At 48.6% G+C, this 56,246-nt stretch carries 70 protein-coding genes and 1 other annotated feature; of the genes, 2 read left to right on the forward strand and 68 right to left on the reverse strand.

What is annotated here, in order from left to right:
* Positions 1-361 precede the first annotated feature (361 nt).
* Positions 362-586, reverse strand: a complete 225-nt coding sequence (locus tag LQV63_RS24895) for a hypothetical protein (protein ID WP_026010986.1) — start codon at positions 584-586, stop codon at positions 362-364.
* Positions 587-757: 171 nt separating this feature from the next.
* Positions 758-1,330, reverse strand: coding sequence for a stage II sporulation protein M (locus LQV63_RS24900; RefSeq protein WP_233698709.1), 573 nt, complete (start codon positions 1,328-1,330; stop codon positions 758-760).
* A 252-nt stretch (positions 1,331-1,582) separates the two neighbouring features.
* On the opposite strand from LQV63_RS24900, the gene pdaB reads away from it, so the two are divergent.
* Complete coding sequence (gene pdaB, locus LQV63_RS24905) at positions 1,583-2,386, forward strand: polysaccharide deacetylase family sporulation protein PdaB (protein ID WP_233698710.1); 804 nt, start codon at positions 1,583-1,585, stop codon at positions 2,384-2,386.
* A 29-nt stretch (positions 2,387-2,415) separates the two neighbouring features.
* Here the strand turns inward: pdaB and LQV63_RS24910 are convergent, their stop codons facing one another.
* Entirely contained in the window at positions 2,416-3,009 is a 594-nt protein-coding gene (locus LQV63_RS24910) for a KinB-signaling pathway activation protein (RefSeq protein WP_019420733.1), read from the reverse strand.
* A gap of 172 nt (positions 3,010-3,181) precedes the next feature.
* Here LQV63_RS24910 and gerD point away from each other — a divergent pair, with 172 nt between their 5' ends.
* Positions 3,182-3,865: a spore germination lipoprotein GerD gene (gerD, locus tag LQV63_RS24915; protein WP_019420732.1), complete on the forward strand. Its 684-nt coding sequence runs from the start codon at positions 3,182-3,184 to the stop codon at positions 3,863-3,865.
* Positions 3,866-3,914: 49 nt separating this feature from the next.
* Here the strand turns inward: gerD and LQV63_RS24920 are convergent, their stop codons facing one another.
* From LQV63_RS24920 to LQV63_RS25240, 65 genes are all read right to left on the reverse strand, one after another.
* Entirely contained in the window at positions 3,915-5,042 is a 1,128-nt protein-coding gene (locus LQV63_RS24920) for an Mrp/NBP35 family ATP-binding protein (RefSeq protein WP_233698711.1), read from the reverse strand.
* 73 nt (positions 5,043-5,115) lie between these two features.
* Positions 5,116-5,880 carry an N-acetylmuramoyl-L-alanine amidase CwlD gene (gene cwlD / locus LQV63_RS24925; protein ID WP_019420730.1) on the reverse strand — a complete coding sequence of 255 codons (765 nt, stop codon included), beginning with the start codon at positions 5,878-5,880 and terminating at the stop codon, positions 5,116-5,118.
* A 111-nt stretch (positions 5,881-5,991) separates the two neighbouring features.
* On the reverse strand, positions 5,992-7,167 hold the full coding sequence (sat, locus tag LQV63_RS24930; protein ID WP_019420729.1) for a sulfate adenylyltransferase: 1,176 nt from the start codon (positions 7,165-7,167) through the stop codon (positions 5,992-5,994).
* Between the two features lie 56 nt (positions 7,168-7,223).
* Positions 7,224-7,916, reverse strand: coding sequence for a phosphoadenylyl-sulfate reductase (locus LQV63_RS24935; RefSeq protein WP_233698712.1), 693 nt, complete (start codon positions 7,914-7,916; stop codon positions 7,224-7,226).
* Between the two features lie 233 nt (positions 7,917-8,149).
* Positions 8,150-9,370 carry a DUF2264 domain-containing protein gene (locus tag LQV63_RS24940; protein ID WP_233698713.1) on the reverse strand — a complete coding sequence of 407 codons (1,221 nt, stop codon included), beginning with the start codon at positions 9,368-9,370 and terminating at the stop codon, positions 8,150-8,152.
* Positions 9,371-9,525: 155 nt separating this feature from the next.
* On the reverse strand, positions 9,526-9,918 hold the full coding sequence (rpsI, locus tag LQV63_RS24945) for a 30S ribosomal protein S9 (protein ID WP_019420726.1): 393 nt from the start codon (positions 9,916-9,918) through the stop codon (positions 9,526-9,528).
* Positions 9,919-9,939: 21 nt separating this feature from the next.
* Positions 9,940-10,377, reverse strand: a complete 438-nt coding sequence (gene rplM / locus LQV63_RS24950) for a 50S ribosomal protein L13 (RefSeq protein WP_019420725.1) — start codon at positions 10,375-10,377, stop codon at positions 9,940-9,942.
* A gap of 227 nt (positions 10,378-10,604) precedes the next feature.
* Positions 10,605-11,405 carry a tRNA pseudouridine(38-40) synthase TruA gene (gene truA / locus LQV63_RS24955; protein WP_019420724.1) on the reverse strand — a complete coding sequence of 267 codons (801 nt, stop codon included), beginning with the start codon at positions 11,403-11,405 and terminating at the stop codon, positions 10,605-10,607.
* Between the two features lie 97 nt (positions 11,406-11,502).
* On the reverse strand, positions 11,503-11,868 hold the full coding sequence (gene rplQ / locus LQV63_RS24960; RefSeq protein WP_019420723.1) for a 50S ribosomal protein L17: 366 nt from the start codon (positions 11,866-11,868) through the stop codon (positions 11,503-11,505).
* Between the two features lie 33 nt (positions 11,869-11,901).
* On the reverse strand, positions 11,902-12,846 hold the full coding sequence (locus tag LQV63_RS24965; protein WP_019420722.1) for a DNA-directed RNA polymerase subunit alpha: 945 nt from the start codon (positions 12,844-12,846) through the stop codon (positions 11,902-11,904).
* Positions 12,847-12,983: 137 nt separating this feature from the next.
* On the reverse strand, positions 12,984-13,379 hold the full coding sequence (gene rpsK, locus LQV63_RS24970) for a 30S ribosomal protein S11 (RefSeq protein ID WP_019420721.1): 396 nt from the start codon (positions 13,377-13,379) through the stop codon (positions 12,984-12,986).
* Between the two features lie 16 nt (positions 13,380-13,395).
* The gene (gene rpsM, locus LQV63_RS24975) at positions 13,396-13,764 is read right to left on the reverse strand and encodes a 30S ribosomal protein S13 (protein ID WP_019420720.1); all 369 of its coding nucleotides are present in this window, start codon (positions 13,762-13,764) and stop codon (positions 13,396-13,398) included.
* Between the two features lie 18 nt (positions 13,765-13,782).
* Positions 13,783-13,896, reverse strand: coding sequence for a 50S ribosomal protein L36 (gene rpmJ / locus LQV63_RS24980; protein WP_003333770.1), 114 nt, complete (start codon positions 13,894-13,896; stop codon positions 13,783-13,785).
* A 100-nt stretch (positions 13,897-13,996) separates the two neighbouring features.
* Positions 13,997-14,212 carry a translation initiation factor IF-1 gene (gene infA / locus LQV63_RS24985; RefSeq protein ID WP_006676514.1) on the reverse strand — a complete coding sequence of 72 codons (216 nt, stop codon included), beginning with the start codon at positions 14,210-14,212 and terminating at the stop codon, positions 13,997-13,999.
* A gap of 2 nt (positions 14,213-14,214) precedes the next feature.
* Positions 14,215-14,526, reverse strand: coding sequence for a KOW domain-containing RNA-binding protein (locus tag LQV63_RS24990; RefSeq protein ID WP_233698714.1), 312 nt, complete (start codon positions 14,524-14,526; stop codon positions 14,215-14,217).
* Positions 14,527-14,536: 10 nt separating this feature from the next.
* A complete protein-coding gene (gene map, locus LQV63_RS24995) occupies positions 14,537-15,289 on the reverse strand; it encodes a type I methionyl aminopeptidase (protein ID WP_233698715.1) in 753 nt (250 codons plus the stop codon).
* Positions 15,290-15,294: 5 nt separating this feature from the next.
* Positions 15,295-15,939 carry an adenylate kinase gene (locus tag LQV63_RS25000; RefSeq protein WP_019420716.1) on the reverse strand — a complete coding sequence of 215 codons (645 nt, stop codon included), beginning with the start codon at positions 15,937-15,939 and terminating at the stop codon, positions 15,295-15,297.
* Between the two features lie 144 nt (positions 15,940-16,083).
* Entirely contained in the window at positions 16,084-17,382 is a 1,299-nt protein-coding gene (secY, locus tag LQV63_RS25005) for a preprotein translocase subunit SecY (RefSeq protein WP_019420715.1), read from the reverse strand.
* Positions 17,382-17,822 (reverse strand): 50S ribosomal protein L15, encoded by a 441-nt coding sequence (gene rplO / locus LQV63_RS25010; RefSeq protein ID WP_019420714.1) that lies wholly within the window; start codon positions 17,820-17,822, stop codon positions 17,382-17,384. The genes secY and rplO overlap by 1 nt, the downstream gene beginning before the upstream one ends.
* 91 nt (positions 17,823-17,913) lie before the next feature.
* Positions 17,914-18,099, reverse strand: coding sequence for a 50S ribosomal protein L30 (gene rpmD / locus LQV63_RS25015; RefSeq protein ID WP_019420713.1), 186 nt, complete (start codon positions 18,097-18,099; stop codon positions 17,914-17,916).
* A gap of 13 nt (positions 18,100-18,112) precedes the next feature.
* The gene (rpsE, locus tag LQV63_RS25020) at positions 18,113-18,610 is read right to left on the reverse strand and encodes a 30S ribosomal protein S5 (RefSeq protein ID WP_019420712.1); all 498 of its coding nucleotides are present in this window, start codon (positions 18,608-18,610) and stop codon (positions 18,113-18,115) included.
* Between the two features lie 27 nt (positions 18,611-18,637).
* The gene (gene rplR, locus LQV63_RS25025) at positions 18,638-19,006 is read right to left on the reverse strand and encodes a 50S ribosomal protein L18 (protein ID WP_019420711.1); all 369 of its coding nucleotides are present in this window, start codon (positions 19,004-19,006) and stop codon (positions 18,638-18,640) included.
* Positions 19,007-19,070: 64 nt separating this feature from the next.
* On the reverse strand, positions 19,071-19,613 hold the full coding sequence (gene rplF / locus LQV63_RS25030; protein WP_019420710.1) for a 50S ribosomal protein L6: 543 nt from the start codon (positions 19,611-19,613) through the stop codon (positions 19,071-19,073).
* A 33-nt stretch (positions 19,614-19,646) separates the two neighbouring features.
* Entirely contained in the window at positions 19,647-20,045 is a 399-nt protein-coding gene (rpsH, locus tag LQV63_RS25035; RefSeq protein ID WP_019420709.1) for a 30S ribosomal protein S8, read from the reverse strand.
* Between the two features lie 32 nt (positions 20,046-20,077).
* Entirely contained in the window at positions 20,078-20,263 is a 186-nt protein-coding gene (locus LQV63_RS25040) for a type Z 30S ribosomal protein S14 (protein WP_005544535.1), read from the reverse strand.
* Between the two features lie 87 nt (positions 20,264-20,350).
* Positions 20,351-20,893 (reverse strand): 50S ribosomal protein L5, encoded by a 543-nt coding sequence (gene rplE / locus LQV63_RS25045; protein WP_019420708.1) that lies wholly within the window; start codon positions 20,891-20,893, stop codon positions 20,351-20,353.
* 27 nt (positions 20,894-20,920) lie between these two features.
* Positions 20,921-21,271 carry a 50S ribosomal protein L24 gene (gene rplX / locus LQV63_RS25050; RefSeq protein ID WP_019420707.1) on the reverse strand — a complete coding sequence of 117 codons (351 nt, stop codon included), beginning with the start codon at positions 21,269-21,271 and terminating at the stop codon, positions 20,921-20,923.
* Between the two features lie 39 nt (positions 21,272-21,310).
* Positions 21,311-21,679 carry a 50S ribosomal protein L14 gene (rplN, locus tag LQV63_RS25055; RefSeq protein WP_019420706.1) on the reverse strand — a complete coding sequence of 123 codons (369 nt, stop codon included), beginning with the start codon at positions 21,677-21,679 and terminating at the stop codon, positions 21,311-21,313.
* A gap of 35 nt (positions 21,680-21,714) precedes the next feature.
* Positions 21,715-21,981, reverse strand: coding sequence for a 30S ribosomal protein S17 (gene rpsQ / locus LQV63_RS25060; protein ID WP_019420705.1), 267 nt, complete (start codon positions 21,979-21,981; stop codon positions 21,715-21,717).
* A 62-nt stretch (positions 21,982-22,043) separates the two neighbouring features.
* On the reverse strand, positions 22,044-22,244 hold the full coding sequence (gene rpmC / locus LQV63_RS25065) for a 50S ribosomal protein L29 (RefSeq protein ID WP_019420704.1): 201 nt from the start codon (positions 22,242-22,244) through the stop codon (positions 22,044-22,046).
* Positions 22,234-22,668 carry a 50S ribosomal protein L16 gene (gene rplP / locus LQV63_RS25070; RefSeq protein WP_019420703.1) on the reverse strand — a complete coding sequence of 145 codons (435 nt, stop codon included), beginning with the start codon at positions 22,666-22,668 and terminating at the stop codon, positions 22,234-22,236. The genes rpmC and rplP overlap by 11 nt, the downstream gene beginning before the upstream one ends.
* 2 nt (positions 22,669-22,670) lie before the next feature.
* Positions 22,671-23,336, reverse strand: a complete 666-nt coding sequence (gene rpsC / locus LQV63_RS25075; protein ID WP_019420702.1) for a 30S ribosomal protein S3 — start codon at positions 23,334-23,336, stop codon at positions 22,671-22,673.
* A gap of 13 nt (positions 23,337-23,349) precedes the next feature.
* Positions 23,350-23,682 carry a 50S ribosomal protein L22 gene (gene rplV / locus LQV63_RS25080; protein WP_019420701.1) on the reverse strand — a complete coding sequence of 111 codons (333 nt, stop codon included), beginning with the start codon at positions 23,680-23,682 and terminating at the stop codon, positions 23,350-23,352.
* Between the two features lie 34 nt (positions 23,683-23,716).
* Entirely contained in the window at positions 23,717-23,995 is a 279-nt protein-coding gene (gene rpsS / locus LQV63_RS25085) for a 30S ribosomal protein S19 (RefSeq protein WP_019420700.1), read from the reverse strand.
* Between the two features lie 71 nt (positions 23,996-24,066).
* A complete protein-coding gene (gene rplB, locus LQV63_RS25090) occupies positions 24,067-24,897 on the reverse strand; it encodes a 50S ribosomal protein L2 (protein WP_233698716.1) in 831 nt (276 codons plus the stop codon).
* Between the two features lie 33 nt (positions 24,898-24,930).
* Positions 24,931-25,221 (reverse strand): 50S ribosomal protein L23, encoded by a 291-nt coding sequence (gene rplW, locus LQV63_RS25095; RefSeq protein WP_019420698.1) that lies wholly within the window; start codon positions 25,219-25,221, stop codon positions 24,931-24,933.
* Positions 25,221-25,844, reverse strand: a complete 624-nt coding sequence (gene rplD, locus LQV63_RS25100) for a 50S ribosomal protein L4 (protein WP_019420697.1) — start codon at positions 25,842-25,844, stop codon at positions 25,221-25,223. The genes rplW and rplD overlap by 1 nt, the downstream gene beginning before the upstream one ends.
* A gap of 25 nt (positions 25,845-25,869) precedes the next feature.
* On the reverse strand, positions 25,870-26,493 hold the full coding sequence (rplC, locus tag LQV63_RS25105; protein WP_019420696.1) for a 50S ribosomal protein L3: 624 nt from the start codon (positions 26,491-26,493) through the stop codon (positions 25,870-25,872).
* Between the two features lie 84 nt (positions 26,494-26,577).
* Entirely contained in the window at positions 26,578-26,886 is a 309-nt protein-coding gene (rpsJ, locus tag LQV63_RS25110; RefSeq protein ID WP_006037947.1) for a 30S ribosomal protein S10, read from the reverse strand.
* An 829-nt stretch (positions 26,887-27,715) separates the two neighbouring features.
* A complete protein-coding gene (locus tag LQV63_RS25115; protein WP_233698717.1) occupies positions 27,716-29,077 on the reverse strand; it encodes a globin-coupled sensor protein in 1,362 nt (453 codons plus the stop codon).
* Positions 29,078-29,324: 247 nt separating this feature from the next.
* Positions 29,325-30,518, reverse strand: coding sequence for an elongation factor Tu (tuf, locus tag LQV63_RS25120; protein ID WP_019420694.1), 1,194 nt, complete (start codon positions 30,516-30,518; stop codon positions 29,325-29,327).
* A 101-nt stretch (positions 30,519-30,619) separates the two neighbouring features.
* Positions 30,620-32,695 (reverse strand): elongation factor G, encoded by a 2,076-nt coding sequence (gene fusA, locus LQV63_RS25125; protein WP_019420693.1) that lies wholly within the window; start codon positions 32,693-32,695, stop codon positions 30,620-30,622.
* A 62-nt stretch (positions 32,696-32,757) separates the two neighbouring features.
* Entirely contained in the window at positions 32,758-33,228 is a 471-nt protein-coding gene (gene rpsG, locus LQV63_RS25130) for a 30S ribosomal protein S7 (protein WP_019420692.1), read from the reverse strand.
* A 40-nt stretch (positions 33,229-33,268) separates the two neighbouring features.
* The gene (gene rpsL, locus LQV63_RS25135; RefSeq protein ID WP_019420691.1) at positions 33,269-33,688 is read right to left on the reverse strand and encodes a 30S ribosomal protein S12; all 420 of its coding nucleotides are present in this window, start codon (positions 33,686-33,688) and stop codon (positions 33,269-33,271) included.
* A gap of 136 nt (positions 33,689-33,824) precedes the next feature.
* Positions 33,825-34,082, reverse strand: coding sequence for a ribosomal L7Ae/L30e/S12e/Gadd45 family protein (locus LQV63_RS25140; RefSeq protein WP_019420690.1), 258 nt, complete (start codon positions 34,080-34,082; stop codon positions 33,825-33,827).
* A 259-nt stretch (positions 34,083-34,341) separates the two neighbouring features.
* On the reverse strand, positions 34,342-37,962 hold the full coding sequence (gene rpoC / locus LQV63_RS25145; protein ID WP_019420689.1) for a DNA-directed RNA polymerase subunit beta': 3,621 nt from the start codon (positions 37,960-37,962) through the stop codon (positions 34,342-34,344).
* A gap of 163 nt (positions 37,963-38,125) precedes the next feature.
* The gene (rpoB, locus tag LQV63_RS25150) at positions 38,126-41,668 is read right to left on the reverse strand and encodes a DNA-directed RNA polymerase subunit beta (RefSeq protein WP_019420688.1); all 3,543 of its coding nucleotides are present in this window, start codon (positions 41,666-41,668) and stop codon (positions 38,126-38,128) included.
* 390 nt (positions 41,669-42,058) lie between these two features.
* Positions 42,059-42,664 (reverse strand): class I SAM-dependent methyltransferase, encoded by a 606-nt coding sequence (locus LQV63_RS25155; RefSeq protein ID WP_233698718.1) that lies wholly within the window; start codon positions 42,662-42,664, stop codon positions 42,059-42,061.
* A 139-nt stretch (positions 42,665-42,803) separates the two neighbouring features.
* Complete coding sequence (gene rplL, locus LQV63_RS25160) at positions 42,804-43,169, reverse strand: 50S ribosomal protein L7/L12 (RefSeq protein WP_019420686.1); 366 nt, start codon at positions 43,167-43,169, stop codon at positions 42,804-42,806.
* 72 nt (positions 43,170-43,241) lie between these two features.
* On the reverse strand, positions 43,242-43,745 hold the full coding sequence (gene rplJ, locus LQV63_RS25165; protein ID WP_019420685.1) for a 50S ribosomal protein L10: 504 nt from the start codon (positions 43,743-43,745) through the stop codon (positions 43,242-43,244).
* A 60-nt stretch (positions 43,746-43,805) separates the two neighbouring features.
* Positions 43,806-43,972: a sequence feature (ribosomal protein L10 leader region), on the reverse strand.
* A 113-nt stretch (positions 43,973-44,085) separates the two neighbouring features.
* Positions 44,086-44,778 carry a 50S ribosomal protein L1 gene (gene rplA, locus LQV63_RS25170; RefSeq protein WP_233698719.1) on the reverse strand — a complete coding sequence of 231 codons (693 nt, stop codon included), beginning with the start codon at positions 44,776-44,778 and terminating at the stop codon, positions 44,086-44,088.
* A gap of 63 nt (positions 44,779-44,841) precedes the next feature.
* Entirely contained in the window at positions 44,842-45,267 is a 426-nt protein-coding gene (gene rplK / locus LQV63_RS25175; RefSeq protein WP_233698720.1) for a 50S ribosomal protein L11, read from the reverse strand.
* A 76-nt stretch (positions 45,268-45,343) separates the two neighbouring features.
* On the reverse strand, positions 45,344-45,877 hold the full coding sequence (gene nusG, locus LQV63_RS25180; protein WP_019420682.1) for a transcription termination/antitermination protein NusG: 534 nt from the start codon (positions 45,875-45,877) through the stop codon (positions 45,344-45,346).
* A gap of 23 nt (positions 45,878-45,900) precedes the next feature.
* Complete coding sequence (gene secE, locus LQV63_RS25185; RefSeq protein ID WP_026010982.1) at positions 45,901-46,092, reverse strand: preprotein translocase subunit SecE; 192 nt, start codon at positions 46,090-46,092, stop codon at positions 45,901-45,903.
* Positions 46,093-46,130: 38 nt separating this feature from the next.
* Complete coding sequence (gene rpmG, locus LQV63_RS25190) at positions 46,131-46,280, reverse strand: 50S ribosomal protein L33 (RefSeq protein ID WP_019420680.1); 150 nt, start codon at positions 46,278-46,280, stop codon at positions 46,131-46,133.
* 454 nt (positions 46,281-46,734) lie between these two features.
* Positions 46,735-47,391, reverse strand: a complete 657-nt coding sequence (sigH, locus tag LQV63_RS25195) for an RNA polymerase sporulation sigma factor SigH (RefSeq protein WP_019420679.1) — start codon at positions 47,389-47,391, stop codon at positions 46,735-46,737.
* Between the two features lie 235 nt (positions 47,392-47,626).
* Positions 47,627-48,166: an NYN domain-containing protein gene (locus tag LQV63_RS25200; protein WP_019420678.1), complete on the reverse strand. Its 540-nt coding sequence runs from the start codon at positions 48,164-48,166 to the stop codon at positions 47,627-47,629.
* An 11-nt stretch (positions 48,167-48,177) separates the two neighbouring features.
* Complete coding sequence (gene rlmB / locus LQV63_RS25205; protein ID WP_019420677.1) at positions 48,178-48,918, reverse strand: 23S rRNA (guanosine(2251)-2'-O)-methyltransferase RlmB; 741 nt, start codon at positions 48,916-48,918, stop codon at positions 48,178-48,180.
* Between the two features lie 57 nt (positions 48,919-48,975).
* Entirely contained in the window at positions 48,976-49,512 is a 537-nt protein-coding gene (locus tag LQV63_RS25210; RefSeq protein ID WP_233698721.1) for a Mini-ribonuclease 3, read from the reverse strand.
* The gene (gene cysS, locus LQV63_RS25215) at positions 49,509-50,942 is read right to left on the reverse strand and encodes a cysteine--tRNA ligase (RefSeq protein ID WP_233698722.1); all 1,434 of its coding nucleotides are present in this window, start codon (positions 50,940-50,942) and stop codon (positions 49,509-49,511) included. The genes LQV63_RS25210 and cysS overlap by 4 nt, the downstream gene beginning before the upstream one ends.
* A 36-nt stretch (positions 50,943-50,978) precedes the next feature.
* Positions 50,979-51,749 (reverse strand): serine O-acetyltransferase, encoded by a 771-nt coding sequence (gene cysE, locus LQV63_RS25220; RefSeq protein ID WP_233698723.1) that lies wholly within the window; start codon positions 51,747-51,749, stop codon positions 50,979-50,981.
* A 483-nt stretch (positions 51,750-52,232) separates the two neighbouring features.
* Entirely contained in the window at positions 52,233-53,687 is a 1,455-nt protein-coding gene (gene gltX, locus LQV63_RS25225) for a glutamate--tRNA ligase (RefSeq protein ID WP_233698724.1), read from the reverse strand.
* An 81-nt stretch (positions 53,688-53,768) separates the two neighbouring features.
* Positions 53,769-54,251, reverse strand: a complete 483-nt coding sequence (gene ispF / locus LQV63_RS25230) for a 2-C-methyl-D-erythritol 2,4-cyclodiphosphate synthase (RefSeq protein ID WP_019420672.1) — start codon at positions 54,249-54,251, stop codon at positions 53,769-53,771.
* A 24-nt stretch (positions 54,252-54,275) separates the two neighbouring features.
* On the reverse strand, positions 54,276-54,971 hold the full coding sequence (gene ispD, locus LQV63_RS25235; RefSeq protein WP_233698725.1) for a 2-C-methyl-D-erythritol 4-phosphate cytidylyltransferase: 696 nt from the start codon (positions 54,969-54,971) through the stop codon (positions 54,276-54,278).
* Between the two features lie 43 nt (positions 54,972-55,014).
* The gene (locus LQV63_RS25240) at positions 55,015-56,106 is read right to left on the reverse strand and encodes a PIN/TRAM domain-containing protein (RefSeq protein ID WP_019420670.1); all 1,092 of its coding nucleotides are present in this window, start codon (positions 56,104-56,106) and stop codon (positions 55,015-55,017) included.
* Positions 56,107-56,246: the final 140 nt, after the last annotated feature.

Here is a 56,246-nt window from a genome sequence, read left to right on the forward strand (position 1 = left end):
GTTAACCTCTATTACACAAACGTTTCACTCGTTGTTCAGTTTTCAAAGAGCAATCTTTATTTCATCAAGCAACCAATTTCTTAGTTACTTTCTTTTTCTCACCGCCGTATCAGCGGCGACTTTTATAATATATCATGTCTTTCAGTTGAAGTCAATAACTTTTTCAAAGTTTTTTTCTTCAACTTTCGTTTTCTCTTCTGTCGACAAGTTTTTTTCAAAACTCGATTTAGAAGGGACGAGAAATAATTTATCATAAATCGGATGCCTAGTCAACACATTTTTCGATATTTTATGCAATCCAGTTTCATTCATATCCTGACGCGCATTTCCACGCTTCGTTCCATTTAGACTTACATGTCAATTACATAGGAATAATGCGATGATTCCGTGCATATTTAGATAGTTCCTTCGGCGAAGCAATGCGAGCATACATCCTGAAGACGGTGCGATACCGTTTGGATATTGCTTGACGAACCTCTGCGTCCAATCGATTATCACTCAAATCAAGCAGCATTTCATCTAATTCTTTCCGTAGCATGTAGCTCAGCTCTTTGCATTCTCTCTCATTAAACAGAAAACCTAACATTACAGCAGCAGCCTCCCTTAACGACAATACAACACCATCGACTCTAACAATCCGGACATTCTTCAGCTTCACGTCGACTTCGCTGCCGGCTTCCAATGAAGCCAAAGAATACCGCTTTACTGTTATGCACAATTTTATGATGTTTTATCACAAGGCCGGTACGTAATCATTTTATTTCATTAACCACAATGTTACAGTGCTCTCAATGACTGCAGCAACTAGCAGCAAGGCGGTCACCCATACCGCACCGGCACCTGTACGCTTGGTCCATTCCGCTAGACTCACCGCTCTTCGCTGTTCCCGCTTCCCGAACCATTTTTTCAACAGCAGCATACCGAATTTCATGCCATAAGCTCCGGCAATCAAAATTGCGGGGATTTCCAAAATACCGTGAGGAAGCAACCCCTTAACAACCAGCTCCGCAATATCCACACCTTTTGACTCCATTACACGCAGCAAGAATCCGATCACCATGCCGTTTACTAGAAGAAATCCAGCTGGGATGAGACCGAACACGATGCCTGCAAACATGATCAACACCGCTTTAATGGCGTTATTATAAAAAATAAATACAAAGAACGACAGCTCCTGATTATCGGACTGCATCAATTGATTGCGAGCCCCTTCAAGACCCTGCAGCTGCTGAAGCACGAATTGCTCCAGCCCGCTCCAATTGTTGCCGAGTACATAGCCAGCCGTAAAGATCACCACAGAGGCAAGCAAATACCAGCGTAATTCTTTCAACGTGTTCCACCATGAAGCTAGACTTAGCATAACTTCTATACCCTCTCTTTTCCCTTGCTCTCCCATATCCCATGCGTAGTGAAGCCTGGAGATCACCACGGAACTTATTGGAAAAGCTGCGGTCTTATTTTATTACCCCAAGCATACAGTGTATTAAACAAGCATGACAAGCTGCACGATGGCAGCTTGTTCTTGAGCGTAACTTCCCCCTGTTCAATCTTTTGATCGTTAACGAGAGGAGCGCATTTTGTCATGAATTACTTTTATGTATTTAGCGGTAAAAAAATGAAACGCGTCTTTTTCCTCGTCGTCGCCGCGCTATTCGCTGCTGGTGTCGTTTACGTGGAGAGTGACAACATCACCGTATTTTCAGAAGGGAGTCCTTCTGCCATTTACAGTGTGCCCACGGATAAAAAGCTTATCGCGCTCACCTTCGACATTAGCTGGGGGGACAAGCGGACAGAGCCTATTCTTAAGATCCTTGAGGAGAAGGGGGTTAAGAAAGCAACATTCTTTCTCTCCTCCCCTTGGAGCAAGACCCATCCCGATATGGTGAAAAAGATAGTCGATACAGGATTCGAGGTTGGAAGCCACGGGCACAAGCATGTAAACTACAGCAGCCTAAGCGATGAAGAAATCCGCAAGCAGATTGCGACCGCACACCAGATCTTGTCAGATGTAACCGGCAAAGCGCCGAACTTGATTCGGATGCCGAACGGTGATTTCGACAAACGAGTCCTTCGCATCGCTAACAGTCTGAATTATAAGGTTATTCAATGGGATACCGATTCATTGGATTGGAAAAATCCCGGCGTGGACACGATCGTAAATCGTGTCGTTAAGAAAGCGCACCCTGGCGATATCGTGCTGCTGCATGCAAGCGATTCGTGCAAGCAGACCCATCTAGCCCTTCCGGCCATCATCGATCAGCTTCGCGCGCAAGGCTATGAATTCGTCACCGTATCCGAACTCATTCAGCAGACGGAATTGAAAAGTAAAACCATTCAAGACCAATCTACGATGAATCAGCATTTGCACGATGCGGCGGGAATGTAGCCCAACTAAAGAAAGCTGACGGACCTCCGTCAGCTTTCTTTTTTGTCCAGAATGCGGTGCAAGATGAGAATTTGGTACGCATTGCATGCCGCAAGCGGAATATAGACGAACCACGTAGCCATGTTGCCGATGGTAAGCGCTGACAACGTTTCGATAGTCGTAACCGCAATCATGAAGAATACCGTCGGAATGAACGCGGAACGATTCGTCGCCCGTACTTTGTAATAAGCAACGACAAGCGCAACCAGCAGCACGACGATACCGAGAATAATGTCATTTACACCGTTCGTTACAGCGTCACCTGCGAGCAAGGTGCGAAGGAACATTAAGTCCAGCCACACGATAACTGTAAGCAGAACTTGAACGTACGGCCACGCCTTCTTAAAAATACCGAGAGCGATGTAATTCAGCGTCAAATAGGCAAAGAAACCCATCTGCGAATATACGCTGATCATACAACCGCTTAGTATCAGCTGCAGCACATTCAGCATAATATCCACTGGACCGTTAAAATTAGAAAACTCTTGTTGGAACACCTGTAAGGAGAGACCAATAATAAGTGTAATCGCTCCACCTAGACATAGTGTCGTCCAGAATAAATAAGACCATTTTTTCAAATTCAAGGCGCTCCACCTCCACAATGTTCATTATTTTACCAATCTTCTCAGCAAAAAACTATCGCTGTCAAACATAATTCATAAATTCCTCTGCCATACTACGCGTGAAGGACGGATTTTGCAGCGGATTTTATTGAACGCGCAGCGTCCATTCAGGACAGAAAGGAGGGCCTATTCCATGAAGTCAAGATTCATTCGTCTTACGCTGGTTGGCGCCATGTTCATCACGCTCCTATCCGCCTGTGGCATGGAACAGCAAGCTTCGAGCAATACAATGGATTATAAGGATCTAAAGACCATGGTGGTGGACATCCTCAAGACAGAAGAAGCGCAAAAAGCCATACAGTCGTCCCCATCCGGCGGCGGGATGCAAATGAAATCCTTAAATATGCAGCAGCAAGAACAAATCCGGACGGCCGTAAAGGATACACTCATTTCACCTGATTATCAGCAAACGGTAGAAAAAGTGATGACTGACCCGAAATTCGCCGGTGAATTCGCGAAAGTCGTTAGTAAAGAAAATAAACAAATTCATAAAGAATTGATTAAGGATCCCGCTTATCAGCAATCCGTCGGAGATATTATTAAATCCCCTGACATGATGAAGTCATATTTAGACATGATGAAGACCCCGGAGTACCGCAAGCAGCTGATGGCGGTCGTCAAGGATTCGATGAGCAGTCCCATCTTCAGACTCGAAGTTATGGATTTATTAAGTAAAGTTGTAAAGGAAGAGCTGCAGCCGAAGGAAAAAGGCGGTAAGAAAGGAAAAGGCGGAGAACAGAAGGAAGGCGGCAGTAGCGAGGGCAGTGGTGGAGGCGGCGACGATGATGGCGGCAGCGATAGTGGCTCCGGATCCTAGAGCGCTTACAAAACAAGAGGGAGCCGCGATGGCATCCCTCTTCACGCCGTTATGATTTTAATCGATGATCTACACTTCTGGCCAATTCCATGTATTGCGCTCCAATGACGGACTCTTCTTTATATACAGAAGGTGCGAACTCCCGTTCGGAAGGGTGGTTGTCCGTACTTCCAAGCGGAATCTGCGCGAGCAGGTCGACGTGAAGCTCTTCTGCCAGCTTCGCGCCGCCTCCGCGCCCAAATACATACTGCTTCTCGCCGCATTTTCCGCATTCGAGATATGCCATATTCTCGACGATACCTAGAATATCATGCTTTGTATGAATCGCCATCGTCCCTGCTCTTGCAGCAACAAATGCCGCGGTCGAATGTGGTGTAGTGACGATAATTTCCTTGCTCTGGGGTATCATCTGATGGACATCAAGCGCGACATCGCCGGTTCCAGGCGGGAGGTCCAGCAGCACATAGTCAAGTTCGCCCCACTCCACCTCTTGGAAAAAGTTACGGAGCATCTTGCCCAGCATTGGCCCGCGCCATACGACCGGGCTGTTGTCCTCGACAAAGAATCCCATGGACATCACTTTCACGCCAAAGCGCTCCATCGGTATGATGAGATTGTCCACTACTACCGGCCGCTCATCAATGCCCATCATGTCGGGCACACTAAAGCCGTAAATATCGGCATCAATCAATCCGACGCGCTTGCCAAGGCGTGCCAAGGCCACAGCCAAGTTGACCGTTACGGTTGATTTGCCGACGCCGCCTTTTCCACTAGCTACAGCGATAAACTGTACCCCAGAGGTCGGATCAAGAAGCGGATGCTCAACTCCCGCTTGAGGTCCTTTTAGATTTTGGGCTGGTTGCCCTGTCCCCTGAGCTTGACCGGCTTGATCCTGAGCCGGCTTCAATCCGATTGCAGCCTGTTCGTGTTCAGAAGCAAGTCGGATACGAACATGAACATCTTGAATAGACAATGCGGACAAACGGCTCTTAATCTCCTGAGTTAACGCTTCTCTTGCCGCCGCATCCGCAGCCTGAGGGGCGATTACCGCAGTTAACTTCACTTCCCCCGTTCTGACCATCATATCTCGAATCCAGCCTATGCTTGTCATGTCTTGTCCGGTTACCGACTCTTTCAAACCTTGCAGCGCTTGCAGCACTTCCTCTTTCGTAATCAAGATGGCACCTCGTCTCATATCAAGGTCTATTGATAAATGATGAATGATGTACGAATACTATTATAGCACAGCCTCACTTTTTACCAATGTTTTCCCCTGCTATAAATCGCAAAATCCCTTTATACACCGAGGCCGCCACCTTGCGCTGATATTGCTCATCCGCTAACTTGCGCGATTCTTCCGGATTAGATAGGAATCCGACTTCCACGAGTGCGGTCGGCATACTTACCTTATCCATCAAATATAAGCGCCGGTCGACCGGCTTAGCCACCCGCTCTGTATTCTCCAAGTTCCGGCGAATTTCCGATTGAATCCACTTGGCGAGCCGCTCGCTCTCCGGATTGCGCGCCGTATAAAAAGTTTGCGCCCCATTCCAGCGCTGAGAAGGGATGCTGTTCATATGCAAACTGATGAGAAGATCCGCTTTTTTCTCTTCCACAAAGCTGACCCGCTGCTTCAAATCCTCGGCTTTCCGCCTCGCATATCCTTTTGTATCCCCATTGGCAAGGTCATAGTCCCCTTCGCGCGTCATGAAGACAACTGCACCGGCCTGCTGCAAGTAATCGCGCAAATATAAAGCGATAGACAGATTAATGTCCTTCTCGATGACTCCTTGCCGGCTTACCGCTCCACCATCCGGTCCACCGTGTCCCGCATCAATGGCGATCACCTTGCCGGACAAAGGTATTGTCCAATAGGTCCATGTCTTTGTAACTGGCATATCGGCAGTCATAATGACGATGACGATAAGCACAAGACAAATGCTAATGATCCACTGCCGGACATGGCGCAGCGGTATCCACAGGATGGAAGTCTTTCGCTGCTTCTTTTCACTCATAAAATAAGTCCACCTCCGCCCCCATACAGACTCCTAATCATCTATATGGGACAGGGTGGACAAATATACGTCGCTTCAAAGGATATCCTTCTATTCAGTTGGATTCCTCGTCTACACGTCGCTGGAGACAGACTGCGCCATACCTTCAATAAGAATGCGCGCCACTTCCGGACGCGAGAACTGCGGCGGCGGGCATGTGCCGTCACGAAGTAAAGCCCGCACCTTCGTTCCAGACAGCGCCACATGCTGTTCCTTCGGATGAGGGCACGTCTTGCTGGACGCCATATTACCGCAGGTGATGCAGAAAAAGCTATGCTCGAAGAAGAGCGGTTGAATCCCCAGTTCCTCAGGGGAGAATAAACGAAAGATTTCTTGCGCTTCATACGTTCCGTAATAGTCTCCTACACCCGCATGATCACGGCCGACGATAAAGTGGGTACAGCCGTAATTTTTACGTACGATAGCATGGAAGATCGCTTCTCTCGGACCCGCATAACGCATCGCAGCAGGAAATACGCCGAGGAATACCCGGTCCTCTGGATAATAATGCTCCAGCAGGCTCACATAGCTGCGCATCCGCACATCTGCAGGCACATCGTCTGATTTCGTCTCCCCGACTAACGGATTCAAAAATAACGCGTCGACGATTTCCATCGCGCTCTTCTGAATATATTCATGCGCCCGATGAACGGGGTTACGGGTCTGGAAGCCTACAACTGTCCGCCAACCTCGCTCTTCGAACAGGCGGCGGGTATCAGCGGGATCAAAGTAATACTGTTCGAATTGCTCAGGCTTTGCACGCTGCAGCACTAGTACGTTTCCGCCAACATACGTATCGGGACGCTCCAGCAGCTTCTGCACTCCCGGATGCTCCGAGTCTGCCGTCTTGAATACTTGTTCGGCTTCCTTTAACTGGTCCACGCTATATATACTTTCAACGTCTATCGTTCCATAGATGATTCCATCCTCTTCCCCGATAAGTGCAGCGGTTGAGCCTATCGTCAACGTCTCGGCGATGTATTCCGGAACGGCAAGCGTGATTGGCAGGCTCCATACTGTACCATCTGCCAAGCGCATTCGTTCTACGACGCTCCTATAGTCATCTGCATTCATAAATCCAGTAAGCGGAGAGAACGCGCCGACACCTATCAAATCCAAATCTGAGAGCGTACGCCGATTGATGTGTATTTCCGGCAACAATTTAGCTTCGGTGAGCTTCCGTTCAACATCCTGTTCTGGAACGAATCGATTGATGAGTTGTCCGCCATGAGGCAAAATTGAGGTCATAACTGAAGTCTCCCTTCAAGAGGTTGTTCAAAAAGTCTCCTTTTGAACACGCACTTCTATTTGTGTAGTCCACACTCGACTTTTTCGCTTCCTGACCAACGCCCTGCACGAGGGTCCTCTCCTGGCTGTACTGCACGTGTGCAATGAATGCAGCCGATACTAGGATAATTGAGATCATGAAGCGGATTGTAGATGACGTTATGGCTATGAATGTAATTCCAGACATCTTCCCAACTCCATGCCGCTAGCGGATTGAATTTAATTAATCCGAATTTGGTGTCATACTCCACCTTCTTCGCATTGGCACGTGTCGGCGCTTGATCGCGGCGGATGCCCGTAATCCAAGCATCATATTTACTTAATATTCCTGTTAATGGTTCTACTTTACGCAAGTTGCAGCAAAGATTGGAGTTATTCAACCATAATTGATCGCCGTAGGCTTCGGCTTGAGCTTCAGGGGAAAGTTCAGGGGCTACGCGAACAAATTCCAAATCGTAACGTTCAGAGATGCGATTACGGGTGTTATACGTTTCATCAAAATGAAACTCCGTATCCAGATAGAAAATATCGGTTGATGGACTGAGCCGCTGCAGCATATCGACTAAGACGACATCTTCCGCACCAAAGCTGCAAGCAAACGTCAAATTCGGAAAGGCTTGAACAGCCTCAGCAATAACTTCTTCCGGTTCAGCATGTTCGAATTGTTCCGCTTTCTCACTTACGAACGCTTCCTTTTCCAACAGATTCATAATTGCATCCTCCGCATACTCATTTTAATTCATAGTATTTTGGTATGTTTTGTATACTTTATAATTATAGAATGTTTCCTATCTTTGTCAATTTGTTTTTTCTGCATTTTGAACCGACATTACAGCCTATTCCGGGCGATCGCCCTAGGTGAATCAAAATTGGGTATAAAAACACCGATACCTGCGTGAGGTATCGGTGTGCTTGTTGAGGAAACTAATATGACAAATGAAACTCATTCATGCAACGCATAATCGATAGAGAACGGCTGCCCAGACCAAGCTTTCTTCGAAGTCCACTCCGCCTCCCCTTGCCAGAACGGATGCGACAGGGACAAGGCGAGCGGCAGAAGCGCAGTCGAGCAAAGATAGAGGCTGCCGGTCGAGATATACGTCTCACCGATGTCCGGTTGATGTCCGCAAAATCCAACCGTCAACCATCCATCTGGTGTGTAAGTGCCCGGGGCATCCATCATACGGCGCATCACAGCCGTCAAGGCGCATCGCACCTGCGATGGAGTCAATGATTCAGGCAGTTCATCAAGCCATGCGATCTGTGCAAGCGTCTGCAATGCGCCGCAGCGGTAAGCTAACGAACGGCCAACAGGCGGGATCGTTCCTTCCGGAGATATGCTGCGCTCCTGCTGCAACGCATATCGCTGTGCTCGCCTTAACACGCTCGGCTTCATCTTGTTCCAATCCGGATACAGATCGCCAAGCAATCGGAGCATATCGAGCAGCATTGGCTGAATCACGAAGCTGTTGTAATAATCTGCGTGGTACGCTGGTCCGTCACCGTATATTCCGTCACCGACATACCACTGCTCATGCTGCTTCAATGCGTAATCTATCCGCATCGGATCCCATTCCGCTTCGCCAACATGATATAGTGCCGCTTCAATCATTGCGGAGAACAGCAGCCAGTTGTTGAAATGTGGCTTACGCATCCGGGTGCTCTTCCACGCTGTAATGACATTGCGCTTGACCCGTTCGCTTAACGGGTTCCAGAGCGCCTCTGGCGCACGCAGCACACCTTGGCACAGAAACGCCGTATCGACGATCGGTTGGTATCCAGCGGCGAAGTTCATATAGTCTGGTGAATTCGGATCAGTAGCAGCGTCCATAGCTTCCACATACAGCTTGCTCAGTTCCAGCCGGAGCTGCTCCTCTTCCGCAAGACCACCTACCGAACCGAGCCAGGGCGCGATTCCGGCCATCAGCCGCCCGAATGCCTCCAGGTATGTATAGTGCTCCCGATCCACGCCGTTGGACTCGATAGGCATATCAAGCTTCAATCGGCGCTCCGCCAGCGCCATCAATACGGGACGCGCTACCCGATTGAGCACCTCTAGCCAATATTGTCGGTCTACTACTGCTGGCTCGTCTCCATTCCGCTGCTCAGCATATTTTTCCTTGCCATCCGTCTTGATCAACCTGTCCTGACCTTCTCGCTTCATTCTCTTCGCCCCCATCCCTCATATCCCCGAAATAAGCTACCTTCGACGTTTATTATATCGGATGATGGCGCGTTGTGAGCATGATATCTGTTATACGCAAAAAACCCTCTTGCGACCGTAGTCGTAAGAGGGTTGATTCCGTTCGTAATCCAATCTTAACGTTTCGAGAACTGAGGCGCACGACGAGCTGCTTTAAGACCGTATTTTTTACGCTCTTTCATACGTGGATCGCGCGTCAGGAAGCCTGCTTTTTTCAAAGCCGGACGAAGCTCTGGATCAGCTTTCAGCAATGCACGGGAAATACCGTGACGAATTGCGCCAGCTTGACCAGTGATACCGCCGCCATGAGCCAGAACCAACACGTCATATTTGCCGAGTGTTTCTGTAAGGTTCAACGGTTGCTTCACGATAAGCTTCAAAGTTTCCAAACCGAAGTATTCATTAAGGTCGCGTTTGTTGATAACGATGCGGCCTTCGCCCGGTACTAGGCGAACGCGCGCTACCGAATGCTTACGACGACCTGTCCCATAGTATTGTACTTGTGCCATGAAACTGTCCTCCCCTTTCTATTATCCGCGAAGTTCGTAAACTTCAGGTTGTTGTGCTTGATGTGGGTGCTCTACGCCGGCATAAACTTTAACACGAAGTTTCATTTTATTGCCCATGCGCGTTTTTGGCAGCATGCCTTGAACAGCGAGTTCCACCATACGCTCAGGTTTTTTGTTCAACATTTCTTGAGCGCTTGTCACTTTCAAACCACCTGGATAGAAGGAGTGACGGTAGTACATTTTGTTTTGCAATTTCTTGCCAGTCAACACGATTTTGTCAGCGTTAACGATGACAACGAAGTCACCTGTATCAACGTGAGGCGTAAATGTTGTTTTGTGTTTGCCGCGAATCAATGCAGCTGCTTCACTTGCCAGACGACCAAGCGTCTTACCTTCAGCGTCAATAATGTGCCATTTGCGCTCAACTTCAGCTGGCTTGGCCATGTATGTGGTACGCATGAAATATCCTCCTCTGATGACATTTGACGCAACAGTAAGTTGCGTTACAAATTCATTGTTAACGTTCATTCCATTGTTGCATGTCTATATTCGTTCAACTCAATGTTATGTCTTGTTAAAAACTGCTACAAGCAGTGTGATTTCTTTATCGGGGCCGTGGGAAGCCTAAAGAAACACAAATGTTATTTTACAATATTAAAGCGATTTTTGCAAGGGATTTTTTCGATTCACTTGGATGCGTTGTTATCCGTGTGAAACTGTTCTTCTCCATTGTAATCCACGTGCCAGAGTGTAAGTCCGTGGGGTACTGCAGTTGGACCGGCGGCTTTTCGACTCTTAGCTTCCAAAATGCGTGGAATATCAGCCGGAATGAGCTTTCGTTCGCCAACCCGCAAGAGTGTCCCTGCAATGATGCGCACCATATTGTATAGAAATCCGTTTCCGGTCAGTTCCAAATGAAGGCGGCCCCTGCCCTCTTCCCCTGTCTCACTTGGCTCAATATCCAACCGAGCGGTGTAAAGGGTACGCACATTGGACGTTTTCGTCGATTTCGGCGAAACGAAAGAAGTAAAGTCATGCTCTCCAACAAAATAGCGGACTGCCTCTTGCATGGCTGTCATATCAAGAGGTCTGTGATAATGGAATTCATAATTCCGGCGGAACACATCCGGTTGCCGTTCTGCACATATGGAGTAACGATACGTCTTGCGTTTCGCCGAGTAGCGAGCGTGGAATGACTGCGGCGCTTCCCAGGCTTCTCGAATGACGATGTCATCAGGTAATCGTGAATTCAACGCCAGACACCAGCGGTCGACAGGAATCATCGATGCGGTCGTAAAGTTGAACACTTGACCGTACGCATGAACTCCTGCGTCTGTGCGGCCAGATGCCATAATGGACGTCTGTTCGTTGGTCAGCATGTATATCGCGCGTTCGATGCGGCCTTGAACCGTATCCAGCTCCGGCTGAGCTTGAAAACCGCAGTAAGCTGTCCCGTCATAGCTTAATACCATTCCAATGTTACGCATTGGTTGTAACCCTCCCGATAAAAAGAAAAGCTCCTCAGGGGGAGCCTTCCTTCACGCCGCAAAATGCGTCGTTATCGTACGTGTGACATCACCGCGATTACGCGCGGTCAACCAGTTCCAAATACACCATAGGCGCGGAGTCGCCACGGCGAGGACCAAGTTTCAAAATGCGCGTATATCCGCCCGGACGCTCAGCATAACGTGGTGCTAGCTCCGAGAACAGCTTTTGAATTGCGTCTTGTTCGCCATTCAACGTTTCGCGGCGCACGAATGCAGCCACTTGACGACGAGCATGCAAATCACCGCGTTTTGCAGACGTGATTAGTTTTTCAGCGATGGAACGAACTTCCTTCGCTTTCGCTTCTGTCGTTTGAATGCGCTCATACAAGAACAAGTCAGTTACCAAGTCGCGGAACAATGCTTTACGGGCACTGGAATCGCGACCTAACTTTTGGTATGCCATTGCTATTTCCCCTCCTTCTAAGCCAAGTCCCGTTTAGTCTTCCATGCGTAAGCCCAATCCGAGTTCTTCGAGCTTCTCTTGAACTTCCTCCAAAGACTTGCGGCCCAAGTTGCGAACCTTCATCATATCTTCTTCGGTCTTCGTAATCAGCTCTTGAACCGTATTGATGCCTGCACGCTTCAAGCAGTTATAGGAACGAACGGAGAGATCGAGCTCTTCGATAGTCATCTCAAGCACTTTCTCTTTCTTGTCTTCCTCTTTTTCGACCATGATTTCTGCGTCTTTCGCTTCATCCGTCAATCCGACGAAGAGCATCAGATGCTCCGTCAAAATTTTCGCGCCGAGGCTCACCGCTTCTTCTGGTCGAATGCTTCCATCCGTCCACACTTCAAGGGTTAACTTGTCGTAGTTGGTTACTTGACCTACACGCGTATTTTCAACGCTGTAGTTTACACGCGAAATCGGTGTGTAAATCGAATCTACCGGGATAACCCCGATAGGTTGGTCTTCCCGTTTGTTTCGATCCGCAGGAACGTAACCACGTCCACGATTTGCGAAGATTCGCATGTGGAGTCTGGAGCCTTGTGCTAATGTCGCAATGCGGAGATCCGGGTTCAAAATTTCCACATCGCTATCCGCTCGAATATCGCCAGCCGTTACAACCCCGTCGCCTTCCGCATCGATTTCGAGAACTTTCTCTTCATCAGAATGGATTTTCAGCGACAAGGACTTCAAATTCAAGATAATTTCAGTAACGTCTTCATAGACGCCTGGAATCGTCGAGAACTCATGTAAGACGCCGTCGATTTGAACAGACGTCACTGCCGCGCCCGGCAACGAGGAGAGCAGAATACGGCGCAGGGAGTTGCCCAGCGTTGTTCCGTATCCTCGCTCTAATGGTTCTACGACAAATTTGCCGTATGTGCCTTCCTCATTGACGTCAACGGTCTCAATTTTCGGCTTTTCGATCTCAATCACTGTATAACCCTCCTTCAAACGTCGCTGGCGTTTATCAACGTCAAACACCTAAGGTCGGTCGATTCATGCAGTATGCCTAAACAACCATTATTCCCAACAGGCGCTAGCTTAATACTACACGCATCGGTGTGCCATCATTAAACGCGACGACGTTTTGGTGGGCGGCAGCCGTTGTGCGGGATTGGCGTTACATCTTTGATCATGCTAACTTCCAAACCTGCAGCTTGCAAGGAACGGATGGCAGCTTCACGACCTGCGCCTGGTCCTTTAACCATAACTTCAACCGACTTCATGCCATGTTCCATTGCTGCTTTAGCAGCGGACTCAGCAGCCATTTGAGCTGCGAATGGCGTCGATTTACGAGAGCCTTTATAGCCCAAACCGCCGGAACTAGCCCAAGAAATTGCGTTGCCGTGTGGATCCGTGATAGTTACGATCGTGTTGTTAAACGTAGAACGGATGTGTGCCACACCGGTCTCAATATTTTTACGGTCACGACGTTTAGTACGTACGACTTTTTTTGGTTTAGCCATTGCTACTTATCCCCCCTTACTTCTTCTTGTTCGCTACCGTACGACGAGGGCCTTTACGTGTACGAGCATTTGTCTTAGTACGTTGTCCACGAACAGGCAATCCGCGACGATGACGGATACCACGATAGCATCCGATTTCAACCAAACGTTTCACGTTCAGAGAGATCTCACGACGAAGGTCACCCTCAACCTTTACCGTTTTGTCAATCAGCTCACGAATTTTGTTCACTTCGTCTTCCGTCAAATCGCGAACGCGAGTATTAGGGTTAACGCCAGCCTCAGTGATTACTTTTTTAGAAGTTGTTTTACCAATACCAAAAATGTATGTCAAGGCGATCTCAACGCGTTTATCCCGTGGCAAGTCTACACCAGCTATACGAGCCATTTACGCTACACCCCCTTCTTATCCTTGTTTTTGTTTGTGCTTTGGATTCTCACAGATTACCATAACATTGCCCTTGCGTCGAATGACTTTGCATTTTTCGCAAATTGGCTTAACAGAAGGTCTTACCTTCATGCTGAATACCTCCCAGTTCTCAAGTTGCACGTCAAACCGTCTTCTGACGCGTCGAACGGTCTGCAAGTGCATGCAAGCGCTGCTCGGAACGAGCCGAGTGCTACTTCCGATAAGTGATGCGACCTTTGCTCAAATCATATGGCGACAGTTGCACGACCACTTTGTCCCCCGTCAGGATACGGATGAAGTGCATCCGCAGCTTTCCGGAAACGTGGGCAAGAATTTGATGACCGTTCTCCAACTCAACCCGAAACGTCGCATTCGGCAACGGCTCAATGACCGTACCTTCCACTTCAATTACGTCTTCTTTGGCCACCGTCATTCTCCTCTCTGTTCAGCATGCTGAGCGGCTTGTTCCTCGGCAAACTTCGATATAACGTAACGAAGCTTGCTATTGGTTACCCGACCGCTTTCATTTAAACTTTGGACAACTTCATGACTCATTGCGGTTTGCAATTCGAGATGAAGCAAGTTTTTTCGTTTAGGCTGGTCAAACTTACATTTGTCCCCATCCGCTATCTTGACGTAGCGCGATTCTTCAATGCCAATGATGACTGCATACTTGCTGGCATCACGACCTCGAAGCACCTTGACGAATTGGCCGAGACGTGGTTCTCGCACTTCATTCATGTAAGTTCACCTACTCAACCAGCTTCGTCAAAATTTCGCAACCGTCCGGCGTCACAGCTACTGTATGCTCGAAATGAGCGCACAGCGTCCCGTCCACCGTCACGACCGTCCAGTTATCCGCGAGCGTCTTGACGTGTCGTTCTCCGGCAATGACCATCGGCTCAATCGCCAACGTCATGCCCGGTTTGAGCCGCGGGCCGCGATCCGGGATACCGTAGTTCGGGATTTGCGGCTCTTCATGAAGCTCCGCACCGACCCCGTGCCCGACGTACTCCCGCACGACGGAAAAACCTGCATCTTCGATAACGCGTTGAATCGCGTGGGATATCGTGTACAGACGAACGTCTGGCTTTACCAAAGCGAGTCCCGCAAACAGCGATTGCTCGGTTACGTCAAGCAACTGCTGAGCCGACTCCGAAATGGCACCAACCCCGTAGGTCCAAGCCGAGTCGCCATGATACCCGCGGTATTCCGCACCGATATCGATGCTGATGATGTCGCCTTCGTTTAATTTGCGTTTGCCGGGAATGCCGTGTACCAGTTCTTCGTTAACTGATGTGCAAATGCTGCCAGAAAAACCATTATAGCCCTTGAACGAAGGTGTCGCTCCTTGACTGTGAATGAACGTTTCTGCGATTGAATCGAGTTCACGAGTCGTTATGCCCGGCTCAATCGATTTAGCCAGAAGACGATGCGTTTCCGCTACAATTCGTCCAGCTTCCCTCATGAAGCCTAGTTCCACTTCGGACTTACAAATGATCATTTGGTTTAACCTCGCAGTAAAGATACGATTTCAGATGTCACCGTATCAATTTCCTTCTCCCCGTCAACCTGACGCAACAAACCTTTGTTCTCATAATATTCGAGCAAAGGAGCCGTTTTGTTGATATATTCGTCAAGACGCGTGCCAACCTTCTCTTCGGAATCATCCGAACGCTGGTACAATTCGCCCTGGCATTTATCACAAACGCCCTCTTGTTTTGGCGGGTTAAACATGACATGGTACGTCGCGCCGCAAGATTTGCAAATGCGTCGTCCCGTAAGACGTGCCAGCAGCAAATTGCGGTCAACACTCAGGTCGATGACGTGATTCAGCTTGCGATTCAATTGTTCCAAAATTTCATCCAGAGCTTCGGCTTGCGCCAAAGTACGCGGGAATCCATCCAACAGGAAGCCTTGTTCACAATCCGGCTGCGCGAGACGTTCGCGCACGATGCCGACCGTAACGTCATCTGGAACGAGCAGACCTTGATCAATGTATTCTTTCGCTTTCAATCCGATGGGTGTGCCCTCGCGCATTGCTGCACGGAACGCGTCACCGGTCGAAATGTGTGGAATGCCGAATTGTGTAACGATACGTTCGGCCTGCGTTCCTTTTCCTGCCCCAGGAGGCCCCATGAATAGAATGTTCATCGAATGTCACTCCCTTTACTGTAAGCACAGGCTTAACTTCGTCGGAAGTGGGGTGCTTCGATGCCATTCGTTAAGCCTCTGCCCTACAAGAAACAGCACAATAGGTGCCGATGAGCCGTTCTTGGCTTCATCAGTACCTATCGCCTATTTGTTGATGAAACCTTTGTAATGGCGTTTAATCAATTGGCTCTCAATTTGCTTCATCGTATCCAGCGCAACGCCGACGATGATGAGAATTGAAGTACCACCGATTTGAACGGAACGCGGCAATCCGGCAAGTGCTCCGAAGAACACAGGCAAGATAGAGATAAGCGCCAGGAATAGTGCACCTGCCAACGTAATGCGGGACATAACCCGAGTCAAATACGTAGCAGTCGCTTTCCCAGGACGAATGCCCGGGATGTATCCGCCGTTCTTTTTCATTTGATCCGCCATTTGTTGCGGGTTCAATTGAACGAACGTGTAGAAGAACGTGAACCCGATAATCAACAGCACGTACAAGACCATGCCAAGCGGCTTGTCATAGTACATGTGGGTGATTACCCATTTGGCCCACGGCTTATCCGCCCAGAACTGCGCAATCGTAATTGGGAACATCAACAGCGATACTGCGAAGATGACCGGAATAACGCCAGCGCCATTTACTTTGAGTGGAATATGCGTGTTCTGCCCGCCGTACATTTTGTTACCAACAACACGTTTTGCGTATTGCACCGGGATTTTGCGGTTACCTTGCTGAATGAAGATAACACCGACCACTATCAACACGATGAACAACGCGATTAGAATCATTTTGACGATGTTCAGGAACATTTGTCCGCTGCCATCGATAAATTGCGAACGATAAATCTCGCCGATATGCGTAGGGACTCCCGCAACGATACCCGCAAAGATTAGGATCGAGATGCCGTTCCCGATGCCCTTCTCTGTGATTTGTTCACCAAGCCACATCAAGAAGGCCGTACCGGCAGTCAGTACAATGGCGATTACAATATAATCCGCAAATGTGGCTCCCGGAACCAATTCCATGCCATACATACGGTTAAATCCAATCGCTGTACCGAATGCTTGAATCAATCCCAAAATAATCGTGCCGTAGCGCGTAATCTGGGCTAGCTTACGTTTGCCGACTTCTCCTTCTTTCGCCCATTCCGCAAACTTTGGAATGACGTCCATGGTTAGAAGCTGCACGATAATGGATGCCGTAATGTACGGCATGATACCGAGCGCAAAGATGGAAAACTTGAACAACGCACCACCGGAGAACGTGTTCAGCAGGCTGAACAGGTCCGTTCCTTGGTTTGCTGAAGCAAAGACCGAAGTATCTACGCCAGGAACCGGAATGAAGGAACCGACGCGATATACGATCAAGACCATGAGTGTAAATAAAATCTTACGTCTCAGATCCTCGACTCGCCATATATTCGATACGGTCTTGAACATTAGATCACCTCGGATTTACCGCCGGCAGCCTCGATCTTCTCTACCGCAGATTGAGAGAACTTATTTGCTTTGACCGTCAATTTAACGGACAATTCACCATTACCCAAAATTTTGATTCCGCTCATTGGGTTTTTCACGATGCCTTGTTCCATCAGCAATTCCGGAGTTACTTCCGTGCCTGCTTCAAAGCGGTTCAATTCCGTCACGTTAATAACCGCATACTCTTTGCGAGTAGGGTTGATGAAACCGCGTTTTGGCAAACGACGGTACAGTGGGTTTTGTCCACCCTCGAAGCCTGGACGAACACCACCGCCGGAACGAGAATTTTGACCTTTATGACCACGGCCAGATGTCTTCCCATTTCCTGTCGCGATACCACGGCCAACGCGCTTACGTACGCTGCGGGAACCAGGTGCCGGAGAAAGTTCATTCAACTTCATCGTTCGACGCACCTCCTTAAATATTTATGCATTCATCATTAATTGTTGTACATGTTTCGAGCAGTTGAATAGAAGCATGCAGTAGAGAACCTTATGCTTCGATTTCTTTTACTTCAACCAGATGTTTCACTTGATTGACCATTCCGCGGATCGCATCGTTGTCATTATGAACAACCGTCTGATTCATTTTGCGCAAGCCCAATGTGTTCACCGTGCTACGTTGAGTTTGCGGGCGACCGATCAGACTGCGAACGAGGGTAATTTGCAATTTCGCCATCTTTGTCCCCTCCTTATCCTAACAGTTCTTCAACGGATTTGCCGCGCAATTTCGCTACTTGTTCTGCCGTCTTAAGACGGGACAGACCTTCAAGCGTTGCGTTAACCATGTTCATAGAGTTCGAGGAACCAAGCGATTTCGTCAAGATATCGCCTACACCTGCCAACTCTAACACGGCGCGAACAGGACCGCCAGCGATAACCCCTGTACCTTCGGAAGCTGGTTTCAAGAGAACTTTACCAGCGCCGAACTGACCCATAACTTGGTGAGGGATTGTCGTGTTAACAAACGGAACATGAATCAGATTTTTCTTTGCGTCTTCGATGCCTTTGCGGATAGCGTCAGGTACTTCGGATGCTTTACCGATTCCTGCGCCGACCCAACCATTGCCATCTCCAACAACTACGAGTGCGCTGAAGCTAAAGCGGCGTCCGCCCTTTACGACTTTAGCTACGCGGTTAATTTGAACAACTTTTTCAGAAAGTTCTAACGTGTTTGGATCAACTCGCAAGTCGTCTACCTCCTTCGATTGAATTCATTAGAATTCAAGGCCAGCTTCGCGTGCCGCGTCAGCCAACGCCTGAATACGTCCGTGATACAAGTAACCGCCGCGATCGAATACGACTGTTTCGTAACCTTGTGCTTTTGCACGTTTCGCGATCAATTCTCCCACTTTGCGTGCCGATTCGACGTCACCGCCGTTTTTGATATCGGCATTAAGCTCTTTGTCCATCGTTGATGCAGATGCGATTGTTACACCTTTAACATCATCGATAAGCTGAGCGTAGATATGTTTAGAGGAACGGAATACGTTCAAACGCGGACGTTCTGTCGTTCCTTCAATTTTCTTACGGACACGAAGGTGTCTTTTCAAACGAGCTTTGTTTTTATCGGCTTTCGTAATCATCTGATTGTTTCACTCCCTTCAGTTTGACCGTCAAGCTACTAAGGTAAGTGAGCTAGGCAAGATTTTATTTCTTCTTGCCTGCTTTACCTTCCTTGCGAATAATACGTTCGCCTTCGTACTTAATCCCTTTACCTTTGTAAGGCTCAGGTTCGCGTACAGAACGAATCTTCGCTGCGTATGCACCAACGCGCTCTTTGTCGATGCCTTTAACGATAATTTTTGTTTGAGCAGGCACTTCGAACTCAATGCCAGCTTCCGGTGTAATTTCAACCGGATGGGAGTATCCAACGTTCAAGACGAGCTTGTCGCCGGACTTGTTCGCACGGTAACCTACACCGACCAACTCCAGAGTTTTGGAGAAACCTTCCGTTACTCCATTCACCATGTTGCTGATAACACTGCGAGTAGTTCCGTGCAACGAACGATGAGTTTTATTATCAGAAGGACGTTCTACGGAAATGAGAGTTTCTTCAACGGACACTTTCATGTCTTTATGAAGTTCACGCGTCAATGTTCCTTTCGGTCCTTTTACAGTAATAACGCTGTTATCCAGAGTGACAGTTACGCCACCTGGCACGTTAATTGGCTTGCGACCAATACGAGACATGTGTTGTTGCACCTCCAATCTTATGCGAATGGTTTACCAAACGTAGCAGATTACCTCGCCACCAGATTTTGCTTGGCGAGCTTCTTTGTCTGTCATAACGCCCTTAGACGTCGAAATAATTGCGATACCGAGACCGCCCAATACGCGTGGAACCTCTGTGGATTTCGTGTACACGCGCAAGCCTGGTTTACTGATGCGCTTCAAGCCTGTAATAACACGCTCGTTGTTTGCACCGTATTTCAGGAAAACGCGGATCATACCTTGTTTGTTGTCATCGATATATTCTGCATCGCGGATAAAACCTTCACGCTTCAAGATTTCAGCAATTTGCTTCTTCATCGTCGAAGCTGGCATTTCCACCGTTTCATGACGTACTGTGTTTGCATTGCGAATGCGTGTAAGCATATCTGCAATCGGATCGGACATAACCATTAGTGTAAACCTCCTTCCCGCAACAGGGTTGATTACCAGCTAGCTTTTTTAACGCCAGGAATCTGGCCTTTGTATGCCAATTCGCGGAAACAAATTCTGCAAATTTTGAACTTACGTAATACAGAGTGCGGACGACCACAGCGCTCACAGCGCGTGTATGCCCGTACTTCAAACTTCGGTTTGCGTTGTTGCTTGATTTTCATCGAAGTTTTTGCCACGTAGTTGACACCTCCTAGAGATTTGTGTCGATGTATTCGGAACGAATGCTCTCCGTCCGTTTCACAATCTTAACCGTCCTGCGCGAATTACTTCACGAAAGGCATGCCGAGTTGCGTCAACAGTTCGCGGGACTCTTCATCCGTATTCGCCGTCGTTACGATGACGATATCCATACCGCGCACTTTATCTACTTTATCGTACTCGATCTCAGGGAAGATAATTTGCTCCTTCAGACCAAGTGTGTAGTTGCCGCGGCCGTCAAACGCTTTGTTCGAGATACCGCGGAAGTCGCGGACACGAGGGAGCGTAACATTGAACAATTTGTCCAAGAAGTGATACATACGCTCACCGCGCAGTGTCACTTTCACACCAATCGGCATTCCTTCACGAAGTTTAAAGCCTGCGATAGACTTCTTCGCGCGTGTGATAACTGGTTTTTGACCAGCGATTTGTTGCAGTTCAGCAACCGCTGTATCCAATACTTTGGAGTTCTGAACAGCCTCACCCATACCCATGTTGATGACGACTTTCTCCACTTTTGGAACTTTCATAACAGATGTATAGTTGAACTTCTGCATCAACGCAGGAGTAATTTCGTTTAAATAACGTTCTTTCAAACGAGCTGCCATGTAAAAAGGACCTCCTTTCCGTAAGCGTTAGTCGATGATTTCGCCGGAGCGTTTCGCTACGCGCACTTTTTTGTCGTTCACTACTTTGTAACCGATGCGCGTTACTTTACCCGACTTCGGATCCACGTGCATAACGTTCGATGCATGAATTGGCGCTTCTTGCTCGAGAATGCCGCCTTGTGGGTTCATAGCGTTAGGCTTCTGATGCTTCTTCACCATGTTTACGCCTTCTACAAGAACGCGGTTCTCACGAGGGTAAGCTGCGATAACGCGGCCTTTTTTGCCTTTGTCTTTACCCGTGATGACGATAACCGTGTCGTCTTTTTTCACGTGCAATTTATTGTTATGCGACTCGAGAATTTTCTTCAATCGTGGCATGTGTCACACCTCCTGAGTCTTGCCTGGCGGGCAAGTTGATTAAATAACTTCCGGAGCCAGGGAAACGATTTTCATGAAATCTTTTTCGCGAAGCTCGCGAGCAACAGGTCCGAAAATACGAGTCCCGCGAGGGCCCTTGTCTTCTTTCACGATAACCGCTGCGTTCTCGTCAAATGCGATATAAGAACCGTCTTTACGACGAACAGCGCGCTTTGTACGAACAATAACCGCTTTTACAACGTCACCTTTTTTGACAACGCCGCCTGGTGTTGCTTGTTTTACGGAGCATACGATCAAATCACCAACGTGAGCTGCTTTACGTCCAGTACCGCCCAACACGCGAATGCACATCAGTTCCTTCGCACCAGAGTTGTCTGCTACCGCCAAGCGTGAAAATGGCTGAATCATTCGATTGTCCTCCTTTCGGTGAAACTATCCGTCCATTAAACGAGTACTGCTTTTTCTACGACTTCAACGAGTCTCCAGCGCTTGTCTTTCGACAACGGACGCGTCTCCATGATTTTAACTGTATCGCCGATCTTTGCTTCGTTATTCTCGTCATGCGCTTTGAACTTCTTCGTATATTTGATGCGTTTGTGGTACAGGTTATGCTTCTTGTACGTCTCAACCGCAACTACGATTGTTTTGTCCATTTTGTCGCTAACGACTTTTCCGATCTGCACTTTACGAGCGTTACGTTCTTCACTCATGAGTGTAAAGCCTCCTTCCTGGATACAGGATGTCTATATTCCGAAATTGACATCAAGGTCAATTAACTGGTAATCCCAAGTTCTCTTTCACGAACAACCGTTTTTGCACGGGCAATCGCTTTACGTACGTCACGGATGCGAGTTGGGTTGTCAAGCTGTCCGGTAGCCAATTGGAAACGGAGGTTGAAGAGTTCTTCCTTGAATCCGGCAATCTTTTGTTCAAGTTCAGCAGTGGTCAAGTTGCGGAATTCACTAGCTTTCATTTGCTTCACCACCCATTTCTTCGCGTTTCACAAACTTCGTCTTGATCGGCAGCTTATGAGCAGCAAGACGCATTGCTTCGCGTGCTACATCCTCAGGGACACCAGAAAGTTCAAACATGATCTTACCTGGCTTAACTACAGCCACCCATTTCTCGACGTTACCTTTACCGCTACCCATCCGAACCTCAAGCGGCTTCGCCGTTACTGGTTTGTCAGGGAAAATTTTAATCCATACTTTACCGCCACGTTTGATGTAACGAGTCATCGCAATACGGGCAGCTTCGATTTGACGGTTCGTAATCCATGTAGGTTCCATAGCTTGTAAACCGTATTCACCGAAGTTCAACGTCGTGCCACCCTTAGCTTGACCTTTCATGCGGCCTTTTTGATGCTTACGGTGTTTGACACGTTTAGGTACCAACATGATTAGTTGCCTCCTTCCTCAACAGCCTTTTTCTTAGCCGCAGGAAGTACCTCTCCACGATAGATCCATACTTTTACGCCGATGCGGCCGTAAGTTGTATGAGCTTCAGCTGTGCCGTAGTCTATGTCGGCGCGAAGCGTATGAAGTGGCACTGTCCCTTCGCTATATCCTTCCGAACGAGCGATTTCAGCACCGCCCAGACGACCGCTAACTGCAGTTTTAATCCCTTTTGCGCCTGCACGCATGGAACGTTGAATTGCTTGTTTCAATGCACGACGGAATGAAACACGGCGTTCCAACTGTTGTGCAATGCTTTCAGCAACCAGAATAGCGTCCAAATCTGGAGTTTTAATTTCCGAAATGTTGATGTGCACTTTCTTACCGCCAGCAATTTTCGTTACTTCACGGCGAAGAGCTTCAACCTCGGAACCACCTTTACCGATGACCATGCCCGGCTTAGCAGTGTGGATTGTGACGTTAACGCGGTTAGCCGCGCGTTCAATCTCAATCTTGGAAACGGCTGAATCTTTCAATCTATTTTTAAGGAATTCACGAATTTTAACATCTTCGATCAGTAATGCGCCGAAGTCTTTCTCAGCATACCACTTGGATTCCCAGTCACGGATAATACCAACTCGAAGTCCGACTGGATTTACCTTTTGGCCCACACGTTATCCCTCCTTATTTCTCAGATACCACGATTGTAATGTGGCTAGTTCTCTTGTTGATGCGGCTTGCACGTCCCATAGCGCGTGGGCGGAAACGTTTCATCGTTGGCCCTTGGTTCGCATACACTTGCGCAATAACAAGTTTGTTCACGTCCATTTGGTAGTTATGTTCTGCATTGGCAATTGCCGAGTTCAACAATTTCTCCACCACTGGGGACGCCGATTTCGGCGTGTGGCGCAAAATTGCGATTGCTTCGCCCACTTCTTTACCGCGAATCAAGTCGATAACGAGCTTGACTTTGCGTGGAGCAATGCGAACATTATTCGCATGTGCTTTCGCTTGCATGGAAGTACCTCCCCTCAAATGCTATATCTCAAAATTATCGTCTGCCCGTTTTCTTATCGTCATCATGACCTTTGTACGTACGCGTTGGCGCGAATTCGCCAAGCTTGTGTCCGACCATATCTTCCGTTACGTACACAGGCACGTGTTTACGGCCGTCATAGACTCCGAATGTGTGGCCGATGAATTGAGGAAAAATAGTAGAACGACGGGACCAAGTCTTAACAACAACTTTCTTGCTGGACTCGTTCAACTCTTCAACTTTCTTCATCAGATGACCATCGACGAATGGTCCTTTTTTCAAACTGCGACCCATGTGTGAATCCTCCCTTCACGAGACCTTATACTTGCGCATGTTACGCCACTTCGTATTCAATCCGTGAAATATTATTTCGTGCGGTGACGAACAATATATTTATCGGAATGCTTACCTTTTTTACGCGTTTTGTAACCAAGTGTCGGTTTACCCCATGGAGACATAGGAGACTTACGACCGATCGGCGCGCGACCTTCACCACCACCGTGTGGGTGATCAACTGGGTTCATGACGACACCGCGAACGACTGGGCGTTTACCCAACCAACGGCTGCGTCCTGCTTTACCGACTTTGATAAGCTCATGGTCACCGTTACCAACGGAACCAATTGTCGCACGGCAAGTTCTCAAAACTTTACGAACTTCACCAGAAGACAAACGAACCGTTACATACTTTTCTTCTTTACCGAGCAATTGGGCTTCCGTACCAGCGGCGCGAACCAGCTGACCACCTTTACCCGGTTGCAACTCGATATTGTGGATAACTGTACCCACTGGAATGTTCTCAAGCGGCAATGCATTACCGATTTTGATGTCCGAACCCGAACCCGATTCGATAACGTCGCCTACTTTCAAGCCTTTCGGTGCGATGATGTAACGCTTCTCACCGTCAGCATAGTTGATCAAAGCGATGTTGGAAGTACGGTTTGGATCATACTCAACTGTAGCAACGCGGCCTGGAATGCCATCCTTGTTGCGTTTGAAGTCGATAATACGGTATTTACGCTTGTGTCCTCCGCCATGATGGCGAACCGTAATTTTACCTTGGTTGTTCCGGCCTGCTTGCTTGCTCAAAGGTGCAAGCAACGATTTCTCCGGTGTGCTTGTCGTAATTTCTTCGAACGTAGACACGCTCATACCACGACGAGCCGGGGATGTCGGTTTGTACTTTTTGATTGGCACTAGTTTTCCCTCCTTACTTTACAAGTCGTGTATTTATACCGTTTCGAAGAACTCGAGCGGCTTGCTGTCTTTCGTCAACGTTACGAATGCTTTCTTCCATTCGGAAGTATAACCAGAGTAGCGGCCATAGCGCTTAGGCTTTGCTGGCACGCGAAGCGTGTTCACGTTCGCTACTTTCACTTTGAAAATCTGCTCAACAGCTTGTTTGATTTCCGTCTTATTCGCACGGATATCAACCTCAAATACGTATTTCAGGTCGTTCATCATGTCAGCTGTGCGCTCAGTGATAATGGGACGCTTAATGATATCGCGAGGGTCTTTCATTACGCGAACACCTCCTCTACCTTCTGAACCGCATCTTTCGTAATGATGAGCTTCTCATGGCGAAGAACATCATATACGTTAACACCGTCTGCTGCAACCAACTTCACCGAAGGAATGTTGCGAGCGGAGAGTGCCACGCTGTCATTGTACTCAGGGAGCACAACAAGCGCTTTGCGATCCACTTTCAGATTGTTCAAGATCGCCGCAAATTCTTTAGTCTTCGGCGCGTTCATAGCCAATGCATCCAATACGATGATTTGCTCTGCCAATACTTTAGAAGACAATGCGGATTTAATCGCCAAACGGCGTACTTTCTTAGGAAGCTTAAAGGCATAACTGCGTGGCGTTGGTCCAAATACGACTCCGCCGCCTTTCCATTGTGGCGAACGAATAGAACCTTGACGCGCACGGCCTGTTCCTTTTTGTTTCCAAGGTTTACGACCGCCGCCGCGAACTTCGGAACGGGTTTTAACTTTGTGCGTACCTTGACGCATCGATGCAAGCTGCATAACAACCGCATCATGAAGCACGTGTTTATTCGGTTCGATACCGAATACTGTGTCGGCCAATTCAATCTCGCCGACTTGCGCGCCGCTAATGTTGTATACTGCTACTTTAGGCATTCTGAGCTCCTCCTTTCCTCACCAATTACTTTTTAACTGCTTGTTTCACGTTAACGAAGCTGTTTTTAGGACCTGGAATGGAACCTTTAACGAGGATGATATTACGTTCTGCATCCACTTTAACAACTTCGAGATTTTGAATTGTAACCGTATCTGTACCCATGTGACCTGGAAGGCGTTTGCCTTTAGGTACGCGGTTCGCTTGAATGGAACCCATGGAACCTGGTCCGCGGTGGTAACGGGAACCGTGAGTCATTGGACCGCGGTGTTGTCCCCAACGTTTGATAACGCCGGCGAATCCCTTACCTTTGGAAATACCAGTAACGTCTACGAATTCACCTTCTGCAAAGATGTCGGCTTTCAACTCCTGGCCAACTTCATATTGAGAAAGTTCCACACCACGAAGTTCTTTTACGTAGCGCTTAGGCGTTGCATTTGCTTTTTTAGCGTGACCGATCTCTGGCTTCGTCGAACGCTTTTCCTTCTTATCAGCATAGCCGATTTGGATAGCTTCGTAGCCATCGTTCTCAACGTCTTTCTTCTGAAGAACGACGCAAGGACCAGCTTCGATAACAGTTACCGGCACTACATTACCTTCAGCGGTAAAGATTTGAGTCATGCCGAGCTTTTTACCTAAGATACCTTTCATGTTGACACCTCTTTTCCATCCTTAATCCGTTCATTCTAATAGAAATCAGTTATTCAGTTGTGGATAACTGTTCTCCAATAAAGTTTATAGCTTAATTTCAATATCTACACCGGACGGCAAGTCCAGACGCATCAGCGCATCCACCGTTTGCGGCGTTGGATTCACGATGTCGATCAAGCGCTTATGTGTGCGCATTTCGAACTGCTCGCGGGAATCCTTGTACTTGTGCACCGCACGAAGCACGGTGATGATTTGCTTCTCCGTTGGCAACGGGATTGGCCCGGATACTCCTGCACCGGAACGTTTTGCCGTTTCAACAATTTTCTCAGCGGATTGGTCAAGAATTCTGTGATCGTATGCTTTCAAGCGGATACGAATTTTTTGCTTTGCCATTTTAGTCCCTCCTTTTATCGCCCAATTTTGCATCGGACATACTCCGTGAAAATTTTCCTCGCACCGCCATGGCAAAGGGGCCAGGTGTGTCGGTAACCTCTCACTTCATCGCAACGTCGACGAACAACATTCATTATTATATATAAATGTCCCGGTGATTGCAAGTTTTTTTCACAACGATTTTCATCGGCTGCTTGCATCCTACTAGGACATAGTATAATCCGACTCTAGCAAATCTGCTATATGAGTTTAACATGAATACCGCACATATTGTAAGATGCAGGTTCTGGATATGAATTCATCATTCAGTGACTATAAAAGTTGCAGGGCTGCAGGCTTGCCTTCCCCCTATTGTCTGTCCCATCCTACAATGCATCAAAACAGCAGCTATGCCTCTTTAGGGCAGATTTCATTGGAATATGCAGCATGATGATAGAACGAACTATTTTCATTCTTGGTGATGGTAACGGAACGTCGACAGGGTGGTGAATCCAATGTTTTGGTCGCTTGTACTGCAACAATCGCTGAAATAGAGCCTATCCACTGTACGATATCCAGTCCACATTCTATTTTGCCGACCAATCGATACATTTGACTGTATATTCTACAACTAGGCTCACATCGATTGCAGAAACTTCTACTTATATATAAGCAGCATCGTAATCCGTTTCATCATTATTTTCATCTTAATCCTCCTGCTCTCTATATATGAAGTATGACGATTGCAATCGTATCATGTCCTATGTTCGAAACACAGAAAAAGACTGGCGTAATAGCTCAGCCTTTTCCAATAAAGATATACGCACCGTTCTCTCAGCGGCTTCCCTCTCTATAAATGCAGCGTCGCTTCATTCAACCGTTCCGCCGAAGCGGCAACTTCGTCAGTTGATTGGCCGATGCCTGTAGTGATCTGCAGCAGCGTCTTCATTTCTTCCTGCATGTGCTCCATGTCCGTCGTGCTCTGCTCCACCTGTTCTACGATGTGGCGGAACGTGTCACCCGTCGCATCCGCTTGTTCTCTGACGGTGCTTACATTGCCTTTCACCTGCGTAATGATATGGACAACCGCATTCGTGACCAGCGTGGAATTCCCAATCAACTCTTCAATATCCGTAACCGTATCCTTCGTATGCGCAGCCAGCTTGTTCACTTCTTTGGCAACGATCGCAAAACCTGCCCCATGCTCGCCGGCACGCGCAGCCTCGATTGAAGCATTGAGCGATAACAAATTCGTCTGGTCCGCAATTTCTTTTACAGCCCCTACAATCGAACGGATACGCAAAGATGTATTTTTCAATTCGTCAATGCTGGATTTCATTTGATGTGTATGCGCAACGATTTGCTGCATACTGCCCGTAAATTGCATTATGAGCCGTTCTCCGTCTTCCGCTCTGGCCTGTGTATGACGGGCTGAATCGCTCGTTTGCACGACCTTTTCATTCAAATTCATACCGCGCGCGATTAAGCTTTGTATCGTCTCATTCGTACTAGCGGTAAGCTCTGCCAAGCGACTGCTTAACTCCGCAATATTACGTTTCAGCTCATCCTTTACCTCTTGATACTGTTGTTCTCGTTCTATACGATGTCGCTCCTCGTAAGATTCCAACACAATTTGCTGTTCCAGATTCATGATCTTCATAATGGCCATCACCATCCGTATTTGCAGCTGCGAGTCACCGATGTGCTGATGAATGATGTCGATTAACCCGTTCTGCACATTTTGAAAGGCACCCATGTACCATTTGGAATCCAAGCCGATACGATGGTGCACTTCCGCAATCTTAAAGCGCTTCTTCAAAAAAGCCTCATCGATGACTCCGTCAAATATTTCCGAAATATGCTGTTCCAACGTCTTCTTCAGACGTTCTATTGTACTGTGACTTTGAATCATTTCACTGAGGCTCGTTACATCAAGGATAGTGGCATAAAAAATGTCCGTTATGGAGGCGATATGAGGAAGAAGATGAGGCTTTATCGCTCTAAGTAATGATAAATCGCTATCCGTTATTCCAATCATACCTATTTGCTTATGTATGGGATGACTCTCAGGCAGTCGAATTCCTTGTTCCATTATAAATTCCGTATCGATATCCCAATGCTTCACGTGACTAGGTTGGGCAAGAGCTCCACCATCGCTCTGTGTCTTTCCAGCTGTATCTCTCCACCGTTTAAGCCATTGCTTTACACGCATGTTTTGCTTCCTTTCTGCTAGTACATTCTAACAACATTCGACACAAAACAGGTCTATAAGCCTATTTAAATTTCAATGAATGCATGATTTAAGCTTTATTATACAAGTCTTGCGTAAAAAACAAAGAGAGAACGATGAACGAACTGTGAATTTCCAATGATGGTTATGTAAAAAAATAATATAAAAAACCCCCTGTCCCGAAGGACAAGGGGTTCTATGAAGCGCCGACTACTGCCGGCGGCTTACATTATTTGATGATGGATGCAACCGCACCAGCACCTACTGTACGGCCACCTTCGCGGATAGCGAAGCGAGTACCTTCTTCAATCGCGATTGGATTGATCAGGTTAACAGTAACTGTGATGTTGTCACCAGGCATAACCATTTCAGTGCCTTCTGGCAAATCGATTACACCAGTTACGTCCGTTGTACGGAAGTAGAACTGTGGACGGTAGCCAGTGAAGAAAGGCTTGTGACGGCCACCTTCTTCTTTAGTCAACACGTACACTTGTGCAGTAAACTCAGTGTGTGGTTTAACCGAAGCTGGTTTAGCCAATACTTGACCGCGCTCGATGTCTTTACGGTCAACACCACGGAGCAATGCGCCGATGTTGTCGCCCGCTTGAGCGGAATCAAGAAGTTTACGGAACATTTCAACGCCCGTAACAACACATTTACGAGTTTCTTCTTGAATACCAACGATTTCAATCTCGTCGCCGACTTTAACTGTACCACGCTCTACACGGCCAGTAGCAACTGTACCGCGGCCTGTGATGGAGAATACGTCCTCGACAGGCATCAAGAAAGGCTTATCAGTGTCGCGCTCTGGAGTTGGGATGTACTCGTCAACTTGGTTGAACAATTCGACGATTTTTTCAGCCCATTCTCCTTCTGGGTTTTGAAGAGCTTCACGAGCAGAACCGCGAATGATTGGAGTATCGTCGCCAGGGAATTCATATTCGCTAAGAAGATCACGAATTTCCATTTCAACCAATTCCAACAACTCTTCGTCTTCAACCATGTCGCATTTGTTCATGAATACGACGATGTAAGGTACGCCTACTTGGCGGGAAAGCAAGATGTGCTCACGAGTTTGCGGCATTGGGCCGTCAGCTGCGGATACAACGAGAATCGCGCCGTCCATTTGAGCAGCACCCGTGATCATATTCTTAACGTAGTCGGCGTGACCTGGGCAGTCAACGTGAGCATAGTGACGGTTATCCGTCTCATACTCAACGTGGGAAGTGGAAATTGTGATACCGCGTTCGCGCTCTTCTGGAGCTTTATCGATTTGATCGAATGCGATAGCGGATCCACCGCCGTATTTTTTTGCCAGAACTGTAGTGATTGCAGCAGTCAAAGTTGTTTTACCATGGTCAACGTGACCGATCGTACCGATATTAACGTGCGGTTTCGTACGTTCAAACTTAGCCTTTGCCATTTGAACTAGTTCCTCCTTAATAAGTGGAATGTATGGTTTAATGGCTGGAAGCACACGGGCAAGCCATGCGCTCAGCCGATTGAAAACAATTCAAGGACGAATTACTCGCCTTTGTTCTTAGCAATAATCTCTTCCGAGATGTTGCGTGGAACTTCTTCATAGTGAGAAATCTCCATCGAGAACACACCGCGGCCTTGTGTACCGGAACGAAGTGTTGTCGAGTAACCGAACATTTCTGCAAGAGGCACTTTAGCACGGATAATTTGTGCGCCTGCACGAGAATCCATACCTTCGATGCGACCGCGGCGAGAGTTCAGCATACCCATAACGTCGCCCATGTACTCTTCAGGCACAGTGACTTCGACTTTCATGATCGGCTCGAGCAAGCAAGGATTACACTTCTCTTTTGCTGCTTTAAGCGCCATAGAACCGGCAATCTTAAACGCCATTTCACTGGAGTCGACATCGTGGTAAGAACCATCGAAAATTGTCGCTTTAATATCAACGAGCGGGAAGCCGGCCAAGACACCGTTCTTCATCGACTCTTCGATACCGGCTTGTACCGGTGCGATGTATTCACGCGGAACGACACCACCGACAATTTTGTTCTCGAAGGTAAAGCCAACACCTGGCTCTTGCGGTGCGAATTCGATCCATACGTGCCCGTATTGACCACGGCCACCGGACTGACGTACGAACTTACCTTCAACCTTAGCAGCTGTACGGAATGTTTCACGATAAGCAACCTGAGGTTTACCTACGTTTGTTTCCACTTTGAACTCACGACGCATACGGTCAACGATGACATCAAGGTGAAGCTCACCCATACCGCCAAGAATCGTTTGTCCCGTTTCTTCATCCGTGTGGGCACGCAGTGTTGGATCCTCTTCCGTAAGCTTGGACAAAGCTACACCAAGTTTGTCTTGGTCTGCTTTTGTCTTCGGCTCAACGGCAATGTGGATAACCGGATCAGGGAAGTTCATGGACTCCAAGATTATCGGATTTTTCTCGTCGCACAGTGTGTCACCTGTACCTGTATCTTTCAAGCCAACTGCAGCCGCAATGTCACCGGAGAAAACTACGGCAATTTCTTCACGGCTGTTCGCGTGCATTTGAAGGATACGACCGATACGCTCGCGCTTGTTCTTCGTTGCATTCAGTACGTAAGAACCGGAGTTCAGTACGCCAGAGTATACGCGGAAGAATGTCAGCTTACCAACATAAGGGTCAGTCATAATCTTGAACGCGAGGGCCGAGAACGGCTCTTCGTCCGAAGAATGACGAATGGCTTCCGTACCATCTTCGAGATGACCTTGAATATCAGGCACATCCAATGGAGACGGCAGGTAGTCAACAACAGCGTCGATCATCATCTGAACGCCTTTGTTGCGGTAGGAAGATCCGCATACAACAGGGAAGATTTGAACGCTGCATACCCCTTTGCGAAGAGCTGCTTTCAGTTCAGGAACTGTAATCTCTTCGCCTTCAAGGTATTTCATCATCAAGTCTTCGTCGAGTTCTGCAATCTTCTCAACCATTTCCATGCGAAGCTCTTCAACTTTGTCTTTCAACTCAGCAGGAACTTCAGCTTCATCTACTTCTTTACCGAGGTCATCTTTAAAGATGTACGCTTTTTCCGTCATCAAATCGATGATACCTACGAAATCATTCTCTGCGCCAATCGGCAATTGAATTGCTACAGCGTTCGCTTTCAAACGATCTTTCATGGAATCAATAACGCCGAGGTAATCAGCGCCGATGATATCCATTTTGTTCACGTAAGCAATACGAGGCACGCCATAACGGTCAGCTTGACGCCATACCGTTTCGGATTGCGGCTCAACGCCTTCTTTTGCAGAGAAAACGCCTACGGCTCCGTCCAATACGCGAAGGGAACGCTCAACCTCTACCGTAAAGTCAACGTGGCCCGGAGTATCGATAATGTTAACGCGGTGACCTTTCCATTGTGCGGTTGTTGCCGCAGATGTAATGGTGATACCACGCTCTTGTTCTTGTTCCATCCAGTCCATTGTTGCAGAACCTTCATGAGTTTCACCGATCTTATGAGTACGACCAGTGTAGAACAAAATACGCTCCGTTGTCGTTGTTTTACCGGCATCGATGTGAGCCATGATCCCGATGTTACGCGTATTTGCCAAGGAGAACTGTCTTGCCATGGAGTGATCTCCCTTCAAAATGGGTTTGGTGACTCGATATTCGAGACCCTAATAGCTTTATTCTACCAACGGTAGTGAGCAAACGCTTTGTTTGCTTCAGCCATTTTATGCGTATCTTCACGTTTCTTAACAGCTGCGCCAGTGTTGTTGGAAGCATCGATAATCTCTGCTGCCAAACGCTCTTGCATTGTTTTTTCACCGCGGTTGCGCGAGTAGTTAACCAACCAGCGCAATCCCAAAGATGTGCGGCGCTCAGGTTTAACCTCGATAGGTACTTGATAGTTAGAACCACCTACACGGCGAGCTTTAACTTCAAGGACCGGCATAATATTTTTCAATGCTGCTTCAAACACTTCCATAGGATCATTCCCTGTACGTTCACGAACGACTTCAAATGCATCGTACAGAATTGTTTGAGCAACACCACGTTTACCGTCGATCATGATGCGATTAATCAGGCGAGTAACCAACTTGCTGTTATACACCGGATCCGGCAACACGTCGCGCTTAGGAACTGGACCTTTGCGTGGCATGTGAATCCCCCTTTCCAAATGACTTCATAAACGCGAACAATTACTTCTTCGCTTTTGGACGCTTCGTACCGTATTTGGAACGAGCTTGCATACGGTTGTTCACACCCGCAGTGTCCAATGCACCGCGAACGACGTGATAACGAACACCCGGAAGGTCTTTAACACGGCCGCCGCGCACAAGCACGACACTGTGCTCTTGCAGGTTATGACCGATACCGCCGATATAAGCATTCACTTCAACTCGGTTCGTCAAACGAACACGTGCATATTTACGAAGCGCGGAGTTCGGTTTCTTCGGAGTCAATGTACCTACACGAGTGCAGACACCGCGTTTTTGAGGCGCGCTCAAATCCGTTTCTTCGCGTTTCAACGCGTTGAACCCTTTTTGCAATGCTGGGGATTTGGATTTTTTGATTTTAGCTTCGCGGCCTTTACGTACCAATTGATTAATTGTTGGCATGTTGCCACCCCCTTCCCATAAAATTAAACACCTTTACAACTCATTCATTTAAGCCCACAGATCCAGGTGGTTCATAAATGAACAAATGAAAAGTTTTTGCCGTAGGACTACACCCTTAACAAAAACATAGGTTTCCTTATTCATCGCCATCGACGACAGCCACCATGGCAGCGCCCACTTCAATGCCGCATGCTTTGCCGAGATCGCGCATCGTGCTTACATATGTAAGCTTAACGCCCTTCTTCTCGCACAGCGCAATGACCTTGGACGTTACACGCGAGTCTGCGTCTTCTGCAACATACACTTCAATGGCCTTGTCATACTCAACCATCTTTAACGTTTGTTTCGTCCCAATTCTTACATTGCTATCCTGTAACCCTTTATCATTAGACATGAAACATGTTCCTCCAAAAGTACAGGTCATTGTCTCGGGCACACTACGATATAGTAGCACTTCAAAAACCGAGTGTCAAGCAGTTTTTTTACTTTTTATTCAAACTATCACTTCAAAAAAGAAAAAAACGAAGGAAGAGGCTCGTACCACAACTGCAGCAAGAATCCTCTGCGCTCGTGAAACAGAAAGCCAGTTGGCACCCTATCTTGCCGGGGTGCCAACTGACACATTCCGCTATCATTGTACAGCTAAGTCAAGCTTACTCCGAAGCGCCTACACCAGCAGGGTCCAGAGCGTCTTCCGTCACTTCTTCTTCCAGCGGATTGATTAGCTTCACGCTGCGGTAACGGTTCATACCAGTACCTGCAGGAATCAGCTTACCGATAATGACGTTCTCTTTCAAGCCGAGCAATTGGTCGACTTTGCCTTTGATCGCCGCATCGGTCAACACGCGCGTCGTTTCTTGGAACGATGCTGCCGACAGGAAGGAATCCGTCTCAAGAGACGCTTTGGTGATACCAAGCAAAATTGGTTTCGCCACAGCAGGTTCTTTTCCAGCAAGAATCGCATCTTTGTTGGCTGCTTCATATTCATGCATATCTACAAATGATCCTGGCAGAAGAATCGTGTCTCCCGCATCAACAATGCGGATTTTGCGCAGCATCTGCTTGATCATGACTTCAACGTGCTTGTCGTTGATTTCTACCCCTTGGTTCCGGTAAACGCGCTGAACTTCCTGTAAAATATAGTTCTGCACGCCGCGGATACCTTTGATGCGGAGCATTTCTTTCGGATCGATCGAACCATCTGTAATCTCGTCTCCGGCTTCGATCTGCGTGCCTTCGGTTACACGAATACGGGAACCATAGGTGACCGGGTACACTTTCGTCTCGGCTTCACCTTGGACTTCCACTTCACGACGGTCTTTAGCTTCACGAATCTCTTTGACGACACCGTCGATCTCGGAGATAATCGCTTGACCTTTCGGATTCCGCGCTTCGAAGAGCTCTTGGATACGCGGCAAACCTTGTGTAATATCGTCTCCAGCAACCCCACCGGTATGGAACGTACGCATCGTGAGCTGCGTTCCTGGTTCACCGATGGATTGCGCCGCGATAATACCGACGGCTTCCCCGATTTCCACGTGTTTGCCTGTTGCCAAGTTGCGGCCATAACAGATCTTACATACGCCATGACGGGCACGGCAGCTAAGCACAGAGCGAATTTGCAGCTTTTTAACACCGGCATTGACAATGGCTTCCGCCTTATCAGTGTCGATCAAATCGTTACGGTGAACGATAATCTCACCTGTTTCCGGATGACGAATCGTTTCAAAGGAATAACGGCCTTCAATTCGGTCGTACAAGCCTTCGATGACTTCTTTACCATCGGAGATATTGCTGACCATAAAGCCCTTGTCCGTACCGCAGTCGTCCTCGCGGACGATAACATCCTGCGCAACGTCAACAAGACGACGGGTCAAGTAACCCGAGTCCGCTGTACGGAGCGCCGTATCTGCGAGACCTTTCCGCGCACCGTGAGTGGAAATAAAGTATTCCAAGACCGTAAGGCCTTCACGGAAATTCGATTTGATTGGCAATTCGATAATCCGACCAGATGGGTTCGCCATCAGACCCCGCATACCGCCGAGCTGAGTAATCTGCGATTTGTTACCCCGTGCTTTCGAGTCTACCATGAGCATGATGTTGTTATAACGATCCATCGACTTCATGAGAATCTCGGTAATTTTATCCTTCGTCATGGACCAGACTTCAATAACACGGTCATAACGCTCGTCATTCGTAATCAGACCACGACGATATTGATTCGTAATGACTTTAACCTTCTCTTCGGATTCCTTCAGGATATCCACTTTCTCCGGAGGTACGATAACATCCGACACCGCAATTGTAATTCCGGCGCGTGTGGAGTACGTAAATCCGATCTGCTTGATACGGTCCAAAATGACCGACGTCTTCGTCGTATGGAATATATCGAAGCAACGGGCAATGATTTGACCGAGATAGTCTTTACCGACTGCCCCGGATTGCGGAATATTCTGAATAATTTCATGAATATTCGCGCCTTTTTCATAAATAAAGTAATGATCCGGAGTTCCCTCGAACAAGTTGCGCTTCGTCGCTTCGTTGATGTACGGGAAATCTTCCGGGAAGATTTCATTGAAAATAATGCGTCCTACCGTCGTAACGATAAACGCCTCTTGTTGCTTATCTGTAAACGATGTCTTCTTCAAAGCTTTCGCCGGAATTGCGACACGCGCGTGCAAGGATGCCGTACCGCGTTGGTATGCGGACACTGCTTCATTGGCAGTAGCGAAAATCATGCCCGAGCCTTCTGCTTCTTTGTTGTCCATCGTCAAGTAGAACGATCCGAGAACCATATCCTGAGATGGCGTAACGACCGGTTTACCGTCTTTCGGGTTCAAGATGTTACCGGATGCCAACATAAGCAAGCGTGCTTCTGCTTGCGCTTCTGCCGACAACGGAACGTGAACAGCCATCTGGTCACCGTCAAAGTCCGCGTTGTACGCCGTACAAACGAGCGGGTGAAGACGGATCGCACGGCCTTCGACCAAGATTGGTTCGAACGCTTGGATACCGAGACGGTGAAGCGTCGGCGCACGGTTCAACAGAACCGGATGCTCGCGGATGACTTCTTCGAGAACGTCCCATACTTCTGGGCTGACGCGCTCCACTTTGCGTTTTGCGCTCTTGATGTTATGTGCCAAACCTTTATTCACGAGCTCTTTCATGACAAAAGGTTTGAACAGCTCAAGCGCCATTTCTTTAGGCAAACCACATTGGTACATCTTCAAGTACGGACCTACAACGATAACGGAACGACCGGAATAGTCAACCCGTTTTCCAAGCAAGTTCTGACGGAAGCGGCCTTGTTTCCCTTTCAGCATATGGCTAAGCGATTTGAGCGGACGGTTCCCTGGTCCGGTTACCGGACGGCCGCGACGGCCATTATCAATCAGGGCGTCTACCGCTTCTTGAAGCATCCGTTTCTCATTCTGTACGATGATATCCGGTGCACCCAAGTCGAGCAAACGCTTCAAACGGTTGTTCCGGTTAATGACACGACGATATAGATCGTTCAAGTCGGACGTAGCAAAACGGCCGCCATCGAGCTGTACCATCGGACGAAGTTCCGGAGGAATGACCGGCAGCACATCAAGAATCATCCAATCCGGACTATTGCCGGAGTTACGGAATGCCTCGATGACTTCCAGGCGTTTGATAGCCCGGTTACGGCGTTGGCCTTGAGCGGTACGCAGCTCTTCTTTGAGCATATCCAGCTCTTTGTCCAAATCCAAATCTTGAAGCAGCTTCTTTACAGCCTCTGCACCCATACCAGCCTGGAACGCATGACCATATTTCTCACGGTAGCTGCGATATTCTTTTTCAGACAGCAATTGTTTTCTCTCAAGCGGCGTATCTCCTGGGTCCGTTACGACATAGGAAGCGAAGTAAATAATCTCCTCCAATGAACGCGGGGACATATCCAGCGCTAAGCCCATACGGCTCGGAATTCCTTTAAAGTACCAAATGTGCGATACCGGAGCGGCCAATTCAATATGCCCCATCCGTTCACGTCGTACTTTTTGGCGAGTTACTTCAACGCCGCATCGATCACAGACGACGCCTTTATAACGTACACGTTTGTATTTACCGCAATGACACTCCCAATCCTTCGTCGGCCCGAAAATCTTCTCGCAGAACAAGCCCTCTTTCTCCGGCTTCAGCGTGCGATAGTTAATCGTTTCTGGCTTCTTGACTTCGCCGCGAGACCACGAGCGAATTTTGTCGGGAGAGGCAAGCCCGATTTTCATAAATTCAAAATTGTTGACGTCCATCAAGGAGCGACCCTCCTTAATCTGTACTTGAGTTCACCGCTTTTGTTTTCACACAGGAAGCGGTCTTCTGTGTTCGAATCTATATGGATTGACGATGGCCGGAACGGCAAAGGAGCCGCCGACCATCGTCCGAACCAACAACGCTATCCTATTTGGGGAATTGTTACTCTACCACGTATTCGCCTTCCGCACCAAGATTCAACTTGTCTTGGGAGGCATCGTCATCTTCGTCCAATTCACGCATTTCAATTTCTTCTTCGTTCTCTGTCAAAATCTTGACGTCCATACCTAAGCTTTGCAACTCTTTGATCAAGACTTTGAATGACTCTGGAACGCCCGGCTCCGGTACATTTTCGCCTTTGACAATCGATTCGTACGTCTTCACGCGGCCGACAACATCGTCAGACTTGACGGTAAGAATCTCTTGCAAGGTGTATGCCGCACCGTAAGCCTCGAGTGCCCATACTTCCATCTCACCGAAACGCTGACCACCGAACTGTGCTTTACCACCGAGCGGCTGCTGCGTAACGAGGGAGTAAGGACCCGTGGAACGGGCATGAATTTTGTCGTCGACCATGTGCGCGAGCTTAATCATGTACATGACGCCGACCGTTACTTCACGTTCAAACTGTTCGCCCGTACGGCCGTCATACAACCGCGTCTTACCATTGCGCTGCATGCCAGCTTCTTCCATCGTATCGAACACGTCATACTCGGTCGCACCGTCAAATACCGGGGTAGACATATGCATGCCAAGATAGCGCGCTGCCATACCCAAGTGAACTTCAAGCACCTGACCGATATTCATCCGAGATGGAACGCCGAGTGGGTTCAAGACGACCTGAACCGGCGTGCCGTCCGGCAAGAATGGCATATCTTCTTCCGGGAGGATACGTGCGATGACACCCTTGTTACCGTGGCGCCCCGCCATTTTGTCACCCTCGGAAATTTTACGTTTTTGGGCAATATATACTCGAACGAGCTGATTGACGCCTGGCGGAAGCTCATCGCCATTCTCGCGCGTGAACACCTTAACGTCAACGACGATACCGTCGGTACCATGCGGTACGCGCAGGGATGTGTCACGAACTTCACGAGCTTTCTCACCGAAGATGGCGTGCAGCAAGCGTTCCTCTGCCGTCAATTCCGTAACCCCTTTTGGCGTTACTTTACCGACCAGAATGTCACCTGCTTTAATCTCAGCACCGACGCGGATAATGCCGCGCTCGTCAAGGTTCTTGAGCGCTTCTTCACCGACGTTCGGAATGTCACGAGTAATTTCTTCCGGTCCGAGCTTCGTATCACGGGCTTCGGATTCGTATTCTTCAATGTGAATGGACGTGTAGACGTCCTCTTTCACCAACTTCTCGGACAACAGAATCGCATCCTCGTAGTTGTAGCCTTCCCACGTCATAAACGCAACGACGACGTTGCGTCCGAGGGCCAACTCGCCCACTTCGGTGGAAGGGCCGTCCGCCAAGATATCGCCTTTTTTGACGATTTCGCCTTTTCTGGCAAGCGGACGTTGGTTAATGCATGTTCCTTGGTTGGAACGCATAAACTTCTGCAATTTATATTTCACGAGGTCGCCTTTGACCTCTTTGCCGTCCACTACTTCGACGCGACGCACTTGCACTTCATTAGCCGTTACGCGTTCAACGTAGCCGTCTACTTTGGATACGATACATACGCCGGAATCCTTCGCGGACTTATGTTCCATTCCCGTACCGACAAACGGCGCCTCCGGAATAAGCAAAGGCACAGCCTGCCGCTGCATGTTCGAACCCATGAGCGCACGGTTGGAGTCATCGTTTTCCAAGAACGGAATGAGCGCAGTCGCTACCGACACAACCTGCTTCGGCGAGACGTCCATGTAGTCCACACGTTCGCTCGGCATCGTCAAGATGTTGTCAGATTGCTTGTTGTAACGAACAATGATCATATCGTCCTGGAACGATCCATCATCATTCAACAGCGCATTCGCTTGGGCAATGACGTAATTGTCCTCTTCGTCCGCTGTCATGTAATCGATCTGTTCGGATACTTTGCCTGTCTTCGGATCCACCCAACGGTATGGCGCTTCAATGAAGCCGTACTCGTTGACACGGGCGAATGTAGACAAGGAGTTGATCAAACCGATATTCGGTCCCTCCGGCGTCTCAATTGGACACATACGGCCATAGTGAGAGTGGTGAACGTCTCGAACTTCAAAGCCCGCACGTTCACGTGTCAAACCACCGGGTCCGAGTGCAGACAAGCGGCGCTTATGCGTCAGCTCTGCAAGCGGGTTCGTCTGGTCCATAAACTGCGACAACTGTGAACTACCGAAGAACTCTTTAATCGATGCAATAACAGGTCGGATGTTAATCAGAGCCTGTGGTGTAATGACATTCGCGTCTTGTATCGACATCCGCTCACGAACAACACGCTCCATACGGGACAAGCCGATACGGAACTGGTTCTGAAGCAGTTCACCTACCGAACGCAGACGACGGTTGCCCAAATGGTCGATGTCATCCGTGCTGCCAATGCCATGCAGCAAGTTCATAAAGTAGTTGATAGACGAGATAATGTCCGCCGGCGTAATATTTTTAACGGTTTTGTCGATGATACCATTGGCGATGACTTTGATGACCTTGCCCTCTTCAATCGGCGAGAACACCTCAATCACCTGCATCGGAATATCGTCGCTTTCCAATACGCCACCCGCAACATGATAGGTTTTAAATCCAACGTTGCTTTCGAGACGAGGCAAAATTTCATCTAATAGACGACGGTCAATCATTTGACCTGCTTCTGCGATAATCTCACCCGTATCCGGATCGACCAGCGTCTCAGCCAAGCGGTGGTTAAACAAGCGGTTCTTAATGTGAAGCTTCTTATTCATCTTATAGCGACCAACATTCGCTAAATCATAGCGTTTAGGATCGAAGAAACGTGCGATCAGCAAGCTTCTCGCATTATCCAATGTCGGCGGCTCACCCGGACGCAAGCGTTCATAAATTTCAATCAGCGCTTTCTCCGTCGAATCTGTATTGTCTTTATCCAGCGTATTGCGGATATATTCGTCATGACCAAGCAAGTCTAAGATTTGTTCATCGGTACCAAAGCCCAAGGCACGAAGCAATACCGTCACCGGAATCTTCCGTGTACGGTCGATACGAACGTAAATAATATCTTTTGCGTCCGTCTCCAGTTCCAACCATGCCCCACGGTTCGGAATGACCGTCGCCGTGTAGGTTTTCTTCCCGTTCTTGTCAACTTTAGTACTAAAATAGACACTTGGGGATCGAACCAACTGGCTGACAATAACGCGTTCCGCACCATTGATGATGAACGTACCCGTTTCGGTCATAAGCGGGAAATCACCCATGAACACTTCCTGCTCTTTGACTTCTCCGGTCTCTTTGTTGAGTAGACGCACCTTTACCCGAAGCGGCGCCGCGTATGTTACATCGCGTTCCTTTGAATCATCGACCGAGTATTTTGGTTCGCCCAAGCTGTAATCAATAAATTCCAGAACTAAATTGCCTGTGAAATCCTGAATTGGCGAAATGTCTTGGAACATTTCACGCAATCCCTCGTCCAAAAACCATTCGTACGATTTCTGTTGGATTTCAATCAAGTTCGGAACTTCGAGTACCTCTTTGATTCGCGCGTAGCTGCGCCGAGTGCGTCGTCCATACTGAACAAGATGTCCTGCCAACTTTAACTCACCCCTCATGTCTACTACAAAAATGGATTGCGAATCCTTTTCGGTATCCTTTATAATAAAGTCCACGAAAGAGACTCTGAAACAAGTTGAAAATGTAGAAAATAAAGCAAAAAGAAAAACGCACGTTCACGGCAAAAATGCGAATTGCGATGGACGCCGTTTCCCCGTGCCGCCGTTTCATGTTGTCGTTTGTCCTTCATATCGATAGACTTGCCCAAAATGTAAACATTATACGTCAATTCCTAAAAAAGTATGCACCGTTTTAAAAAAAGACTTGACATTTTGGTCATGTAAAGACATGAAGTCCATCCTAATACTGACATTTTATAATAATATCACATTGGGCATATGAAGTCAACTTGGAAATTGTGTTATCGTCTATTATCGTTTCGTTGCCCGATAGACGCGATATCCTTTATCCTTCGTTACCAACTCCACATTCTCTTCTCCGAACAACGTATGCAGCTTCGCCTCAGCTGACGGCGCCCCCTGCTTCTTCTGAATCACGATCCAGAGTGCTCCTTGTTCGTTCAATTGTTCATAGGACTGTTCGAAAATGCGATGGACGACTTCTTTGCCGGCCCGGATCGGAGGATTGGTCAAAATGACATCAAAACGCTCGCCGGCAAGTGCGGCCAATCCGTCACTTTCTTGAACCGTGACATTATGAATGCCGTTTTGCGCGGCATTTTCCTGTGCCAGCTGCAAGGCGCGTTCATTGACGTCAACCATCTTAACACATCCCTGCTGTGCCAAGCGAGCAGCCGTTAAACCAATAGGACCGTACCCGCAACCAACGTCAAGCACTTGTGCTCGTACGGGAATATCCATGCTATCAATCAATACGCGGCTTCCGTAGTCAACTCCGCCCTTCGAGAATACGCCTGCATCAGAAACGAACTGGAAGTTCATCCCGCGAAGCATCGCCCGCCACTGCTGACGGTCATGCGACGCATCCGGCTGTTTGCTGTAATAGTGTCCGTTCATTCCCTTACCTCCTAGCGAGTTACGCTCCAGCAGGTCAAAATCGCTGCCGTTCATTGGCTAAGATGCGCACCGAGGTCGTATCCTAGACAACAAACCCCTTGAATGGTCTTCAAGGGGTTCGCACTTCACAGAGCTGAAATTACTTCACTTCTACAGATGCGCCTGCTTCTTCGAGCTTCGCTTTCACAGCTTCTGCTTCTTCTTTGCTTACTTTTTCTTTCAATGGTTTCGGGCAGTTGTCTACCAAGTCTTTCGCTTCTTTCAGGCCAAGACCTGTGATTTCGCGAACAACTTTGATAACGTTGATTTTGGCAGCGCCAGGGCCGTTCAAAATTACGTCGAATTCTGTTTGCTCAGCTGCACCAGCATCGCCAGCGCCACCAGCCATAACTGCTACAGGAGCTGCAGCTGTTACGCCGAATTCTTCTTCGATTGCTTTAACAAGGTCGTTCAGTTCCAATACGGACATGCCTTTAATGGCTTCCAAGATTTGATCTTTGCTCATTGTTAAACCTCCATATTCGTGATTAATTATTAGATACTCGCGCAATACCCCATCTCGGGAACGCGATCATGATTACGCTTCGGCTTCGTTCTTCTCTGCGACTGCTTTGACAGCAAGTGCGAAGTTGCGCATTGGCGCTTGAAGCACGCTGAGCAACATGGACAGCAAACCTTCGCGGGATGGCAATTCTGCCAACGCTTTGATTTGAGCCACATCGACGACGCGGCCTTCTACCACGCCACCTTTGATCTCAAGTGCTTCGTTCTTCTTCGCAAAGTCGTTCAAAATCTTCGCAGGAGCTACTGCGTCTTCGCGGCTGAATGCGATTGCCGTTGGACCGGACAATACTTCGTCAAGTTCCGACAATTCCGCTGCTGCTGTCGCACGGCGAACCAATGTATTTTTCAATACTTGGAATTCAATGCCTGCTTCACGCAGTTGTTTGCGGAGCTCGGTAACTTGAGACACGTTCAAGCCACGGTAGTCGGCAACAACCGTTGTTGCGCTGCCACGCAATTTCTCAGCGATCACTTGCACTTCTTGCTGCTTCGCTTCGATTATTTTTGCGTTTGCCACTCAATCCACCTCCTACAAGTATCATTACTAACCGCATCCCGACCGTTCTGTTCTACCTACTTCAGCATAAGAAAAGCCTCTGCAGTTTACTACAGAGGCATCACGAAAAGGTCAGGTGCGCAGCCGCGTCAACGACGCACACCTTCGCACTCATTCTATTTCGAACACCTCGGTAGGAGATTAAGCCTTCCGGCACCTACTGTCTACGGTACGATTATTCAAATTTAGTTGCACACTGTCTCTCAGCAACTCTATCAGGATAGCACGAACGGTCGAATCACGTCAACCTCTTCCGTTACTTTCCAACAGAGGCCAGATTCTTCCCCTGAGGGAATCTATCTTAGCGGAATGTTGCAGTTTCAACGCGTGCTGCAGGTCCCATCGTCGAAGAAACAGCGATGTTTTTCATGTATACGCCTTTTGCCGCTGCCGGCTTAGCACGGTTCAATGCATCGATGAGAGCTTTAAAGTTATCATGCAACTTGTCTGCATCGAAGGACACTTTACCGATTGGCGCATGAATTTGGCCTGCTTTGTCCAGACGGTATTCGATTTTACCCGCTTTGATCTCTTGGATCGCTTTAGATACATCGAATGTAACCGTACCGGCTTTAGGGTTAGGCATCAGACCTTTACCACCGAGGATACGGCCCAATTTACCAACTTCACTCATCATGTCTGGTGTTGCTACGCAGACATCGAATTCGAACCAGCCTTGTTGAATTTTGTTGATCATATCTTGATCGCCTACAAAATCAGCGCCAGCTGCTTCTGCTTCTTTCGCTTTTTCGCCTTTTGCAAAGACGAGAACGCGTTTAGTCTTACCTGTACCGTGAGGAAGTACAACAACCCCACGAACGTTTTGGTCTTGTTTACGAGGGTCTACGCCCAGGCGAACAGCCACTTCAATCGTTTCGTCAAATTTAGCCGTAGCCGATTTTTTCACTAACTCAATAGCTTCCATCGACTGGTAAGTTGTGTCTTTATCGAACAACTTAGCGGCTTCAACGTATTTCTTGCCACGTTTTGCCATGTTATGTTTCCTCCTTTGTGGTATTAACGGTTAAACCTCCCACATGCGTCCAGAAAACTTGAATTAGTCTTCTACGACGATACCCATGCTGCGAGCCGTACCTTCAACCATACGCATAGCTGATTCAACAGTTGCCGCGTTCAGGTCAGGCATTTTTTGTTCTGCGATTTGACGAACAACGTCGCGTTTTACAGTCGCAACTTTGTTCTTGTTCGGTTCGCCGGAACCTTTTTCTACTTTCGTCGCTACTTTCAACAATACAGCAGCCGGCGGCGTCTTCGTAATGAACGTAAAGGAACGATCTTCGAACACAGTGATTTCGACAGGAATGATAAGACCTGCTTGGTCAGCTGTCTTCGCGTTGAACTCTTTACAGAACGCCATGATGTTAACCCCTGCTTGACCCAAAGCTGGACCTACCGGAGGCGCAGGATTTGCCTTTCCCGCTGGTATTTGCAACTTAACGATTTTAATGACTTTTTTCGCCACGTAGTACACCTCCTTGCGCTAATATGTGAGTTCAAAGCTTGCGCCCTCCCTCACAGCAGAAACCTGAAAAGATGTATTAAATCTTCTCCACTTGGTGGTAATCCAACTCAAGCGGGGTTTCTCTTCCAAACATGTTAACATGGACCTTCAACTTCTGCTTGTCCGTAATGATTTCTTCAACCGTACCGACAAAGTTAGCAAAAGGTCCGACCTTAATACGCACCGATTCCTTCAAGTCGAAATCGACTTTTGGCTTCGGCGCTTCCATTCCCATTGTCTTCAAGATTTGTTCAACCTCATCAGGCAACAGCGGGATAGGCTTTGAACCAGAACCAGTAGAACCGACAAAACCAGTGACCCCTGGCGTATTGCGAACAACATACCAAGACTCATCCGTCTGGATCATCTCTACCAAAACATAGCCAGGGTAAACTTTGCGCATGACGATCTTTTTCTTGCCGTCTTTGTTTACCACTTCTTCTTCCATTGGAACAAGAACTCGGAAAATTTTGTCTTCCATGCCCATGGATTCGACGCGCTTTTCCAAATTGGCCTTAACTTTGTTTTCATACCCCGAATAGGTATGAACAACGTACCATCTCTTTTCCATAACCAAGCCACCTTGGGACTTTATTAAATAATCGCTTCGACGATCGCGCTAATTCCGATGTCAAGGACCCAAAAATAAAGCGTCATAAAGACAACCGTGGCTAATACGACGATCGTATAGCTTGTCAATTCTTTACGATTGGGCCAGCGAACTTTTTTCAATTCGCCCCAGCTGTCGGCAAAGAAGGAAAACATTGAACCGAAACTACGTTTCAGATTCCCGAAGAAAGCCACGGACTACACCTCCATCTGACTTATCTTGTTTCGCGATGAGAAGTATGCTCGTTGCAGAACTTGCAGAATTTCTTCAACTCAATGCGGTCTGGGTGATTGCGTTTGTTCTTTGTTGTCGTGTAGTTGCGTTGTTTGCAGTTCGTGCAAGCCATCGTAACGATTACCCGCATATAGTACACCTCCTGAAGACACCTTAATGATAAGAAGCGTCGAATTTATCCCAAGGGGAAACAGTTTGTTCCCATTCCATAAGGAATAAAAACCGCCTCTCGAGCTGAATAAGACAGACTTATTCAGTAAAAACGTACGCATATTTAGGGCTACCTAAAACACTTTATCATAAGGGTCAAATCATGTCAACGAAAAGTATTGACGCTAGGGGGGGTTACGACCTCCACTCTATCATAACCGACAGCTGCATGCAAAAGGAATAATCTCGAATGTCGAAGTCTATACCAGTATGGTAGATTTTCAATCAATCTAAACCTGCGCCCTATCATCACCTTTTCACGATCGCGGCATTCCCGCTCCTTCACCAGTCAGAACCATTCCTTAATAGTAAAAAAAGCTTATTCCCTCACTCGTGAGGTGGATAAGCTCTTCATGGCATCTCTCTATCGTTCGCTATTCCTCATGTGCGCCATCGCGCAATTCCAAATACCGCTCCAGCTTGCGCTTCACACGCTGCAGAGCATTATCAATGGATTTGACATGACGATCTAGATCGACGGCAATCTCCTGATAGGATCGTCCGTCCAAATAAAGCATTAACACTTTGCGTTCCAAATCGCTCAGTATCTCGGACATCTTGTCTTCAAGTCCGACAAACTCTTCTTGATTAATAATGAGCTCTTCCGGGTCCGATACACGCGAACCCCCGATAATGTCCAGCAACGTCCGGTCCGAATCTTCATCGTAAATCGGCTTGTCCAAGGAAACGTATGAATTTAAAGGGATATGTTTCTGACGCGTCGCGGTCTTGATCGCGGTAATGATCTGTCTTGTGATGCACAGTTCGGCAAACGCCTTGAATGAAGCCAACTTGTCACCTTTAAAATCCCGAATCGACTTGTATAGGCCGATCATACCCTCTTGTACAATATCTTCACGGTCAGCCCCGATCAAAAAATAAGAGCGTGCCTTCGCCCGTACGAAATTGCGGTATTTGTTAATTAAGTATTCAAGCGCTTCACTGTCCCCATCACGAACCGCGTCGACTAGCTGTTCATCCGTCAACCGATCGTATGAGGAGGCGCTTAATACTCTGAGGTCAACACTCACTAGCAATCCCTCCGGCCTGCAACGCAATCCACTGTTACATCACAAATGATAGATTCAGTATATATGAATCTATCTAACACCGTCAACCAAGTGAAGCCTTATCCAGAGCGGAATCCAAGGTATTTCACAAATAAAGAGACAATCGCTTGGAAAAAAGATACCAAAATCCGTACTGGGCGAACATCTCTTCTCTCGATTCTAGCGCGTGTTCAAAAAAACTGCTTTTCAACCTCTGCTAGTCTTTCTCGCCGCGGCGCATCCGTTCCAGCTTCAACAGTTGATCCAGACTCAGCTTCCCTTCCAACGGATTGCGTTTGATCGGCTGCGATGCATGCTCCCGAATACGAGACTGCACTTCTTGTCTTGCCTGCTCAATGATGAGCCGAAGCTCCCGCGCAGAGACACGAAGCGCACCCTGCCCGAAGGTGACGCGCTGCTCCGTCATGTCGGAGGTGGCAACATAGATTTGACGGCGGCGATGCGTCAGTTCCTTTACGAGACGTTCAATGCATTCATCCGCCGTTTCTTTTTCTTTTGTAAAATAAACCGTCATATTCCCCTGCTTGTATTTCATCCCGAGACCGGGAACGCGATACGCGTCGAACACGGCAATGACTTTTCGCCCCGAATAAGCTTGATAATCCGCAAGCATGTGCAGCAGCCGATCCCGCGCTTCTTCCAATCGGTTATCCGCAAGCTGCGACAATTCCGGCCATGCCCCAATCATATTGTAACCATCGACCAAGAGCACATCGCGCCAATCCTGCCGTTCCATGTTCCGCAGCCTCAGCCGCGGCGCCGGCGCACAACCTCATACATAAAGATGCCAGCGGCTACCGACGCGTTTAGCGAATTGATTTGCCCTGCCATTGGCAATGTACAGAGAACATCACACGTTTCACGGATAAGACGACCCATGCCTTTGTTCTCGTTGCCAATTACAAGCGCAACCGGAAGTGTGAACACATCCGCATCGTATATTTCCTGCGTCGCCGATACGTCTGTACCGACAATCCACACGCCGCGCTCTTTCAGCTGTTCCATTGTCTGTGTCAAGTTCGTGACGCGGGCAACCGGCACATATTCGACTGCCCCTGCCGATGTCTTCGATACCGTAGCGGTAAGTCCAACCGAGCGACGCTTCGGAATGATAACACCGTGAACTCCCGTACAATCCGCCGTACGCAAAATCGAGCCCAAGTTATGCGGGTCTTCGATTTCGTCCAGCAACAGCAAAAAAGGAACTTCCCCTTTGGCCTCGGCCCGGGCGAGAATATCTTCCACTTCCACATAATCATAAGCAGCGACTTGTGCGACAACACCTTGATGCTGTACGCCTTCGACCATCTGGTCCAGCTTACGCTTGTCCACCGTCTGAATGACGACTCCCACTTTCTTCGCTTCGGCGATGATAGGCAGGGTCAAATGCTTCTGCGCATTATCCGCAATCCATATCTTGTTGATGGTGCGCCCAGATTTGAGCGCTTCGGTAACCGAGTGTTTCCCGGCGATAAATTCTTCATGCATGCGTGTAATGGCCTCCCGTTATGTGTAGCTTCGTGTATTGCATCCGTGCTCCACCCGTTATTTATTGTCGTGCTCCGCTTCATGGGCGTGAACGATCATATTCACCAGTTGGCGCATGCGATCATGCTGCCCGCTGAAATATAAATAGCCGAACAACGCTTCCAGCGCTGTTGCCTGTCGGTACTCGCTCACATCGGCACTTTTCGGCACGCTCGACTTCGTATTCCGCCCTTGGCGCACGACATCGGCTTCCTCTTCCGTCAAGAAGGAGGCGATGCTGCCGAGAAAGCGAGCCTGTGCTTTCGCAGACACATAGCTTATTACTTCTCGGTGCAAATGATTAGGGCGATGATTCGGCTTCGATATCAAATATTGACGTATCGCTGCTTCGTAGATGGCATCGCCCATATAAGCGAGCACGATCGGGTTCAACTGCTTCGCTTGCTTGGATGGAGCGAAGGGGAAGAGCAAATGTTGCGGCTCCCCTTGTCCCGTGCTCGCTTCGTCTATCTCATGCCGTGCTTGTTCATCCTTGTTCATGGCGCTGTTATTCGCTCCTTTGCCTCCGGACGCCGGTTGTTCGTCTCTCTTCATTTGCGACGCCAACGTACGCCTTGCGGCGTGTCCTCCAGCAATATTCCTTGAGCTGTCAGCAAATCGCGAATCTCATCGGCGCGCGCCCAGTTTTTAGCTTTGCGCGCATCATTGCGTTCTTGAATGAGTTGGTCCACTTCTTCGTCAAGCAGCTCATCCTCCTGATCCATCACGAGGCCGAGCACATCATTCATCGCTTCGAACGCATCGAGCAGCGCTTGCAAATTGCCGGTCTGCTGCGCTCCTTGGGCACCCTGCTGCAAGTAGGTGTTAGCCTCGCTTGCCCATTCGAACATGGCCGTAATGGCATCAGCCGTGTTGAAGTCATCCCGCATCTTCGCATCGAACGTGTCAAGGATGCCGGCCAGCTTCGCCTGCAGCGTGTCATCGGGCTCCTGTTCATGCACCGCTTCCGCACCCGCTCCGTTCGTCACCATCTGCAGAGCATGCTGCACATTCGCCATCGCATTGGCAATCCGGCTCACGCTCTTCTCCGCCTGCACCATTGCCTCTTCGCTGAAGTTAAGCGGATTGCGATAGTGCGTCGCCAGCATGAAATAGCGGAGCGCCGCCGGTTGATACTGCTTGCGCAAATCTTTGACAAGCACGCCGTTGCCGAGCGACTTCGACATTTTCTCATTATTAATATGAATATACCCGTTATGCATCCATACATTCGCCAGTGGCTTGCCGGTGATGGACTCCGATTGCGCCACCTCGCACTCGTGGTGCGGGAATTGTAAATCCTGGCCCCCGCCGTGTATATCCAGCGTCTCACCCAAATATTTGCGCGCCATCGCGGAGCATTCGATATGCCAGCCTGGACGGCCATCGCCCCACGGACTCGGCCAGGAGATTTCTCCAGGCTTTGCCGCCTTCCAGAGTACGAAATCTTCAGGGTTCTCTTTGCGCTCATCCACTTCAATTCGAATGCCGAGTTGAAGTTCTTCAATATTTTGATGAGACAGCTTCCCATAATCATGAAATTTCTTCGTGTGGAAATAGACGTCTCCGCCGGATTCATATGCGAAGCCACGCTCCACCAATTCAGCGATGTAGGCGGTGATTTCCGACATATTGTCCATTACGCGCGGGTTCTGCGAAGCACGGCGGACGCCAATCCCGTCGATATCTTCATAAAAGGCTTGGATAAAGCGATCAGCGACCTCCGGCACGGTAGATCCAAGTTCCGCCGCTTTGCGAATTAGCCTATCGTCCACATCCGTGAAGTTGACGACATAGTTCACATTATAGCCAAGCGTCTCCAAATAACGGCGGACCACGTCAAAGAAAATCTGCGGACGCGCATTGCCGATATGAATATAATCGTATACGGTCGGACCGCATACATACATGTTCACCTTATCCGGGTGTATCGAGATGAACGGCTCTTTGCGGCGCGTCATCGTATTATAAATGTGCAGCGTCATGGGTGCGCTAACCTCCTACATTAATCTCGTTTCGCTTTATTTTTTGATTACATTGGCTTCAACAAGCCGTTCCGCGGCGTCTTCGTTCTCTTTTGGCTGTTTACTGGCTGCGTCCGGGTCTCCTGCTTGATCATCGACTTGATCACCAGCAATATTTCTTGGCTTGGAAGGCTTGCATAGTTGCAATTCGGCTTTCAGCACATCGATCTCGCCTTGCAAGCTGCGCAGCATATCGATGACTGGGTCAGGCAATTGGGCATGATTCAGACGGTCAATGCGAATGCCGTCCTGCTTCACGATTCGCCCTGGTATACCGACTACGGTACAGTTCGGCGGAACTTCCCGCAATACGACTGAATTGGCCCCAATGCTGGAATTGTCTCCAACCTTGAACGAGCCGAGCACCTTGGCACCGGAAGAAATGACTACGTTGTTCCCGATCGTGGGGTGCCGCTTTCCTTTTTCTTTCCCTGTCCCTCCAAGGGTAACCCCTTGGTAGATGACGACATCGTCTCCGATTTCACACGTTTCACCGATTACGACCCCCATCCCATGGTCGATGAACAGACGGTTCCCTATGCGGGCACCTGGATGTATCTCAATTCCGGTCACGAAGCGGCTCGCCTGCGAAATGATACGGGCCACCGTAAACCAACGGTGCCGGTACAACCAATGAGCGATTAGATGCGCCCATATCGCATGCAGTCCAGAATAAGTGAAAATGACTTCAAACCGGCTTCTTGCCGCAGGGTCGTTATCGAACACCGCTCGCACATCAGATTGCATTCGTCGAATGATACGCCACATGACCCGTCCCCCCCGGAACTTCCTAAAAGTGGTGAACCTCTAAAATAAAAACGCCTCTGCAGCATGATGCTGCAGAGGCGCGATGCGCGGTTCCACTCTGCTTGGATAACGTTACATCCAGACCAGACGGCCTCATTCCCTCGAATTCACCTGGAATCTGGCCGCAATCGCGGTCTGTAAACTGTAACAGCTATCCCACTCAACGTTCAGTAACGCGAACGACACGCCATCTCCTACCCATAGCTCTTCAAGCACGCTCAGAGACGAAGCTTCCGGGTGCAACGCATCAGCATCGAACCGGAACGACTCTCAGCCTGCAAGAACATGATGCGCATGTCCTTGACCGTTCGTTCTCTCTGTACGCTTCTTAATTGCCAATGCTTTCCCGTTCAACGCTTTTCCTTACTCGTATTATATCGTATAGTATAGCGGATGTGCAGCGCAGCTGACAATAAGGGCTTCTCGTCCGATGTTGCCAGACTGCTACGCCAGCTGACGCAGACGTTTGAATACTTTGGCTTGGCCAAGCAGGACAATCGTCTCGTTCAGGTCGCGGCCATGCATTTGGCCCGATACCGCCACACGGACAGGCATGAACAATCCTTTGCCTTTGGCGCTCGTTTCTTTCTGAACTTCCTTCATCGCCGCTTTGACCGTATCGACATCCCATGATGCGGCGGCTTCCAGCTTCTGAAGCAAAGCGCTCAGCACGGCGGGAACTTGCGGTTCTTCCAGGACTGGCTTCGCTTCTTCGTCGACGACAAGCTCGTCACGGAAGAACAGTTCAGACAGTTCCACGATGTCGGAAGCGCAGTTCATCTGCTCTTGATACAGCTTGATAAGGGATGTCGCCCACGCGAGCTGCTCTTCGTTCAAGCTCTCCGGCAGTCGACCCGCTTGCTGCAGATGCGGTATGGAGAGTGCCGCGATGCGCTCTATGTCTGCTTTCTTCATATACATATTATTGATATGCGTCAATTTATTCGTATCGAATACCGCAGGACTCTTCGATAAGCGATTCGCATCAAAAATCGAAATCAGCTCATCGAGCGAGAACAGCTCTTCTTCACCTTTCGGAGACCAGCCGAGAAGCGCAATGAAGTTGCAGATGGCTTCCGGCAGATAGCCGAGCTGCTCGTACTGTTCGATAAACTGGATAATCGACTCGTCGCGCTTGCTGAGCTTCTTGTGGTTCTCATTGACGATAAGCGTCATATGACCAAATACCGGCGCTTCCCAGCCGAACGCCTCGTAAACCATCAGTTGGCGCAATGTATTCGTAATATGATCTTCACCGCGCAGGACGTGCGATATACGCATTAAATAATCGTCGAGCACGACCGCGAAGTTGTACGTCGGAATACCGTCTTTCTTCACGATGACCCAATCACCCGTCGTGTCGGACTCGAAGGTAATATCGCCCTTTACAAGGTCGTCAAACGTATAAGAGCGGCCTTCCGGAACGCGGAAACGAATGCTCGCTTGGCGGCCTTCCGCTTCAAGACGCGCATGGTCCTCTGCGGATAATCCACAGCATTTGCCCGAATATTTCGGTGTTTCCCCGCGGGCGGTTTGCGCCTCCCGCTCCGCTTCAAGCTCCTGCTCCGTGCAGTAACAGCGATAAGCCCAATCGCGCTCAAGCAGCTCATTCACATATTTATTGTATATATCCAGACGCTCGGTCTGACGATATGGGCCGTAATCGCCACCCACATCGATGCTTTCATCCCAATCCATGCCAAGCCATTTCATGTACTTGAATTGATTCTCTTCTCCGCCTTCCACGTTGCGCTTCACGTCCGTGTCTTCGATACGAACGATGAATTTCCCGCCATGGTGACGTGCGAACAAATAATTGAACAGTGCTGTACGTGCATTTCCGATATGTAAGTGTCCCGTTGGACTTGGTGCATAACGAACACGAATGTCTTTATTCATGATAGCTTCCCTCACACCGATTATTTTAGTCTACCTTTTAGAGGTGGTTCAAAAATTCCCCTTTTGAATACTCACTTTTAGTTATACCATATCTTTAAAGAGGCAGACAACCGCCTGAGCGGCAATTCCCTCGCTTCTTCCCGTAAAGCCAAGCTGTTCCGTCGTTGTCGCTTTCACGTTCACCTGCGACTCATCCGCTTCCAATATGCGTGCGATATTCGCAACCATGGCCGGTATGTGCGGCAGCATCTTCGGCTTCTGCGCAATAATGGTGCAATCCACGTTGCCAAGCCGGTAGCCCCGCTCCTTCGCGAACGCCCAGACATGTTCCATCAGCTTCACGCTGTCCGCGTCTTTGTATGCCGGATCCGTGTCTGGAAAATGCTTCCCAATGTCGCCGAGACCCAAGGCTCCGAGGACGGCGTCACTTACCGTATGCAGAAGCACGTCGGCGTCCGAATGCCCCAACAGACCTTTTTCATATGGAATATGTACGCCGCCGATGATGCACGGACGTCCTTCCACCAATTGATGCACATCGAATCCCTGTCCTACTCGTATCACGAATTCTCCCTCTCCCTTACCGTGTTATTGATTCCGCAACATCCACCAGGCCGCCCAATCCAGATCGTCCGGTGTCGTAAGCTTGATGTTCGTGTAATCCCCTTCCACGACATGAACTGGAACGCCCATGCGCTCCACGAGCATCGCGTCGTCCGTCCCGATGAATCCCTCCAGCTCCGCCTGCTCATGGGCGGACATACATATGGAAAGACGAAAAGCCTGTGGGGTCTGAATCGCCCACAAGCTGCGTCGGTCCGGCGTTGCCGTTATGACGCCATCCCCATTCACCTGCTTTATCGTATCTTTCACCGGTACGGCCAATACGCACGCCTCATGCTCCCGGGCCGTGGTAAAGCATGCCTTCACCTTGCCTGGGTCCACAAAAGGCCGTACGCCATCGTGAATCAATACATAATCCAAGCCGCGTGCCTGCAGCGCCTGCAGCCCTGCATACACCGAGTGCTGCCGTTCCTTGCCGCCGGCTACGATATCGCGGACTTTATCCAGTCCATATTCACGTACCCAATCTTCACAGCGGAGCATGTCCTGCGCTGACGTCACCCAAGCGATCGTCTCGCATTCAGGCATCGCTTGAAACCGCTCCACCGTATGTACAATTACCGGCTTGTCCAGCAGCCGTAAATATTGCTTGCTCTCCTCGGTGCCCATACGCGTGCCTTTGCCGGCAGCCACGATCACCACTCCAAAGCCTTGTTCCATCCCTGTTAACCCTCCATGATGGTGCTACCCCCATCATACCTGTTTATTGGGCTTTTTCCAACAGTTTTGGCTTGGCAAAAATCATGCGTCCCGCTGACGTCTGCAGCACGCTCGTTACGAGCACTTCCATCGTCATGCCGATGTAGTCGCGCCCGCCCTCAACCACGATCATCGTACCATCATCCAGATAGGCGACACCCTGACCGTGTTCCTTGCCGTCTTTGATTACTTGCACGACAATCTCTTCGCCAGGCAGTACGACCGGCTTCACCGCATTGGCAAGGTCGTTAATGTTCAACACAGACACGCCCTGCAGCTCGCACACTTTATTCAAGTTGAAGTCATTGGTGACGACTTTGCCCTTCAACAGCTTGGCAAGCTTGACGAGCTTGCTGTCCACTTCGGAGATCTCATCGAAGTCACCTTCATAAATCAGCACCTTGACCTCAAGTTCCTTCTGAATCTTATTTAAAATATCCAATCCCCGACGTCCGCGATTTCGTTTTAACAAATCCGAAGAGTCCGCGATATGCTGAAGCTCTTCAAGCACGAATTCTGGAATGACAATCGTCCCTTCGATAAATCCCGTCTTGCAAATATCCGCTATACGGCCGTCAATAATGACGCTCGTGTCCAATATTTTGTGTTCCTCATAACGGTATTCAGATTCTTCTTCACTGCTGCGTTCCAACCATTTGAACGAAGAGAGCCACAATCCCATATCTTCCTGTTTGAGCAGCGCAATTTGCATGCCTGCACACCCGCTCGCTATCGCGATAATAACCGATGCCATATGCCCCACGCTCCCGAATTGCCCCAAGAGTGGTGTGATGAGCGAAGCAAAACATAGACCGAGCAGTGTACCTGCTGCACCCGTCACCAATATTCCCGTGGACATCTCCGCAATTCGTTCTCGCCCTGTATTCCAAATACGTGACAATGGCATAAAGAGTGCACGACCTACTACATAAAAGCAAAATGCCCCGCCAAACGCCCATAACAAGCGGACAGAAGAGAACCCTTGATTCATTACCGCGGCAAATTCCATCGTCTGTGTATACCAATAATGTTGCAGCTCCAACCCGCTCCAAGCGCCAATCAGTCCAGCCAATCCTAGAAATATTCGTTTAAACACAAACGTCCACCTCCTTACTCTATTTGGATTTCCTTACAATTATGGCCCAACGAAATGGCTCCTAATCCTCGAATTCTGAATTTTATCGCGGTGCCGAGTTGATAAATGGGAATTCCTAGTCGTATAATGTTCTTGAAAAC

The sequence above is a fragment of the Paenibacillus profundus genome, assembly GCF_021369635.1.
Taxonomy (GTDB): Bacteria; Bacillota; Bacilli; order Paenibacillales; family Paenibacillaceae; genus Paenibacillus_B; species Paenibacillus_B profundus.

What these genes read in the sequence shown, in the direction of transcription:
- LQV63_RS24895 (WP_026010986.1), bottom strand. Translation starts at nt 586, where the DNA reads ATGTTAGGTTTTCTGTTTAATGAGAGAGAATGCAAAGAGCTGAGCTAC.
- pdaB (WP_233698710.1), top strand. Translation starts at nt 1,583, where the DNA reads ATGAATTACTTTTATGTATTTAGCGGTAAAAAAATGAAACGCGTCTTT.
- gerD (WP_019420732.1), top strand. Translation starts at nt 3,182, where the DNA reads ATGAAGTCAAGATTCATTCGTCTTACGCTGGTTGGCGCCATGTTCATC.
- cwlD (WP_019420730.1), bottom strand. Translation starts at nt 5,880, where the DNA reads ATGAGTGAAAAGAAGCAGCGAAAGACTTCCATCCTGTGGATACCGCTG.
- sat (WP_019420729.1), bottom strand. Translation starts at nt 7,167, where the DNA reads ATGACCTCAATTTTGCCTCATGGCGGACAACTCATCAATCGATTCGTT.
- LQV63_RS24935 (WP_233698712.1), bottom strand. Translation starts at nt 7,916, where the DNA reads ATGAATCTGTTGGAAAAGGAAGCGTTCGTAAGTGAGAAAGCGGAACAA.
- LQV63_RS24940 (WP_233698713.1), bottom strand. Translation starts at nt 9,370, where the DNA reads ATGAAGCGAGAAGGTCAGGACAGGTTGATCAAGACGGATGGCAAGGAA.
- rpsI (WP_019420726.1), bottom strand. Translation starts at nt 9,918, where the DNA reads ATGGCACAAGTACAATACTATGGGACAGGTCGTCGTAAGCATTCGGTA.
- rplM (WP_019420725.1), bottom strand. Translation starts at nt 10,377, where the DNA reads ATGCGTACCACATACATGGCCAAGCCAGCTGAAGTTGAGCGCAAATGG.
- truA (WP_019420724.1), bottom strand. Translation starts at nt 11,405, where the DNA reads ATGCGTAACATTGGAATGGTATTAAGCTATGACGGGACAGCTTACTGC.
- rplQ (WP_019420723.1), bottom strand. Translation starts at nt 11,868, where the DNA reads ATGGCATACCAAAAGTTAGGTCGCGATTCCAGTGCCCGTAAAGCATTG.
- rpsK (WP_019420721.1), bottom strand. Translation starts at nt 13,379, where the DNA reads ATGGCTAAACCAAAAAAAGTCGTACGTACTAAACGTCGTGACCGTAAA.
- rpsM (WP_019420720.1), bottom strand. Translation starts at nt 13,764, where the DNA reads ATGGCTCGTATAGCTGGTGTAGACTTGCCACGGGATAAACGCGTTGAG.
- rpmJ (WP_003333770.1), bottom strand. Translation starts at nt 13,896, where the DNA reads ATGAAGGTAAGACCTTCTGTTAAGCCAATTTGCGAAAAATGCAAAGTC.
- LQV63_RS24990 (WP_233698714.1), bottom strand. Translation starts at nt 14,526, where the DNA reads ATGAATGAAGTGCGAGAACCACGTCTCGGCCAATTCGTCAAGGTGCTT.
- map (WP_233698715.1), bottom strand. Translation starts at nt 15,289, where the DNA reads ATGATCATTTGTAAGTCCGAAGTGGAACTAGGCTTCATGAGGGAAGCT.
- LQV63_RS25000 (WP_019420716.1), bottom strand. Translation starts at nt 15,939, where the DNA reads ATGAACATTCTATTCATGGGGCCTCCTGGGGCAGGAAAAGGAACGCAG.
- secY (WP_019420715.1), bottom strand. Translation starts at nt 17,382, where the DNA reads ATGTTCAAGACCGTATCGAATATATGGCGAGTCGAGGATCTGAGACGT.
- rplO (WP_019420714.1), bottom strand. Translation starts at nt 17,822, where the DNA reads ATGAAGTTGAATGAACTTTCTCCGGCACCTGGTTCCCGCAGCGTACGT.
- rpmD (WP_019420713.1), bottom strand. Translation starts at nt 18,099, where the DNA reads ATGGCGAAATTGCAAATTACCCTCGTTCGCAGTCTGATCGGTCGCCCG.
- rplR (WP_019420711.1), bottom strand. Translation starts at nt 19,006, where the DNA reads ATGATTACGAAAGCCGATAAAAACAAAGCTCGTTTGAAAAGACACCTT.
- rplF (WP_019420710.1), bottom strand. Translation starts at nt 19,613, where the DNA reads ATGTCTCGTATTGGTCGCAAGCCAATTAACGTGCCAGGTGGCGTAACT.
- rpsH (WP_019420709.1), bottom strand. Translation starts at nt 20,045, where the DNA reads ATGGTTATGTCCGATCCGATTGCAGATATGCTTACACGCATTCGCAAT.
- rplE (WP_019420708.1), bottom strand. Translation starts at nt 20,893, where the DNA reads ATGGCAGCTCGTTTGAAAGAACGTTATTTAAACGAAATTACTCCTGCG.
- rplX (WP_019420707.1), bottom strand. Translation starts at nt 21,271, where the DNA reads ATGCCACGATTGAAGAAAATTCTCGAGTCGCATAACAATAAATTGCAC.
- rplN (WP_019420706.1), bottom strand. Translation starts at nt 21,679, where the DNA reads ATGATTCAGCCATTTTCACGCTTGGCGGTAGCAGACAACTCTGGTGCG.
- rpsQ (WP_019420705.1), bottom strand. Translation starts at nt 21,981, where the DNA reads ATGAGTGAAGAACGTAACGCTCGTAAAGTGCAGATCGGAAAAGTCGTT.
- rpmC (WP_019420704.1), bottom strand. Translation starts at nt 22,244, where the DNA reads ATGAAAGCTAGTGAATTCCGCAACTTGACCACTGCTGAACTTGAACAA.
- rplP (WP_019420703.1), bottom strand. Translation starts at nt 22,668, where the DNA reads ATGTTGGTACCTAAACGTGTCAAACACCGTAAGCATCAAAAAGGCCGC.
- rplV (WP_019420701.1), bottom strand. Translation starts at nt 23,682, where the DNA reads ATGCAAGCGAAAGCACATGCGAATAATGTTCGCATTGCTCCACGCAAA.
- rpsS (WP_019420700.1), bottom strand. Translation starts at nt 23,995, where the DNA reads ATGGGTCGCAGTTTGAAAAAAGGACCATTCGTCGATGGTCATCTGATG.
- rplW (WP_019420698.1), bottom strand. Translation starts at nt 25,221, where the DNA reads ATGAAAGACCCTCGCGATATCATTAAGCGTCCCATTATCACTGAGCGC.
- rplD (WP_019420697.1), bottom strand. Translation starts at nt 25,844, where the DNA reads ATGCCTAAAGTAGCAGTATACAACATTAGCGGCGCGCAAGTCGGCGAG.
- rplC (WP_019420696.1), bottom strand. Translation starts at nt 26,493, where the DNA reads ATGAAAGGTATCTTAGGTAAAAAGCTCGGCATGACTCAAATCTTTACC.
- rpsJ (WP_006037947.1), bottom strand. Translation starts at nt 26,886, where the DNA reads ATGGCAAAGCAAAAAATTCGTATCCGCTTGAAAGCATACGATCACAGA.
- LQV63_RS25115 (WP_233698717.1), bottom strand. Translation starts at nt 29,077, where the DNA reads ATGCGTGTAAAGCAATGGCTTAAACGGTGGAGAGATACAGCTGGAAAG.
- tuf (WP_019420694.1), bottom strand. Translation starts at nt 30,518, where the DNA reads ATGGCAAAGGCTAAGTTTGAACGTACGAAACCGCACGTTAATATCGGT.
- fusA (WP_019420693.1), bottom strand. Translation starts at nt 32,695, where the DNA reads ATGGCAAGACAGTTCTCCTTGGCAAATACGCGTAACATCGGGATCATG.
- rpsG (WP_019420692.1), bottom strand. Translation starts at nt 33,228, where the DNA reads ATGCCACGCAAAGGTCCAGTTCCTAAGCGCGACGTGTTGCCGGATCCG.
- rpsL (WP_019420691.1), bottom strand. Translation starts at nt 33,688, where the DNA reads ATGCCAACAATTAATCAATTGGTACGTAAAGGCCGCGAAGCTAAAATC.
- LQV63_RS25140 (WP_019420690.1), bottom strand. Translation starts at nt 34,082, where the DNA reads ATGTCTAATGATAAAGGGTTACAGGATAGCAATGTAAGAATTGGGACG.
- rpoC (WP_019420689.1), bottom strand. Translation starts at nt 37,962, where the DNA reads ATGGACGTCAACAATTTTGAATTTATGAAAATCGGGCTTGCCTCTCCC.
- LQV63_RS25155 (WP_233698718.1), bottom strand. Translation starts at nt 42,664, where the DNA reads ATGAACGGACACTATTACAGCAAACAGCCGGATGCGTCGCATGACCGT.
- rplL (WP_019420686.1), bottom strand. Translation starts at nt 43,169, where the DNA reads ATGAGCAAAGATCAAATCTTGGAAGCCATTAAAGGCATGTCCGTATTG.
- rplA (WP_233698719.1), bottom strand. Translation starts at nt 44,778, where the DNA reads ATGGCAAAACGTGGCAAGAAATACGTTGAAGCCGCTAAGTTGTTCGAT.
- nusG (WP_019420682.1), bottom strand. Translation starts at nt 45,877, where the DNA reads ATGGAAAAGAGATGGTACGTTGTTCATACCTATTCGGGGTATGAAAAC.
- rpmG (WP_019420680.1), bottom strand. Translation starts at nt 46,280, where the DNA reads ATGCGGGTAATCGTTACGATGGCTTGCACGAACTGCAAACAACGCAAC.
- LQV63_RS25200 (WP_019420678.1), bottom strand. Translation starts at nt 48,166, where the DNA reads ATGGAACGGCAGGATTGGCGCGATGTGCTCTTGGTCGATGGTTACAAT.
- rlmB (WP_019420677.1), bottom strand. Translation starts at nt 48,918, where the DNA reads ATGCATGAAGAATTTATCGCCGGGAAACACTCGGTTACCGAAGCGCTC.
- LQV63_RS25210 (WP_233698721.1), bottom strand. Translation starts at nt 49,512, where the DNA reads ATGAAGAGAGACGAACAACCGGCGTCCGGAGGCAAAGGAGCGAATAAC.
- cysS (WP_233698722.1), bottom strand. Translation starts at nt 50,942, where the DNA reads ATGACGCTGCACATTTATAATACGATGACGCGCCGCAAAGAGCCGTTC.
- cysE (WP_233698723.1), bottom strand. Translation starts at nt 51,749, where the DNA reads ATGTGGCGTATCATTCGACGAATGCAATCTGATGTGCGAGCGGTGTTC.
- gltX (WP_233698724.1), bottom strand. Translation starts at nt 53,687, where the DNA reads ATGAATAAAGACATTCGTGTTCGTTATGCACCAAGTCCAACGGGACAC.
- ispD (WP_233698725.1), bottom strand. Translation starts at nt 54,971, where the DNA reads ATGGAACAAGGCTTTGGAGTGGTGATCGTGGCTGCCGGCAAAGGCACG.